At 64.9% G+C, this 55,374-nt stretch carries 57 protein-coding genes (1 of these 57 cut by a window edge); 7 read left to right on the top strand and 50 right to left on the bottom strand.

Going from position 1 to position 55,374, the window contains the following annotated elements; genetic code table 11:
- The 18 genes from traD to ABDJ85_RS07705 all read right to left on the bottom strand — a co-directional run.
- Positions 1-991, bottom strand: the 5' portion of a protein-coding gene (gene traD, locus ABDJ85_RS07795) for a type IV conjugative transfer system coupling protein TraD (RefSeq protein ID WP_347704200.1). It extends 1,172 nt beyond the left edge of the window; only the first 991 of its 2,163 coding nucleotides appear in the window; it begins with the start codon at positions 989-991; the stop codon falls past the left edge of the window.
- Positions 992-999: 8 nt separating this feature from the next.
- Positions 1,000-1,527, bottom strand: a complete 528-nt coding sequence (locus ABDJ85_RS07790) for an integrating conjugative element protein (protein WP_347704199.1) — start codon at positions 1,525-1,527, stop codon at positions 1,000-1,002.
- The gene (locus tag ABDJ85_RS07785; protein ID WP_347704198.1) at positions 1,524-2,123 is read right to left on the bottom strand and encodes a lysozyme family protein; all 600 of its coding nucleotides are present in this window, start codon (positions 2,121-2,123) and stop codon (positions 1,524-1,526) included. The genes ABDJ85_RS07790 and ABDJ85_RS07785 overlap by 4 nt, the downstream gene beginning before the upstream one ends.
- Entirely contained in the window at positions 2,108-2,845 is a 738-nt protein-coding gene (locus tag ABDJ85_RS07780) for a TIGR03759 family integrating conjugative element protein (RefSeq protein ID WP_347704197.1), read from the bottom strand. Before ABDJ85_RS07780 ends, ABDJ85_RS07785 begins: the two co-directional genes overlap by 16 nt.
- A gap of 9 nt (positions 2,846-2,854) precedes the next feature.
- Positions 2,855-3,502, bottom strand: coding sequence for a hypothetical protein (locus ABDJ85_RS07775; protein ID WP_347704196.1), 648 nt, complete (start codon positions 3,500-3,502; stop codon positions 2,855-2,857).
- Positions 3,499-4,053 (bottom strand): PFGI-1 class ICE element type IV pilus protein PilL2, encoded by a 555-nt coding sequence (gene pilL2 / locus ABDJ85_RS07770; protein ID WP_347704195.1) that lies wholly within the window; start codon positions 4,051-4,053, stop codon positions 3,499-3,501. The genes ABDJ85_RS07775 and pilL2 overlap by 4 nt, the downstream gene beginning before the upstream one ends.
- Positions 4,054-4,300: 247 nt before the next feature.
- Positions 4,301-4,579, bottom strand: a complete 279-nt coding sequence (locus ABDJ85_RS07760) for a hypothetical protein (protein WP_347704194.1) — start codon at positions 4,577-4,579, stop codon at positions 4,301-4,303.
- 21 nt (positions 4,580-4,600) lie between these two features.
- On the bottom strand, positions 4,601-5,227 hold the full coding sequence (locus ABDJ85_RS07755) for an RDD family protein (RefSeq protein WP_347704193.1): 627 nt from the start codon (positions 5,225-5,227) through the stop codon (positions 4,601-4,603).
- Between the two features lie 18 nt (positions 5,228-5,245).
- Positions 5,246-5,899: a hypothetical protein gene (locus ABDJ85_RS07750; RefSeq protein WP_347704192.1), complete on the bottom strand. Its 654-nt coding sequence runs from the start codon at positions 5,897-5,899 to the stop codon at positions 5,246-5,248.
- Positions 5,899-6,951 carry a hypothetical protein gene (locus ABDJ85_RS07745; RefSeq protein ID WP_347704191.1) on the bottom strand — a complete coding sequence of 351 codons (1,053 nt, stop codon included), beginning with the start codon at positions 6,949-6,951 and terminating at the stop codon, positions 5,899-5,901. The genes ABDJ85_RS07750 and ABDJ85_RS07745 overlap by 1 nt, the downstream gene beginning before the upstream one ends.
- A gap of 17 nt (positions 6,952-6,968) precedes the next feature.
- Complete coding sequence (locus tag ABDJ85_RS07740; protein ID WP_347704190.1) at positions 6,969-7,457, bottom strand: hypothetical protein; 489 nt, start codon at positions 7,455-7,457, stop codon at positions 6,969-6,971.
- A gap of 9 nt (positions 7,458-7,466) precedes the next feature.
- A complete protein-coding gene (locus tag ABDJ85_RS07735) occupies positions 7,467-8,111 on the bottom strand; it encodes a hypothetical protein (RefSeq protein WP_347704189.1) in 645 nt (214 codons plus the stop codon).
- Positions 8,112-8,141: 30 nt separating this feature from the next.
- Positions 8,142-10,166 (bottom strand): hypothetical protein, encoded by a 2,025-nt coding sequence (locus tag ABDJ85_RS07730; RefSeq protein WP_347704188.1) that lies wholly within the window; start codon positions 10,164-10,166, stop codon positions 8,142-8,144.
- An 18-nt stretch (positions 10,167-10,184) separates the two neighbouring features.
- Positions 10,185-11,672 carry a peptidoglycan-binding protein gene (locus tag ABDJ85_RS07725; protein WP_347704187.1) on the bottom strand — a complete coding sequence of 496 codons (1,488 nt, stop codon included), beginning with the start codon at positions 11,670-11,672 and terminating at the stop codon, positions 10,185-10,187.
- Between the two features lie 6 nt (positions 11,673-11,678).
- The gene (locus ABDJ85_RS07720; protein ID WP_347704186.1) at positions 11,679-13,118 is read right to left on the bottom strand and encodes an ATP-binding protein; all 1,440 of its coding nucleotides are present in this window, start codon (positions 13,116-13,118) and stop codon (positions 11,679-11,681) included.
- 4 nt (positions 13,119-13,122) lie between these two features.
- Positions 13,123-15,615, bottom strand: a complete 2,493-nt coding sequence (locus tag ABDJ85_RS07715) for an Hsp70 family protein (RefSeq protein ID WP_347704185.1) — start codon at positions 15,613-15,615, stop codon at positions 13,123-13,125.
- Positions 15,612-15,983 (bottom strand): hypothetical protein, encoded by a 372-nt coding sequence (locus ABDJ85_RS07710; RefSeq protein ID WP_252635447.1) that lies wholly within the window; start codon positions 15,981-15,983, stop codon positions 15,612-15,614. The genes ABDJ85_RS07715 and ABDJ85_RS07710 overlap by 4 nt, the downstream gene beginning before the upstream one ends.
- Positions 15,984-15,998: 15 nt before the next feature.
- Positions 15,999-16,205: a helix-turn-helix domain-containing protein gene (locus ABDJ85_RS07705; RefSeq protein WP_347704184.1), complete on the bottom strand. Its 207-nt coding sequence runs from the start codon at positions 16,203-16,205 to the stop codon at positions 15,999-16,001.
- A 73-nt stretch (positions 16,206-16,278) separates the two neighbouring features.
- Here ABDJ85_RS07705 and ABDJ85_RS07700 point away from each other — a divergent pair, with 73 nt between their 5' ends.
- A complete protein-coding gene (locus ABDJ85_RS07700) occupies positions 16,279-16,416 on the top strand; it encodes a hypothetical protein (protein WP_347704183.1) in 138 nt (45 codons plus the stop codon).
- A gap of 46 nt (positions 16,417-16,462) precedes the next feature.
- On the opposite strand, the gene ABDJ85_RS07695 is transcribed toward ABDJ85_RS07700, so the two are convergent.
- From ABDJ85_RS07695 to ABDJ85_RS07575, 25 genes are all read right to left on the bottom strand, one after another.
- Positions 16,463-18,748, bottom strand: coding sequence for a helicase-related protein (locus ABDJ85_RS07695; protein ID WP_347704182.1), 2,286 nt, complete (start codon positions 18,746-18,748; stop codon positions 16,463-16,465).
- A 100-nt stretch (positions 18,749-18,848) separates the two neighbouring features.
- The gene (locus tag ABDJ85_RS07690; protein ID WP_033470583.1) at positions 18,849-19,151 is read right to left on the bottom strand and encodes a hypothetical protein; all 303 of its coding nucleotides are present in this window, start codon (positions 19,149-19,151) and stop codon (positions 18,849-18,851) included.
- A 118-nt stretch (positions 19,152-19,269) separates the two neighbouring features.
- Entirely contained in the window at positions 19,270-20,379 is a 1,110-nt protein-coding gene (locus ABDJ85_RS07685; RefSeq protein WP_347704181.1) for a DUF6094 domain-containing protein, read from the bottom strand.
- A gap of 74 nt (positions 20,380-20,453) precedes the next feature.
- The gene (locus tag ABDJ85_RS07680) at positions 20,454-21,104 is read right to left on the bottom strand and encodes a hypothetical protein (RefSeq protein WP_347704180.1); all 651 of its coding nucleotides are present in this window, start codon (positions 21,102-21,104) and stop codon (positions 20,454-20,456) included.
- A gap of 76 nt (positions 21,105-21,180) precedes the next feature.
- Complete coding sequence (locus ABDJ85_RS07675; RefSeq protein ID WP_347704179.1) at positions 21,181-21,573, bottom strand: hypothetical protein; 393 nt, start codon at positions 21,571-21,573, stop codon at positions 21,181-21,183.
- Between the two features lie 89 nt (positions 21,574-21,662).
- Positions 21,663-22,277: a DUF3275 family protein gene (locus tag ABDJ85_RS07670; RefSeq protein ID WP_347704178.1), complete on the bottom strand. Its 615-nt coding sequence runs from the start codon at positions 22,275-22,277 to the stop codon at positions 21,663-21,665.
- Positions 22,278-22,392: 115 nt separating this feature from the next.
- Complete coding sequence (locus ABDJ85_RS07665) at positions 22,393-22,929, bottom strand: STY4534 family ICE replication protein (protein WP_347704177.1); 537 nt, start codon at positions 22,927-22,929, stop codon at positions 22,393-22,395.
- Between the two features lie 393 nt (positions 22,930-23,322).
- Positions 23,323-24,123, bottom strand: a complete 801-nt coding sequence (locus ABDJ85_RS07660; protein ID WP_347704176.1) for a GTPase — start codon at positions 24,121-24,123, stop codon at positions 23,323-23,325.
- Positions 24,124-24,429: 306 nt separating this feature from the next.
- Positions 24,430-25,143: a DUF5983 family protein gene (locus ABDJ85_RS07655; RefSeq protein WP_347704175.1), complete on the bottom strand. Its 714-nt coding sequence runs from the start codon at positions 25,141-25,143 to the stop codon at positions 24,430-24,432.
- 118 nt (positions 25,144-25,261) lie between these two features.
- Complete coding sequence (locus ABDJ85_RS07650) at positions 25,262-25,540, bottom strand: hypothetical protein (RefSeq protein WP_298433831.1); 279 nt, start codon at positions 25,538-25,540, stop codon at positions 25,262-25,264.
- Positions 25,541-25,638: 98 nt separating this feature from the next.
- Positions 25,639-26,031 (bottom strand): hypothetical protein, encoded by a 393-nt coding sequence (locus tag ABDJ85_RS07645; protein ID WP_347704174.1) that lies wholly within the window; start codon positions 26,029-26,031, stop codon positions 25,639-25,641.
- Between the two features lie 28 nt (positions 26,032-26,059).
- Positions 26,060-26,314, bottom strand: coding sequence for a hypothetical protein (locus tag ABDJ85_RS07640; RefSeq protein WP_347704173.1), 255 nt, complete (start codon positions 26,312-26,314; stop codon positions 26,060-26,062).
- Positions 26,315-27,182: 868 nt separating this feature from the next.
- Positions 27,183-29,198 carry a DNA topoisomerase III gene (locus tag ABDJ85_RS07635; protein ID WP_347704172.1) on the bottom strand — a complete coding sequence of 672 codons (2,016 nt, stop codon included), beginning with the start codon at positions 29,196-29,198 and terminating at the stop codon, positions 27,183-27,185.
- Between the two features lie 280 nt (positions 29,199-29,478).
- Positions 29,479-29,862, bottom strand: a complete 384-nt coding sequence (locus ABDJ85_RS07630) for a single-stranded DNA-binding protein (RefSeq protein WP_020685569.1) — start codon at positions 29,860-29,862, stop codon at positions 29,479-29,481.
- On the bottom strand, positions 29,859-30,410 hold the full coding sequence (locus ABDJ85_RS07625) for a DUF3158 family protein (protein ID WP_347704171.1): 552 nt from the start codon (positions 30,408-30,410) through the stop codon (positions 29,859-29,861). Before ABDJ85_RS07625 ends, ABDJ85_RS07630 begins: the two co-directional genes overlap by 4 nt.
- Entirely contained in the window at positions 30,407-31,255 is an 849-nt protein-coding gene (locus ABDJ85_RS07620) for a PFL_4669 family integrating conjugative element protein (RefSeq protein WP_347704170.1), read from the bottom strand. Before ABDJ85_RS07620 ends, ABDJ85_RS07625 begins: the two co-directional genes overlap by 4 nt.
- Before the next feature lie 188 nt (positions 31,256-31,443).
- Complete coding sequence (locus tag ABDJ85_RS07615) at positions 31,444-32,196, bottom strand: OST-HTH/LOTUS domain-containing protein (protein WP_047351012.1); 753 nt, start codon at positions 32,194-32,196, stop codon at positions 31,444-31,446.
- A gap of 238 nt (positions 32,197-32,434) precedes the next feature.
- Entirely contained in the window at positions 32,435-33,619 is a 1,185-nt protein-coding gene (locus ABDJ85_RS07610; protein WP_347704169.1) for an STY4528 family pathogenicity island replication protein, read from the bottom strand.
- Positions 33,620-33,621: 2 nt separating this feature from the next.
- On the bottom strand, positions 33,622-34,182 hold the full coding sequence (locus ABDJ85_RS07605; protein WP_347704168.1) for a DUF2857 domain-containing protein: 561 nt from the start codon (positions 34,180-34,182) through the stop codon (positions 33,622-33,624).
- 17 nt (positions 34,183-34,199) lie between these two features.
- A complete protein-coding gene (locus ABDJ85_RS07600; protein WP_347704167.1) occupies positions 34,200-35,858 on the bottom strand; it encodes a ParB family protein in 1,659 nt (552 codons plus the stop codon).
- Positions 35,851-36,087, bottom strand: coding sequence for a hypothetical protein (locus tag ABDJ85_RS07595; RefSeq protein ID WP_003451134.1), 237 nt, complete (start codon positions 36,085-36,087; stop codon positions 35,851-35,853). Before ABDJ85_RS07595 ends, ABDJ85_RS07600 begins: the two co-directional genes overlap by 8 nt.
- Positions 36,071-36,937: a ParA family protein gene (locus tag ABDJ85_RS07590; RefSeq protein ID WP_347704868.1), complete on the bottom strand. Its 867-nt coding sequence runs from the start codon at positions 36,935-36,937 to the stop codon at positions 36,071-36,073. The genes ABDJ85_RS07595 and ABDJ85_RS07590 overlap by 17 nt, the downstream gene beginning before the upstream one ends.
- Positions 36,938-36,977: 40 nt before the next feature.
- Entirely contained in the window at positions 36,978-37,196 is a 219-nt protein-coding gene (locus ABDJ85_RS07585; RefSeq protein ID WP_347704166.1) for an AlpA family transcriptional regulator, read from the bottom strand.
- A gap of 118 nt (positions 37,197-37,314) precedes the next feature.
- Positions 37,315-38,076 carry an ATP-binding protein gene (locus ABDJ85_RS07580; RefSeq protein ID WP_347704165.1) on the bottom strand — a complete coding sequence of 254 codons (762 nt, stop codon included), beginning with the start codon at positions 38,074-38,076 and terminating at the stop codon, positions 37,315-37,317.
- A gap of 530 nt (positions 38,077-38,606) precedes the next feature.
- Positions 38,607-39,518 (bottom strand): LysR family transcriptional regulator, encoded by a 912-nt coding sequence (locus ABDJ85_RS07575; RefSeq protein WP_347704164.1) that lies wholly within the window; start codon positions 39,516-39,518, stop codon positions 38,607-38,609.
- Positions 39,519-39,750: 232 nt separating this feature from the next.
- Between ABDJ85_RS07575 and ABDJ85_RS07570 the strand changes: the two genes are divergently transcribed.
- From ABDJ85_RS07570 to ABDJ85_RS07560, 3 genes are all read left to right on the top strand, one after another.
- Entirely contained in the window at positions 39,751-40,107 is a 357-nt protein-coding gene (locus ABDJ85_RS07570; RefSeq protein ID WP_347704163.1) for a hypothetical protein, read from the top strand.
- Positions 40,108-40,208: 101 nt separating this feature from the next.
- A complete protein-coding gene (locus ABDJ85_RS07565; RefSeq protein WP_347704162.1) occupies positions 40,209-41,117 on the top strand; it encodes a LysR family transcriptional regulator in 909 nt (302 codons plus the stop codon).
- Between the two features lie 813 nt (positions 41,118-41,930).
- On the top strand, positions 41,931-44,327 hold the full coding sequence (locus tag ABDJ85_RS07560) for a TonB-dependent receptor (RefSeq protein ID WP_347704161.1): 2,397 nt from the start codon (positions 41,931-41,933) through the stop codon (positions 44,325-44,327).
- A gap of 75 nt (positions 44,328-44,402) precedes the next feature.
- Here ABDJ85_RS07560 and ABDJ85_RS07555 read toward each other — a convergent pair whose 3' ends face one another.
- Positions 44,403-45,887 (bottom strand): NAD-dependent succinate-semialdehyde dehydrogenase, encoded by a 1,485-nt coding sequence (locus ABDJ85_RS07555; RefSeq protein ID WP_347704160.1) that lies wholly within the window; start codon positions 45,885-45,887, stop codon positions 44,403-44,405.
- Positions 45,888-45,970: 83 nt separating this feature from the next.
- Between ABDJ85_RS07555 and alaS the strand changes: the two genes are divergently transcribed.
- Entirely contained in the window at positions 45,971-48,592 is a 2,622-nt protein-coding gene (alaS, locus tag ABDJ85_RS07550; protein ID WP_347704159.1) for an alanine--tRNA ligase, read from the top strand.
- A 64-nt stretch (positions 48,593-48,656) separates the two neighbouring features.
- Here alaS and ABDJ85_RS07545 read toward each other — a convergent pair whose 3' ends face one another.
- The 4 genes from ABDJ85_RS07545 to ABDJ85_RS07530 are packed head-to-tail and all read right to left on the bottom strand — an operon-like array spanning position 48,657 to position 52,207.
- Positions 48,657-49,160 carry a chemotaxis protein CheW gene (locus ABDJ85_RS07545; protein ID WP_347704158.1) on the bottom strand — a complete coding sequence of 168 codons (504 nt, stop codon included), beginning with the start codon at positions 49,158-49,160 and terminating at the stop codon, positions 48,657-48,659.
- 25 nt (positions 49,161-49,185) lie between these two features.
- Entirely contained in the window at positions 49,186-51,333 is a 2,148-nt protein-coding gene (locus tag ABDJ85_RS07540) for a chemotaxis protein CheA (RefSeq protein ID WP_347704157.1), read from the bottom strand.
- A 28-nt stretch (positions 51,334-51,361) separates the two neighbouring features.
- Positions 51,362-51,724, bottom strand: a complete 363-nt coding sequence (locus tag ABDJ85_RS07535; protein ID WP_347704156.1) for a response regulator — start codon at positions 51,722-51,724, stop codon at positions 51,362-51,364.
- A 30-nt stretch (positions 51,725-51,754) separates the two neighbouring features.
- The gene (locus ABDJ85_RS07530) at positions 51,755-52,207 is read right to left on the bottom strand and encodes a hypothetical protein (RefSeq protein ID WP_347704155.1); all 453 of its coding nucleotides are present in this window, start codon (positions 52,205-52,207) and stop codon (positions 51,755-51,757) included.
- 271 nt (positions 52,208-52,478) lie between these two features.
- On the opposite strand from ABDJ85_RS07530, the gene ABDJ85_RS07525 reads away from it, so the two are divergent.
- Complete coding sequence (locus tag ABDJ85_RS07525) at positions 52,479-53,591, top strand: hybrid sensor histidine kinase/response regulator (protein WP_347704154.1); 1,113 nt, start codon at positions 52,479-52,481, stop codon at positions 53,589-53,591.
- Positions 53,588-54,232, top strand: coding sequence for a response regulator (locus ABDJ85_RS07520; protein ID WP_347704153.1), 645 nt, complete (start codon positions 53,588-53,590; stop codon positions 54,230-54,232). Before ABDJ85_RS07525 ends, ABDJ85_RS07520 begins: the two co-directional genes overlap by 4 nt.
- Positions 54,233-54,235: 3 nt before the next feature.
- On the opposite strand, the gene fliR is transcribed toward ABDJ85_RS07520, so the two are convergent.
- Together fliR and fliQ are read right to left on the bottom strand one after the other, a co-directional pair.
- The gene (gene fliR / locus ABDJ85_RS07515) at positions 54,236-55,000 is read right to left on the bottom strand and encodes a flagellar biosynthetic protein FliR (RefSeq protein ID WP_347704152.1); all 765 of its coding nucleotides are present in this window, start codon (positions 54,998-55,000) and stop codon (positions 54,236-54,238) included.
- Entirely contained in the window at positions 54,997-55,266 is a 270-nt protein-coding gene (fliQ, locus tag ABDJ85_RS07510) for a flagellar biosynthesis protein FliQ (RefSeq protein ID WP_347704151.1), read from the bottom strand. Before fliQ ends, fliR begins: the two co-directional genes overlap by 4 nt.
- Positions 55,267-55,374: the final 108 nt, after the last annotated feature.

Raw genomic sequence — 55,374 nt, 5'->3', positions numbered from 1 at the left:
TGTTGATGACGTGGCGCTGGATCAGCAGGTAGTCGGGCCGCTGCCCCAGCTCCACCAGGGCGCGGGCGATGATGTTGACGAAGCGCCAGGCGAACTCGCGGAATGCGGCGCTGTTGCCTTCGCCGGAGAGCTGGCCCGCGATGCGGGTGGCGACCTCGGAGATGCGCCCGAAGCGGCCCACCGCGTTGTAGCGCGCGCTGATGTCCGGCCAGCCCAGGTGGAAGACGTAGAACTCGCCTTCGCGCCCCGCGCGCTTGGCCTCCACGTACATGCGTTTCAAGAGGTCGGCATCGCCCTTGGGGTCGAAAACGATCACCACCTCGTACTCGCCTGCCGCATTGCGACGGCGGATGTCCTGCGTGATGAACAGCTCGGCCAGCCGCGTCTTGCCCACGCGCGTGGTGCCGAGCACCAGCGAGTGGCCCACGCGCTCGCCCAGCGGCAGCGTCACGTCGGTCTCGTGGGGTTCGATGCCGTGCAGCCGTGGCTGTCCGCCCACCGGCGGCAGCGGCCGGGCCGGATTGAAAGGGCTGTCCCAGGCCAGGACCCGCGCAAGCTTCGATAGTGGAAACGGCGCGAATTCCAGCCGCTCCTCCATCCGCCGCGCCGCGCGGTAGATCGCCGTCGGCTCCACGAAGCGGCGGAACTCCGGCCGGTAGGTCTGCATCAGCCGGTGCGTGTGCCGCTGCTCCCACTTGAAACCCCGGCCGATGAACAGCCGTTGCTGGCTCACCGGCACGTCGCGGCTGGTCATCACGTAGCGCGGCAGGCGGCGGATGTTGCGGCGATAGCGCAGGATCGCCCAGGCATCGCGCAGGCGCATCGCGCCGAAGGTCAGGAAAGCCAGCGCCGCACCCAGGCCGAGCAGCGGATTCAGCGCGAGCGACCACGGTGCCACCAGGCACAGAATCGCGGCGCCGGTGCAGACCGCCACGGTGTAAAGCTCCACCGCTGGCCGCAGCAGAACCTCGACCGCATGCGGCTGGGCCATTTGCGCACCTACTGCTCGACGCCGGTGGACGTGATGAGCACCGGGTAGTGGCGCAGGCCCAGGCGCTGGGCCAGGTCGTCGCCCGAGGCCGGCGCGAGGGTCAGGCCGGGCGCCAGGTGGCGCAGCTCGACCAGCGCCGCCATCGACTCCACGTTGACCACCAGGCCCACGGCGCCCAGCTCTCGCAGCGCGGCGTGGCGCTGCCGCAGCCAGGCGCGCGAGCGTGCGTCGTCGCCGACCAGGAACAGCGGCGTCAGGCCCGGCGCGCGGATCACGCGGCGCGGCACGTCACCCGGCGACAGGTTCGCCGAGCGCACTGGCAGCATCGCGGCCTCGGCCGAGTTGCCCACGCGCGGGCGTGGCAGCGGGGCTGGCCGCGCGGTGTCGTCCGGCTGCGGATTCAAGGGCTGGTAGTACGGCAAGGCGGACGCGCCGCCACGGTCCTCGACGACTATCAGCGGCGCGGAGGCGGTCTGGGCGAAGATGGTGGTCGTGGACAGCAGCCCGATGGCGGCGATGAGGACGATGTGGTTCATGGCGTGGTGGCCTGGAGGGTTGCAACGGGAACGACGGGGTCGAGCACGCGGGTCAGGTGCCGATGCACGCTGCGCCGGTAGCGCGCTGCGGGGGCGCCCCCGGCCGGGCGGTGGTAGCGGCCGATGGCGAGCAGCCAGTCCTCGCCCGGCGTGTGCTGCTCGCGCAGGATCTCGGCGGCGATGGCGAGGTTGCGGTACGGGTCCAGAAGCTCGCAGGGCTGCGCATAGCGCTGCGCGTGGTAGCCGAGATTTACCTGGCCGAGCCCGGCGTCGATGCGGGTGGCGGACGTGTGCTTGAGTGCCTGGCGCAGTCCCGCGCAGGCCTCGGCGCGGGTGGCATAGCGGTACGGCTTGCCGGCGACGTTGAGCGTCCACGGCCAGGGCACCAGGCGCCCGCGCAGCTGGGTGCCGCTCTCCTGCAGGGCCACGGCGTACAGCACCGCCGCCGGCACGTCCGCACGCTGGGCAGCCAGTTGGTAGGCCGGCGGAGGGACTTCCCGCGCCGGCGTGGCAAAGGCCGAGGCGCCGGTGGCGAGCAGCGCGGCGCAGGCGCCCCACAGGGCGCGGCGGCGTTGAGTGGCTACTGGCGCTGCCATTGCCCGTTCACCTCGCGCACCACGGCCGGCAGTTCACCGGGCAGGCCGAGCGACAGCCAGCGCCCGGCGTCGTGGTTGAGCGTGATGGTGCGGGCGCGCACCCGGGCCGGGTCGATGCCCGCCTGGGTGGCCCACTGGCGGATGCGCGCATCGTCCTGGCGGCTGCCGACCATGTAGAGATCGAAGGCGGTGCCCGCGCCCTGCAGCTGCTGCACGCGCTGCGCGCAGGAAGCGCAGTCGGCCTTGACGAAGACGGCGAGCCGGCCGGAACCGGTGTTGCCGGCGGCCAGCGCCTTGGCGCCGGGCAGGTTCACGCGCGGCTGGCCGGGCGCGAGGCGCTGCCAGGCTGCGTCATAGGCGCGCTGGTAGGCGAGCAGCTTCTCGACGCGCCGGGCCTCCATCCGTACCTGCAGCTCCGCGTAGCGCCTGCGTTCCTCGTTACTGCGGGCCTCGATGCCCAGGGCCGTGAGCGGGTCGATCTGGGGGGAATGCACACCGAGCGGCCCCTGCATCAATTGTCGGAAGCGTGCCCACTCCTCGGGTTGCAGACCCCAGTCCCGCGCCTGGCGCTCGTCGAGCGCCGCATCGGTGTTGGGCTGCACCTGGGCGGGCACCATGCGCGAGTTAGTCACCGGGGCCGGCTGGGCGGATGCGCCGAAAGCGGTGAACAGGCCGAAAGCGGCGAACAGGCCGACGGCGGCGAGCGATGGCCGCAGGTTCATGGCGACCTCCTACGGCACCGCAACGCGCTGCGTCTGGCCGTTCACCTGGAACACGCCCGCCTGCGCCTCGATGGACTGCAGTTGCCAGCCGCCCTCGGCCTCGCCCTCGCGCAGTAGCCGGGCGCCCGCGAGCGAGGCCGCGGCGGTGGAGGTGATCGACAGAAAGCGCTCGCCTCCACGCAACTCCACGCCGAGCACTCGGAACGGCGGCTCCTGCACTTTGGGTTTCGTCGCAACCGCAGTGCGCGGGCGAGCGGCGGATGCCACCTGCCGGGTCTTCTCCAGGCGGGTTTCGATTCCATTCACGCGCGCCTGCAGCGTCTGCAGGTCGATGGCCAGGGTCCTCGCCTCATCGGCCTCTTCGAGGCGCGTCATCCGTTCGTCCAGCGCCTGCCGCGCGGTGGCGAATTCGGCCTGGCTGATCGGCGCCGGCCGGCGCTTGTCCGCATCGGCCTGTTGTTCGAGATCGGCCACGCGCAGGCCCAGCGCATTGACCTGCGCATCCTGTGCGCTGCTCTGGGTCTGTTCGGCGAGCCGCGACAGGCCGACGCTGTTGATGAGTGCTACGGCACTGATGAGCACCAGCCAGAAGGCCGCGGCGACCTTGAGGCAGCGCGTGCGGGAATGGCGCTCGGATGGCGCTTGGGGAAAGGTCATGGCTGCATCTCCTCGGGCCGGTCGGCGTCCGGCACAGGCGTGGCGGTGCTGGGCGGGTTGGCGGAAAGGAAGGTGGGAGCACCGTGCCGGCTGAAGCAGACCTGGCGGGTCAAGTCATCGACCGACAGCTCCCAGGCGGGGCCGGCAAGGGTCAGCAAGGCATCGCGCAGCATCAGCGGGCCCAGGCGCAGGTGTGCGGCGGGCAGCGGCAGCGCGTAGAGCGTGGCAGCCTCGGCCACATCGCAGAGCCGGTAGCCGGAGCGCAGCAACACATGGCGCATGGCATCGCCCACGCTGGCATCGAGCATGGGCGGAATCGAGACCTCCACCGCCTGCTGCAAGAGATCACGCTGCGCAGGTTCCGGCACCAGCTCGACCAGGGTGTAGCGGCCGTAGCGGGCCACCGGAACCAGCCCCTGGTTCACCACCGAAGCTATCTCGTCGGGTGGCGCATCTAACTGATCAGGGGTGGCCGGTGTCGTCGTGCAACCGGGCAGTAGGCCGCTGAGCACGGCGAAGATGCAGAGGAAACGAGGCAAAGACGGCAGCATGTGGCACCCCACGGTGACGGGATGCCTTCACCATTGCAGAACCGTGCTGCGCGGGATGCCGAAAATCCGCAACGCGCGGCGCCCCATTTCCCAAGGGAGGGGCATATATCAATCAGCCAGCGTGACTGGCTCGCTGCTGGGCCGGAACTGCGACGATGGATCTATAGAGGCTGGAACGTGCTGCCGGGGCTGGCAGCTCGGTGGGAGGCAGGGCAACGCTCTTTCTCACATAGACGGAAGACAGGGGTCATCGAATCATCGCCAGGAGGCCAATGGCGACAACGACGCCAATGACGCCTGAAACAGCGACAGCTCCCCATGTTCCCAGCTTCGGCTTGAGCCAGTAGTAGCAGCCAAAGGTGACCAGTCCACCGACGAGACCGAACAGCTTGACGATGATCACCGCCACGATGGACGGCCACAGCCAGTCCCACGAGCCGGACTTTTTTTCGGGTGCAGCGACTGGTGCCGTTGCGGGTGCGGGCGTCTGCGGCTGCGACGGCGCGTTCGGGTCTTCGTAAGCCATGGGTTCCTCCCCTGTTGGTTATCACTTTCCTGCCGCGTTCAATGCGCTCATCAGGATCAGCACGGCGAAGACAGCGGCGGTACACACAAGCGCGCGAAACACTCCCCACTTTTTATGGAGCACCACTGCGTTGGCGGATGTATCCCACAGGGTCGTGCCGGTCTTCGTGAGCCGCCGATACGCGAACAGTTGCGTGAACAATGCGACGAACGGAATGCCCAGCCCGACACCCTGAATAAAGACAAGAAATGAGCGGTTCAGCGCCTCTGAAAAGTTCAGCAGGTCGCAGCCCGGATGTGCGACCCTGATGCCAAACAGCCACTTCGCCGGAGTCGTCCCGAACAGCGATAGAAGCAGAGCCTCGGCGGGCAGCCAGATCAGATACAGCACGACACTGGCGATAATGGGATTTTCGATTGCCTTTGCGAAGCCCGCTGCCTGCTCTGGCATCGTCGCGCTGAACGCGAATATCAAGAGAAGGAACAACGCGAATCCAGCCGTGCAGATGTCAACCGTGCGTGCAAACAACCGCCTCCACGGGTGATGCTGCCCGCCAAGAAAACTCTTGCTTTGATCGACGGGTGCGTTTGGTTCTTGGGTGTAGTCGCCGGAGGTTGGCGACGGCGCGTTGGGATCTACGTAGGCCATTGGCTGTTCCTCTTCTTCTTATCGAATCGCGATACTGCTCTTCAGTCGGTTGTGGGCCGCGATTGCCTGCGGATCGCCTTCGATATACGAAAGCGTGATCAGGGCTTTTTCAGCGCCCAGCGGCACATGGTATTGAGTCACCCGCATCGTCTCTGCCGAGTTGGCCGACGATGTGCGTCCGTAGCGAATGATCAGGGCGGTCTGGCCTCCAATTGGTTCGACGGCAAAGCTCGGGCGTCCAACTTCCTTCATGCCGTACTTCGCCATGCCCGCCCACATCGTTGGGGACTCCTCGCGCCACACGTCCGCCAAGTCCTTGAGCACCTGCTGCTTGTTGGCCAGAACCTCCTGCCGGACATCCGCTTGAGTAAGCGGCGGCTCCATCGGGATGAACGACACCCGGACAAAGACCCGCGATGGTGCTGGATAGGACTGCGCCGAAAGCGATGCCACATGCTCAGTGGCAACCCCGGTGACCTTCTCCGCAAGCTCCTTGACGCGCCTGCGCTGTTCCGCATCGCTGATCGTCCAGTCGCTCGGAACCTCAAGCTGGACTCGGCCTTTGACGTTGAGCTTGGTGTAACCGGCTGACTGCGCGGCAACCGACAAGGCGACCGAAGCCAACAAGCAGAAGCACAGGGCGGAGAATATTGTTCTTGCTTTGTTCATCATCAGTTCTCGGTGAGGAGGCTGTTCAGCAGCTCCTGCTGGACAGATTGCAACTGACCACGGCTCTGCGGCGAGCCGGTGCCTTCATAAACGCTGATCGAGAGCGGGAGGGAGTTCAGGAGCGTGATCCCGCTGATCCCCGTGACCGGTCGGCTGGTTTCCCCAACGCTCATGTTCATCCGCATGGAAAAATAGACCGCGTTCCCGTCCCGCCCAATCGGCTCAAACTTCATATCAGACAGGCTGATCTCGCTGTTCTCGAACGACGCTTTCAACCGTCGATTGAGTTCGGCTGAGTTCACCCGCGGACTCGACTTGGAAAGACTGGAAAGGAATGCCTCTCGCGGCATTTCGATTCGCTGGAAGTTCCCCTTCGGGCCGATGAGCTGGATCTGCAGCCAGTGATCCAGCATTTCCCTCCGGCCCTCGCGGTAGTCCTCCAGCTCGGAACAGCGGACTGCCGCATGCACGAGGCGGGAACCTTCTCCGAGGGAGCGTCGTGCCAAGTCCATCAGCTCCACTTCGCGCGCCGATTTGCCTGGCGTGCAGTAGCCACTCGGATTTGAGAACACGATCTGCTGGCCGAGCACGTTCACGGATTCCGTGGCTGCGTTCCGGTGGCTGAATGCCTCTGGAGCAGGCTGCTGTCTCGGTGTGACTGGCACAGCAGTCGGCGGTGGATAGGCGGCGACGGCCGTGGTGGGTGCTTGCGCAACCGGAGCCGTCGTCGAAGGGGTGGACTCGTTCTTGGTCGCGTTGACGAAGATGATGAGCAGAAGCCCGATTCCCAACCCGATGCCGACCATCCACTTGCCGGTGGTCACATCGGAAGAAGTGTCGCCCTTTCCCGTTGGCGGCTGAGGTGTGGCAGAAGCAGCCGGGCTTGCCTCGGCCCGCACGGGAGGAGGCTCTGGAGGTGGTGGGGCGCTCGGCGGCGGGGCGACTTCCGGAACAGGTTTGCTGGCAGGACGATCCTCTTCTACATCCGAGACGAGTGTCGAGAGGCCGGAGAAGCCCGTGGCGTTTCCTTTTTGTTTGTCGTCAGCAGCAGCCACGGCTCCTCATCTCCATCTCATAGCCGCAGCTTGGTGTAGACGCCTTCGACCATGCAGTCGTCGCCATCCTCAAACCGCAGCCTTCCGAAACCGGAAGGCGAAATCGTCAGGTATGCCTCCTCGCCGAGCGCGAGGGACAGGCAACTCGATGTCTTGATGTACGAGTTCGTCCCGAATACCTCATACCAGCCATCGTCCTCGAGACTGACCGTCACCACGTATTTCCCCGGCTCCTGCTTCGACAGGCCAAAGACCGCCTTCACATCGCACTTGTCCTTGCTGTCGAAGAAGATGACCTCGCCGCCATAGCCTGACGTCTTGAGGATGGCCTCCTCGGAGTAGGCGTAGACGTAGCAGTAGCGCGTCTGGATGAAGATGTCCTTGCCATCGATCTTGTAGACGTTGCTGCCCTTGCGGTTCAGGTTGACCTCGTAGTTCTCGGCCAGAGCAGGCGCTGCCTGAAGGCTCATCAATGTAGCGAGCGTCGCCAGAAGTGACTTCTTCATCGGCATCACCTATTGGGATTGGACGCTCGACAAGCGGCTCTTCACGAGGTCGAGCTTGGCCTTGTGGGCCAACGGCCTGTTGAAGACACGGTTCTGGATCTGGTCCGACACCTTGCTGATGGCGATGTACGCCATGCTCAGGCCCGACTCGCGCTCGGACGCCTTCTTCTCGATGAAATCGTAAGGGAAGTTCTCGCAAAACTTGTGGAAGCCGGAGAACTGAGCAACATCCTTCGTGAACCGGAAGCCATCCGGCATGAGTCGCGAGCGTCGGGGGTGATAAAGATCGACGAACAGGATGAACCACTCGGCTCCATTGAATGACACGGCCTCGAACACGTCCACTGTGCCGATGGCTCCGAGGCGGTGGAACAGGATGCGCTGGCCGGACTGAGTTTCGAGTCTGGAAAGATACGCCAACTGACCAATTGGCCCGTTGACCGGAATCGGGTTGGTCTCGGTGAAGCCGAATGGGCCAGTGCCGTTTGGGTCTTTGTCGTAGGCCGGGGCAGACTCCAGCATCGCCTTCATCGCCGGATGAACAAGTTCCAGTTGAAACTGCTCGTCATCGAGGACGCGGTGGATGTGCGCCATTGCTTCGCGCAGCGCCTTGTCTTCCTTGTTGCCTCCAAACAGGTTGGACAGAAATCCCATAAATACTGCTCCGCTGGATGCTTGATTAAATCACTGCAATAGATCGCTCAAACGGCGCATTCCCGGCTTCTTGAAGCCCATGCGAATGGCCTGTTCCAGAATGTGGGTGTTCGCCCCGTGAATGTAGGAAATTCCGGCGTTGACCTTCTTGTCATCCTTGGCTCCGATGCAGAACGAACCATCCGCGCTCCACACATGGACTTGACCCCATGAGCAGCGCACCTTCTCGTTGGAGCCGAGGAACTTGCGCCGCACGAGCGTGATGCCATCGTCGTGCAGGAGTGCGTCGCCGAAGTGCAGGTCGCGCCCATCCTTCAGGGCTTCGAGCATCTCGGTAAGAAGGCGCACGCAGACTGCCCGCCAGAGCTTGTCGATGAACGTGGTGTAGACGTCTTGCTTCTTCAGTTCCACGACCGCTTCGGAATTCCGGTTGCCGAACGCAATCGTGTAGGTCGTTCCGGTGGGAATGCCATTGACGGAATGGCTGACGCCACCCCAACGAACGCGCGTGATCGAGTCCAGCGGAAAGTTCTGGCCCTTCCACGAAACGCCGTCTGGGGAAATGCTCAAGGCATCCTTGAACATCACGCCAATCTCGGCGCGGTAAGTGATTTCGCGCGCCCACTCGTCTTTGCGCGAAGCGGCCTGCTTGCGTTGTTGGAAAATGTCCGCGAGCGCGTCCGCGTCCTCCTCGACGCGATCAGCGATTTCTGGAACCTCAGAAAAAAGTTCCTGAATCAACCCGGTCAGTCGCTTCGAATGAGCGAGCATGTCGTGCTTGTTGAACAGGTCGATGGCAAGGCCGCGAATCTCGTAGGCCAAGTCGCGGCTCGCTTCGTGGTCGATGCCGCGCGCTTTCGAACTCAGTTGAATGGGCTGGGCGATCTTGTCCCAATTACGCGCAACTGCATCGAGCTTGTCCACGTAGGGCTTGACGGCGGCTTCGCCGGAGCCGGCGTGGTCTCTGGCCGCCTTGATGAGCTTGTGGACGTTCTCGGCCTCCTTTTGCAGGATGCCGTGAGTCTCTACCTCGTAGCTGTCCACTAGGTCATCGATCAGTCCCGGCGCATGATCCTCGCCGCCGGAGGTCACGCCATCCACTGTTTCGGTCATCACTTGGATGAGCGTCATCGGCGGCAGCCTGTCGAGCGCATCCTTGATGGCACCACGGTAGTACCGCTTGCGCTCCGTCAGTTCGGCTTCGATCTGGTCGAGCGCACGCACTTCCGGAAAGCCGGACACAGCGCGATCCTCGTTGATGTCGCGCAGCACCTCCTCCGGAGTCAGCTCATCGGCGAGGTAGGCGGCTTCCATGATGAACCCGGCCAAGTCGTCCGCATCGTGCTTACCATCCACGGCTTCGAACGCGGCAGCAAGCAGATTCAGGTGGGCAAGCGTGGGCAGGCCAGACTCCTCCCTTATCGCCATCGGGTCGTTGAGCAGGTTTTCGACCAACTGGGTCGCCTTGCGCGGCGAGACGCCGGGAAGCCACGCGATCTCCGCGCTCAACCGGGTGCGCGGGTTCGTCAAGTCGGACCGTGCCTTCTGGCAAACGTCGTGATCCAGTTCCAGAGACTTCTCTTCCGCCAACTCGACGATGTGCTTGCGGTTGTCGCGGGTCGTCACGCCCAAGACCGCGAACGCCGACTGATGCAGTGCGGTTGTGGTGAGGCGAGGCTCCTGCTTGATCGGCGGTGGCGGCGGAGCAACTCGCTGTGGGGCTGCCGGAGGAACGGGTGGAGGCTGTCGCGTCGCTGCTGGAGCCGAGGGGGCTGGCGTGGGCGTTGCCGGTTGAGGTTGCGCACCGAGCATTGCCAGAAGCTGCGGATCTTTCAGCGCATCGAGCGCCTGCACGAGTGCTTCGCGCGGGACGGATAGCTTCTTGCCGCTGCGCAACTCATGGCTGTATTGCGCAAGCTGATCTTTTGACGACAGGTGATCGGACAGGGCAAGCGAAACGGCATACTCGCTGTTCGTGCCCGGCGCGGCACTGCAGCTCCGGCAGGCGAGCAGTGCGCCGGACTTCGCGGAACCGCATTTGAAGCAGATTGCCATTGTCATACCGGAAATCACTCATCTCTCGTAAACGGAAACGCACTTGTCGCCAACCTTTCGGTACCCGTCATTGCAGTACCAGTTGGAGCCAGACACCCAAGCGTTGTCAGGGACAGTAAGTGCTACGCATTGGTCTCCGACTTTTCGGAATCCATCGTTGCAGTACCAGTTAGAGCCGGATACCCAAGCATTGCGAGGAACATTTAGCCTCTCGCAGCGGTCGCCGGCCTTCCGATAGCCATCGTTGCAATACCAATTCGATCCCGACACCCAAGCGTTGTCAGGGACATTGAGTGCTACGCATTGGTCTCCGACCTTTCGGAACCCGTCATTGCAATACCAGTTGGAACCAGATACCCAAGCATTGCGAGGAACAACCAATTTCTCGCAACTGTTGCCGACTTTCTTGTAGCCGTCGTTGCAATACCAGTTTGAGCCTGATACCCACGAATTGGCTGGAGGGCCTGACCTCTGCACGCTTGGCGATGGAGGAGCAGACAACGGTGCAGTTGCGGTCGTAGCGGTTCTTGGTGGAGCTTCCTGCACGACCGGATCGTTGGCACTCCAACCGCCACTTGAGCGTGCAGGAGCACGCTGTAGCTGAAGCAGCAGCACTTGATCTGCCACGCCAGTCGCGGCCAAGCCTCTGTCCTCCTGGAATGCGATGATGGCCGAGCGAGTGCCCCGGCCCATCAACCCATCCGGAGTCCCTGCGCTGTAGCCAAGCTCATTGAGTTTCTGTTGCACCGCCTGCACCGCCTGCACCGTCGCATCCGGAGCCGCGCGCGACGGCGCGGGTTTCGACAGCGAGCCAGTTGATGGACTACGAGCGAATTTGTTTCCGCCCTCGGCCTGAAGTTGACTCCGGTACGGCTCAACATCCCGCCGCGCACTTTCCAGCGCGCCGCTGCGATAACGGAAGCTCCCGCAGCGGCTGTTGTAGTCGGCCACCATCGCGTTGAAGCGATCCACGTCTGAGTCGATGTAGTTGTTGAGAGCCGATTTCGCACCCTCCATGCGGATGTCCTCGGCCAAGCAGTAGCGAATCTGCGCCGTTGAAAACACCAAGTTTTGCCCAACAGGCGGCATCGATTCCTGTGGGCGAGATGGCGCTTGCGGTTCAGCAGGCGGCGGCGAGTAACTTGGCGTCGCGGTCTGCGCGGGAGGCGAGTAGGCCGGAGTTGGAGAGGTCGTGCTCTTGTCCGACTGACCGATGAGCCAGAGCACGCCAATGACGGCGGCAATGCCCAACACCCACTTGCCGCCGGACGATCCAGAGGACGGCGGCTGCGCAGGCTCTTGATACGTTTGGCGTTGGCTCGGCTGCGGCTGCGCGGGCTGCGCGGGCTGCGGGGCGGGATGTCCGGCACCCGGTGCAGCGGCAGCAGGTTCTATTTTGGCGGCAGGGGGCGGCGTCGTGTCCACGTCGGACACGAGCGAGGAAAGGCCTGCGAAGCCTTTGCCTTCTCCCTTCTTCTGTTCTTCTTTTCCCCCCGTCACTACCATCTCCCCTTAAACGAATCCGATTCGCCGTTTGGTTTCGCCACCCTCGCGCTCCCGCGCTGGTGATGCACGCAGGGCGGACAACATGCTGGCCTGATCCAGTTTTTCCTTGCCAGATCGCGCCGCCAGCCTCGCGCCTTCGCGCACCACAAAAGAGACGTCGGACAAGGGCCTGCCAGCCAGCTCCTTCGCCAGCGGCTTGGAATCCACGTCCGACTCCTTCGGCAAGGAGGAGAGCAGCTTGTCCAGCAGCGACTGCACTTCAACCTCGCTGGCGAAATCCACCTTGATGACGTGATCGAAACGCCCTCGGCGCTGGATGGCCGGGTCGATCATGTCGATACGGTTGGTCATGGCGATGATCAGCACGTCGTTCTTCACCGCCTCCGGAATGCGGCGCAGGAACTCGGCCATTTCCTCGACGCGGTGATGACCCGACCCCATCTCGCGGTCGGCAAGGAATGCCTCCATCTCGTCGATCACGAGGACGGACGGCGCGTTCTCCATCGCCTTGTCGAACACCTGCGCGACCTTCTTGCTGGTCTCGTGGATGTAGGGACTGGCGACGCTGGAGGCGTCGATCTGGAAACTTGGCCAGCCCAGGAAGTCCACCAGCCGGTCGACCGCGAAGGTTTTGCCGCAACCCGGAGGGCCGTGCAGGATCACCGCTGACGGGAACTCGATGCCGAGCGCCTTGTAGCGGTCGCGGTGCAGGATGATGTCGACGATATGCTCGTTGAAGAAGGCCGCCAGTTCGGGACGCCCGGCGAGTTCGAAGACCTTGTTGGGTTCCGGCTCGGCGCGTTTGACTTCCTCCACCTTCTCGGCGGGGGTGGCTTCCGTTTTTTTGACAGGAGCCGCAGGCTTGCGCTCCAGCGGGATGATTTCAGCGACTTCGAAGCCCGCCGCTTGCACGACATCCTTCAAATGGCCCGCACCGAGCCAACTCATGGACTGACGCAGCCGACGAAAGGATGTGGCCGGAATGTTCGTGCCGCCCGTCAGCCAGTAGCCGAGCACGACATCGTCGCCGGTTCTGGAGCTGATGCTGTAGGTCGGCAGCAGCCGCGTGATCTTCTCGATGTAGAGAGCGTCTTGCAGCGGGGAGTCCGCATCGATGTCGCGCGTAGCCTTCAACGCCAAGGCGAAGGAAAGCGCCTCGGCCTTGTTGTCGGGAGACTTCGCTTCGCTGACCGGGCAAAGCGTTTGGCTCGGCCCGCACGAGATCGACCGCAATTGGCGGTCGCCGAACTGCGAGGCGTTGAACGTCCCGTCTTCAATCAGCCCCGCGTCCAGCCAATGCTGCGCCAGCGAGTCCAACACGACGAGCGCGCGCCCGCCGCCCATCGATTCGTAGATCTGCCAATCCGTGCCCTCGAAAAGCGCGGCGCGAACTTTCGCGCCGTCTGGCAGCTTGAATCCGATGGGGAGCCATGCGTCGAGGGCCATGTGATCAACTCCGAACGATATTGGCACCGGCCATCATGTCGTCGTCACCCGCAGAGCCGACTCGGATCGAGTCGAGGTTGACGACCACCGCACGCAACTTGTCGATGTCGTTGGCCTTGAGTGCTTCGGCTCCAACCGCCACGAGCTGCGCGTGCTCTCTGGCATCGGGGAAGAGGTAGGTGTCTTGCGCCAGCCACTTGAAGCGTTCGATGACGAACCAGTCCTGACGCCACAAGATCATGAAGTTGCGGCCGCGCAGATCGTCCAAGTGCGACTCGAAGTCGCTGCTGTTGTTTTCAAGCGCGCGCTGTGCCGTCTTGACCAGGTTGTCGAACGACGACGCTTCCGTGGGGCGGGCGTGCTGGCGGACGACCTTGTCGAAGAAGTCAACCGCCTTGTCCAGTTCAAGCTGGCGGATGTCCTTCAGGTGCTCCTTGCGCGTCAGCGCCAGCAGGCGCTTTGCTTCCTGCACGTTGTCCATTGCCTGCTTCGCCGTTTCCGGGTCGGCCTCACCGGGCTCGATGGTGCTGGCCTGCTCCAGTTTCTCGCGGGCCTGTTCCAGACGTGGGTCATCTACTTTGGTTGCCATCTCTTCGAGACGCTCCAGCGTGTGCTCCGACTGCTCCTGAATATTCTTGGCCTGATTGGAGTAGTCGATCTTGCCTTCCTGACTGGAGTAGTAGTTGCGTCCGCTCTTGAATGAACCGCTGATCGACGGCACCGAGACTTCCAATTGGATGTTGCCGGAGTCGAGCACTTCGAACTCGCAGACCATCTCCGCGCCTGCGGCGATGACGCCGTCGTCGAAGTCCGTGCCCTTGATCTCGAACATGCCAATGAAGCGGTTGTCGTTGATGGGGTCGGAGATTTCGCCTTCCCACAGCTTGAACTTGATCGACCCGGCGCTTCCGGCCTTGAGGGATTCGCCTGCCTTAAAGGACTTCTTGCCCTTCTTGGGTAACTGGTCGCCTTCACGCACGAGGTAGTCCAGCACCAAGCGCCCACCAACCTTGTCGCGGGCCTCCACGCCGATGGAGTGGGACGCGGGAATCGCGTCGATGCTGGCGGCAGTGCGCGCGATGACGATCTTGTCCTCGCGCAAGCCCACGGGCGCACCGTTCGAGTCGAACACGAACACCTTGAAGATGTTGTCGCCGGGCTTGGTCAGGCTGAGTTCGACGCTTGCGCCATCCTTCAGCGCAACGCGGCCCGACGACCAACCGGTGTCCAGACTGTCGATCTGGAACTCGATGCCCGCAGGCGTGCGCCCGCCGAGCTTGGCGACGATCTTGGCTCTCGGTTCCGGTGTGCGCGCGATGTAGTTGAACGAAAGGTCGAGCGCGCCACCGGCGCTGATCGCACCACGGGCACTCTTGCGCCCACGGCTTTGCGAGGTCCAGTCGATGGATTCGGCAAACACCGCCGCACCCTCGGCAACCGCCGTCATCGGGTTCACGTCGGTGGACGGCGCAACGCCAAGCTCGAAGGCGACCTTGTCGCGCAGCGGCTTGTATTGCGTGGGGCCGCCCACGAACACCACGCGCTCGACATCGTGCGGGGTCAACCCGGCCTTTTCGAGCGTCTCGCGGGCGGACTGGATGGAGTCTTCCACCTTGGGCGCGATCAGCTCATCGTAGCGTTTGCGATCAATGGTGATGTCGATGTAAATCTCCTCACCGGCCTGATCTCGGACGCCCAACTCGGTTTCGGGAAGGCTAACGACCGTTGCTTCCTTCTGCGACAACTCGATCTTGGCCTTCTCCGCCGCCCACGTAGCCATCCGCAGCAGCGACTTGAACTGCGGATTCGCGGTCAAGTCCTCCGGCAGATCGAAGTTCTCCATCAGCCACGGCTTGACGATGTTGTCGAACAGGATGCGGTCGAAGTCACGTCCGCCGCACATGGCAATGCCGCCGTGGGCGAGCAGGTTCACCCGGCCAGCGATGCTTTCGGCGATGGCGATGTCGAGCGTGCCGCCGCCAAGGTCATAGACGACGAACACGCCATCGTTCTTGCGCTGGCGCATGACGCTCATCACGGCGGCCACTGGCTCTTGCATCAACGCGACACGTCCGAGGCCAGCCGCATCGGCGGCGGCCATCGTCGAGTCCTTCTGCATCTGGTTGAACGCGGCCGGAACCGTGATGACGGTGCCGGTATCGCCATCGCCTCGAATTTCCTCCGGCAAGTAGCCGAAGAGCGAGCGCAAGACTTCGGCGGAACATTCCTCCGGCGTCATCGTGAGGTTGACCGCCGGCAGCTTCACGGGCGTGCTCGTGCCCATGAGCCGCTTGAACAGCACCGCAGCGTTGTCGGGGTTCTTCGCGGCGCTGTTGTAGGCGCGCGAGCCGACATACTTGTTTCCGCGCCGGTCGATGAAGATGGCGGACGGGGTGACGTCGTGCTGTTCCGGACTCTTGTAGAGGTGAATCTTCTCCCCGTCGAACGAGCAGATGGCACTATTGGTCGTACCGAGGTCGATGCCGACGTATTTCATGCTTCCACCTTCCTGAGCATTACCGTGCCTTGTTTGCGCAGACCATTCGGCCCCATGATGATCGGCTCCAGCATCTGATCGACGAGCAGCACGTCGTCAGGGCCGAAGTCGCCCAAGTTCAAGGCGGATGCCGCCATCCCCGCGTCGTAGGGCTGCCCCTCGACGTTGACCAGCTTCAGGCCGTTCGAATCGAGGTTCTCCTCGACCTTTTTCTGGAAGTAGCGAAGCTGGTTGATGTAGCGGCCTGACTCGCCCGCGTCGAGCTTGCTGACCACCTTGCCGAACAGACGCGAGAAGCGCCAACTCTCGACAGCGATGTCGATCAAGGACTGCTCCATCTGCTCATTGCTTTCGCTCTGCTGGGTCATCAACCCCTCCTGTGGTTACGTCCTATCGGCTTTTCCGCCCTTCGACTGCTGCTGAATCCATTCCGTGATCTCCGCCTTGGAGAACCGCCAAGTCCCGCCGACCTTAAATGCGGGGATCTTCTTGGCTGCAGCCAGCCTGTAGATCGTCCGCTCCGTGACCTTCAGGAACTCGGCGACCTGTTTGAGGGTGAGGATCTCGCCCTCGCTGGTACTTGTAGGCATGGTGATGATGGCCAGTTCAAGTCAAACTATGACAGAATAGTGCAGAATTTTCAGGGCAACAATGACATTCGTCATGGCGGCCACCCTGCTGTGTGCTGCTTGCATCCTGAAGTGGGCCTGGTTCTCGGACTCCCCTCCCGACGTGATCAGCTACCCGCCGCTGGATCAAGAACTGCGGAACAAGGAACGGAAAGCCCGCGGGCTTTGCTGAAAAGGAAGGAAGCGGCCCCCGAAGGGGCCGCCAAGTCCAGCAACGCTCAATGCACCAACTGCCGCGCCAGTGCCACCTCCACCGAGTCGCCGTCCTGGTTCAGGACATCCAGCCCGGATTCGGGCACATCGCCGGAGGTGGATTGCGACACCATGATCTTCCTGGCCATCAGCCCCAGGCAGGTCATCTGCGAGGAGTTGGCATAGCCGAGGTAGATCACACGCACCGGCTGCTTCTGGCCGATGCGCCACGAGCGCCGTGCGGCCTGCTGCAGCGAATACACGTTGTAGCCCGACTGCATGAACACGATCGTCGGGAACTCCAACAGGTCCAGGCCGGTTTTCACCAGTTCGGGATTGGTGACGAGCACGTCGATGCCGCGGTCCAACTGCTCGGCGATCCAGTCTTCCCGGCGGGAGGCATCCACGCTCGCGCGCAGCACCGCCACCTTGAAGCCTTCCTGCTCCAGCAGCACCTTCAAACGCGACGTGGTGTCGCGCGTGCCGGTGTAGACCGAATAGACCAGGGTCTTGCGACCTTCTGCCTTCTCCTGCTTGCAGATATCGATCAACTCGCGTTCCTTGGGCATGACCTCCAGCTCGTTGAACTGGGAGGGCACGAACGCCAAAGTGTTGCGCGTGCGCGGATGCACCACCGTCTCCGACCGGAAACACGTGTCCGGCCAGGCCAGCAGCACGTTGAGGACCACGCCCAGCAGCGTCGTGTCACGCTTCGCCAGGGCTTGCTTCAGCTCCGCGGTCAGCCGTCCCGCCAGGTCGCGATAGGCCGCGGCTTGCGCCGTGTCCATCGTGACCTCACGGAACTCCTCGTCGTAGGGCGGCAGCACGTTGCCGCCGATGTCCTTCAACTTGAGGAAGACGGTGAACGGCAGGACGCAACGCAGCACGCCCTTCGGACCGAAGCCCGGCGCCTTGACCGTGCGCACCGATACCTTGGTGCCCTTGGCGGTCTTGTGCGCCGTGCCCGTGCTCTCGGAATAGATGTCCTTGAGCACGCCGTGATCACGCATGAACGCCATCGCGGCCGACGTCATGGAACCTTGCTTGGTCGGCCGGTAGCCGTCTTCGATCATCCGCCCAGGCAGGGCGCGAAACAGCAGGTGGAACAGGTCGTCGCCGTAACCGCCCATCAGCGTGCCGGTGAGCAGCAGCGTCTTGCGCGCCTTGGCCGCCAATACCCCCATGGCCTGGCCCTGTGCGGAGCCGCCGTTCTTGTACTCGTGCGCCTCGTCGGCGATGAGCAGGTCGAACGTGCCTTGGGGAAGCTGCCTCTTGATGAACTCGGACGGCTGGTAGCCGCCCTCGCCGAAGCCGAACTCCATGTTGGCCATCGCGCGTTCCATGCGATGCGCTTGGCGATCCGAGAAGACCAGCTCACCCCGGTCGTCCATCAGGTTGATGAACTCGTGGATGTTGTCGCCGAGCATCGACGCGAGGAAGGCATCGCCGAACTTCTGCATCAGCTTCTGCGCGGTGACCTCCCCGATGGTCGGGATGCGCTTCAGGGCTTTGAGTACGGTCGAGGACTGGTCACTGGCGGACAAGCCCCTGGGACGAATCAGCGTCCACAGCGGTGCGGCGCAATGGCTGCACTTGCGGCGGGACTCCTCGGCTTCGAGTTCGACCGGGTTGATGGGATCGCCGTCGAGGTCGGTGATGATGTGGCCGCAGTCCGGGCACGCCGCCACGTCGCCGTGGGGCGTGCGCCGCCGGGTGAAGACGGGCTTCCAGTGGAACCCCATCCGCATCCGCACGCGGCCCAGGACGAAGAACTCCTGACCCTGCGCCGGTACACCCAACTGCTCGCGCAGCTTCAGCAGCTTGACCAGCGTGTCCGGGCCGTTGAGCACCCAGACCTTGGCGCCGGCCACCGTCTCCTGGATTTCCCGCCGCCACTTGTAGACCAGATGCGGCGGAGAAAGAACCAAGGTGCGGCGGTAGCCTTCGGCGTTGAGCACGGCGGCGGTGGCAATACCCACCGTCGTCTTGCCGCATCCCATCTCGCCATTGACGATCGCGGCGCGTTCACCGCTATCGACCAGCAGCTCGGTGACGGCATGGACCACATCGGCTTGCGCCTGGAACAGCTTGCGCTTGAGGGCTGCGAGGATGAGTTGCCGATGTACCCGCACCTGGCCGGTGTAGACCGGGGGATTGGCACGGTTGAGCGAGTCGAGCAGCTCGTCGCCGAACTCCGACACGAAGTCGGTCAGGGTGATGGCGAGCGGTGAAGATGCGGCTTCGAGCAGGTCGCCCTGCACGGGCGAGGCATCGGAAACAGCCGCGGGAACAGTTTCGAGATCAAGTGACATGGTGATGCTCCAATGAAAATGGGGCATGCACCGACCCCTGCGGGGCGATGGCATGCCCCAGGGGTGGGAAGAGAAAGACGGCCGAGCCGTCAGAGGACGATCAGTACTCGGATGGCAGCAGCAGCGTGGTGACGCTGCGGTCCCACTCGGTGATGATCCAGAGCTTCAAGGTCGGCGTGACCTGGTAGGACGAGAACAAGCGGTCTCCGGACTTCAAGGCAGCGTCGTTGGAACGCCGGTCGCAGTCATCGAGATCGCCCCAGTCGCAACGCAGGTGGCGGCGCAGATAAGGCACCGGATTGAACTGACCCTGCTGGACCAGATCGTTGATGCCGGCGGTCATGACCACTTGTCCGGATGGGAACCGTGGTTGCGAGACGAGATTGAGAACAGCGAGTGCCATGGTGATTTCTCCTTCAGAAAGAAAAAGAGGCCACGGCACCCCATCGGGGCGACATGACCCCGGTGGGTGGACAAAGAAGGCGGCGAAGCGCTGGCGGCTTGCCGTCGGGGAACAACGATCAGCGGATGGTCAGCACCTCGCCCCGCGTGGCGGAGCCCGGTGTCATGTCCCAGGCGCGGATGACCGGCACGAACTTGTCGGTGAGGATGCGTGTCTCGGCCACGGAGCCGTCGTCGCGTTCGGTGTATTCCGTCTGGAGAGTCTTCTCCTTATGGGTATCACCTTTCACGACGAGCGTTCTGCCGCTCTTCGAGGTCACGACGCCCGAGATCGCGCCAGCGGCCAGAGCCAGAGCGAGATGCCAGTGGGACAAGGCCCGCGCCGGTGGACGCAGCGACTGCTGCGCGGCCCCCAGGTGGGTGTCGAGCGACGGCCATAACCCCTGCAGTCGGCAGACTTCATCGGCGAACTGCTCAGGCTCCATCGTCACGCGATAGAAGTGCTCCGGCTCCGCGGGAGACACTGGGACGGTGTACGGCAGGAACGGCCATTCCACTGGCAGTTCCTCGGCCTCAGCATCGCCTTGCCCGACCTGCAACAGCAGCCCGCGCACGGCTTTGGCCGAGTCCGACGCCTGGTCGCGCTGGCGAGCCCGCCGACCGAAGATCACCACCTGCTTGAACTGCGCCTCTACCGCACGGTAGATCCGCAGGTCTGCGAAATGGCGCGTCAGCCATCCGACCAGCTCCGGATCGAGCACGTAGGACGGCACGATGAAGATCAGCACACCGCCGTATTGCAGCAGCGGCAGGCTGCGCTGATAGAACAACTTCTCCAGCCTGGCACGGCCTTGACCCTGGTAGCCCATGTTGCCGTTGGCGTCCTTGCTCAGGTCACCATACGGCGGGTTGAGCCATAGCAGACCGAAGGCCTGCCGCGAGATCAGCGCGTCCATCAGGTCGCCGTGCAGGCAGTGATCGACCAGTTGCCGGGCGTGGCGCGCACGCTCGGCGTCGTACTCCACGGCGAACGCCTGCACCTGCTCGCGCCCGAGGGCGTGGGCGGCTTCGGCGATCGCCACGCCTTCGCCGGCGCAGGGATCGAGGATGGAGAGCGGGCCAGAGGCTGGCGCCAGTGCGGACAACGCCCGTTCCAATGTGGACTCATCGGTGGGGAAATAGCCGTTTTTGATGAAGTTGCGCGCAAGGCGCGGGAACATGAGAGCCATGGGAACCTCCTGGAAGGAAGTGGGATGAAGAAAGATGGGCACGCGCGCCGCGCATGCCCGTACATGGAGATGACTCAGGCCACGCGCCGAAGCGGTGCGCCGGAAGCCAGCTCGTACCGCGACGCCCCGAGGGTGCTGTTTCGGATCAGGTCACCCAGCGCGGCGGTCAGCGCCGGGACGTCGATCGCCAGCCGATGACCTTCCAACGCGCCGATGGCGGATGGCAGGCGGCTCAGCATCGCGCGGGCTTGCAGCAGTTCCAGCACGGTGTCGCGCCAGTGATCGAGCAACGGCAGTGGGCAGGTGTCCTGCACCAGCGTCCACAGCCGATCGGTGCGATGCGATGAATCCCTGGGCAGTAGGGCCAGCGCGCTGGCGTTGGCCTTGTCGGGCTTCACGCAGCGGCGGTCGAACAACCACAGGTTGACCATGGAACCGAACAGCGTGCGCCGGAAGACGCGGGTGCTGCGCTTCTCCAGGTTCTCGACATTGCCGACGAAGACCGGGATCGAGCCGCCCTGTTCGTTGATGACGTGGAACTGGTCCAGTCCCTGCTCGTCGCGCCCGAGGGTCAGGCGAGCCAGGAACTGCTGGATGGCGGTGTCGCGCGCCCAGACGGACAGGAAGACCAGGTTGCCGCTTTCGTCACCGATGCAGCCGTCGGCCATCAGGTCGGGGCATTCGTCGATGCGATACAGCGTCTTGAGAGATGAAGGTGCAGGCATGGTGATGTCCTCGATGAAGAAGGGACAGCACTGCCCGCAGGGGCAGGCACTGCCCCATGGGGTGGAAAGGAATTGCTCAGTCCGGCGCCAGCGCCGGCGTGGCCGGTGTGCGGCGACGCGCGTGATAGGCACGCACGCCTTCGCGCCACTCTCGGGACTGCTCGGGCGCCATGTCCAGGTAGGACAGCGGGCACGAGTAGTAGTACGGGTGCATCGACTCGTCCATCGGCTTGTAGCCCCAGCTTGAGCCGGAGCCTTCCAGCAGGTGGCAGGCGATGAACGTGGTGGATTGACCGATGTCGAGCTTGTGCACGTCCGGCTGTTTGGCCGTGATCCGAACCACCGACCACAGCACGTTGCCGCGCAGGGTGTGGGTGATCGTTTCGTAGCGCGCTGCTTCGCTCTCGTCCGGTCGGGTCAGCTCGCCGATCAGCGCGCTGCGGGTCCAGTTGGAAAAGGTCCAGCCCATGAGGGTCTCCTTGAAGAAAGAGCCGGAGTCCCTCCCCATCGGGGAAGGACCCCGGCGGGTGGTGGAACGTCGTTTTCGCGACGGATGAATCAGGCGCTGGCGAGGTGCCAGTCCTGGGACAACGGTGCGAACGCGTAGCCCAGCGCACCGAGACGGTCGCGCTGCTGACGCAGGACACGACGATCCACGGTTGGATCGAGCTTGACGCTGCTGCCCAGCGGCCACAGCGCGCCGAACAGCGCGGTGTCGTCGTCCTCGGCCGAGGCCTGGGTCGACGGCTTGGCAACTGCCGCGGTGCCGAACGGCGTGGTATCGACCAAAGGGTCCTTGCCCTTGCGTCCCTTCGCCTTGGCGGGTGCCGGGGCTGCGGTAGGCACGGGTGCTTGCGCCTCTTCGTCGATGGGATCGACTTCCTGCGGACTCAGCCGTCGGGCCTCGTCGCGGCTCAGGGGATCGATGCTGGACAAGGTCATGCCGCCCAGGTGGGCGCGGATTTCGATCACCATCCGCCCACTGGTGTTGTAGGTGGAGGGCCGGATCTCGGTGATGATGAAGTCGCCGTCGTACTTGCCTTCGGCGTACTGGTCGAGTTCGGCATTCTTGATGACGAACTCGCCGATGGAAGTCGCCAGGCGGCCGACGTTGAAGTCGCCGTTGCGGCCGTGGATGGTCTTGATGGCCAGTTGGCCTGGAACAGTGATCATGGATGGCTCCTTTCGACGAATGAGCGATCGCGTGCCGCCAGCGCCGAAGCGCAAGCGGTGCTCGATCGAAGGGGAAGAGAACAAGGCCCGGTGCATGCGCACGGGGCCTTGCGGATCAAAACGACTCGGCCAGGGCCGGCGCTTCAGCGGGTGCTTGGGCGTCGTTGCTGGCGGCGACTTCGGGCGCAGGTGCGTCCTCGGTTGCCGACGTGCTGGAGGGTGCGGGTGCATCCTCGCTCGCCGCGTCATCGGTCGTCTTGGGCTCGGCCTTGTAGACCATCTCGCCATCGACCTTGATCCAGCTCACGAAGAGCAGGCGAGCCTTCAGGCTGACGCCCTGCTGGCCGGCGTTCTTCCCCTTGGAGTAGGTGAAGATGTCGGTCCACAGGTCGCCGAGGCGGAAGCCGATCAGCACTTTGCGTTCGGCCTTGACGGCCTCTTCGCAACGGCGGACCAGATGCTGAGCTTCGCTGCCGGACACGCGCACGTCGAAACGGCGGTATTCGGGAGCGTTGCTCGGACCATTGAGCGCTGCGATGTCGCAGGCCAGGAACGGCTCACCTTTCTTGGGCTTCACTTCGCGGATGCGATTGAGATACCCGAGGCCAGTGATGTGCAGGTCGAAGTACGATTTTTCGGATGAAGTGGTCATGGTGAATCTCCAGACTTGAGGACAAGAAAAGCGGAGACACACCGGCCCTGGCGGGGAGGTGTGGAAACCCCCGCGCGGGTTGTGGGTCGTAAGACCCGTGAACAACTGTCGTGGCATCTCCATCGATGACTCGATGGACGTTCGCGCTATGGATGCCGAGAGCGAACTGGTGCGATCAACGCGGCCGAAACCGTGTCGTAGCCTTGAAGACCTTGGCTACCTGGGCATGCTGCTGACGGGTGTCAGCGGAACATGGCAGCAGCGTGGCGCCTGCAAAGGCGGGCCGCCAGAGGAAATCGGCATCGGCGATCTTCCCGATTGGTCAACCACCGGGGGAATGAACCAAAGAAAAGCCCCTCGATCGAGGGGCTGTGAGAGAACACAAGGGTAGGTTCAGTGCCGCACACCGGGCGTCTTGCCCGAAATCATTTCCACGCGGATAAACCGCCAACTGCCGTCGTCGATCAAGCGCTCCAGCGTGTCACCGAGATCGTCGAAATAGACGTCATCAACACGCTCGATGCGCTCGCCGTCGCGATGCAGTTCGACCACATAGACGTCACCGCCCCGGTCGTAGCTCACCGTGACCTTGCCGCTGAATTTTCCGGTCTCGACCGTGAAGCTGATGGCCGGCGGCGTGGCGATGATGTCCTTCGGCTTCGGATCGACCAGCGTAAAGTCGCGGGCCTTGGCATCGACCAGAAGATGGCTGATGTGACGATGACCGTCCGGTGCCGGCAGCTTCTGCAACTGCTGGATCAGTTCGGCCAGTTCCGGGCAGCGTGCTGGCGGCACAGGCAGCTCGGCGGTGGCGTCGCCCAGGATCACCGACTTGACGGTGTAGGGCGTGCCATCGGACAGGTATTCCGTCTTCTCCCGAGGGGTGCCGACACGCTGACCATCGAAATGGCGCCGCGCATACGGAACGACTTCGACCTTGCTGCCTTCGGCCGGCACAGCAGTGACCAGATGGCGATCGACCACGGCGAACTGGGTCGGCTTGACCTTCACGATGATCGCGTCATCGGTGACCGCGATCACCTTGCCATGGAACGGACTGGGATCGGTCGCGAAGCCGAGCATGGTTCTCTGCGGCGTGCCATCGTAGACGTTGAACTTGAACGACCGGGCATTGCGAGGCACATGGCCTGCGACGAGAGTCGGCATTTGAGAGCGGATAAGAGCGTGGTCCATGGGAATCTCCTTGAAGAAAACCAAGGGACGCCCGCCCCGCCACCGGGATTGGGAATCCCTGGTGGGTTGAGGTAAATGGCGCGGGATGCGCCGGGGATGAACAACGACCTCTGCGGAGAACCGCACCGTAGCCTTGAAGGTCGATGGCTACCTGGGCATGTTGCTGACCTCAAGTCAGCGGAACATGGATTCAGAGTGCACTGGCTCCATTGACCTGCCGACAAAGAATCGGCACCCCGGCCAGGTCGGTTTCCTGCACGCGAAAAAAAACCCCTGCGAACAGGGGCTGTGGCTTGGGGGGTGGCGTCACTCCTCGAAGATCGGCAGGCCTTCCAGGATCTGCGCGTCCGCATCGAAGATCAGGATGCGCACGTCGGCCTCGGCTGCCAGATGCAGGACGTCGACCAGACTCTCGGGCATGGCCTTCCTGAGATGCTCCCGACGCAGGTATTCGGCCGTGATGCCCTCGATGTGGCCGAGGTTCTCATCCGACCAGGGCGTGGCGATCAGCTTGACGCCGATCGCTGGGCTGTACGGGATGCGGAAGGCGACGAACAGAAACCGGGCCGGCGTTGCGATGTCGGCCAGCTCGGCGAGGTAGCGCCCGGCATCTTCGGTGATGTGGGCGGAACTGATCTCCCAGCAGCGGCTGTAGAAGCCGGTCTCGAAAGTCAGGCGCCGGATGACTTCGCGTGCAGCCTCGTCGGAATAGGTGTCGCCGACATGGACAGGTTGGCCGAAGTCGTCGCCTGCAACCGCATAGGTCACGGTTCGCACGATGCCCTCGGTCTGGCATTGATCCTCGAGTTCCTCGCTGATCTCCTGACCTTCGGTGATCAAGGCAAAGTCGTTGCAGAAGATGCAGGGGAACTGTGCGACTTGAGCGTCAGGCAGATGCGCCTGGCTGGAATGAAGCAGCCGCCAGACTGGTGGGCTGTCGTCCTCGTAGGTGATGCAAAGTGTGCGGACGGTGCTCAGGTTCTGATAGCCGCGAACGAATGGATTCGGTTGGATGGGCATGGGATTTCTCCAGCAGAGAATAGGCGGAGCTATCCCCTGCTGGGGATTAAGCCCCAGCGGGTGGATGTGGATAAAGTGGTGGTCGCTCAGGCGGAGCGGCGGAAATTGACGCGCTTGCTCAGTGGGCGGGCATGCCTGCTGTCGGTGCGTCCGATGGGGGATAGGTCACGGCCAGGACATGCCTGCCGTTGTGGTCGCGGAAGCAGGTGCCGTTCGGTACGGAGACCCAGGTGATCCAGTCATGGACCTCCAGCGTCGTGCCGCGAACGAGTCGGGCGCGGAACCAGCGGCCAGGAAGATGACCGTCGCCATAGAACCCGGCTGCGGTTCGTGCGTGGTGCTCGTTGAGGCGGCGGACGATCTGTCTGAGCGTCAGCGATGCATGTGGACGGGGCATGTGTCACTCCTGAGAAAAAAAGGAGGGACATGGCCCCGACAGGGACGCATGTCCCTCGTGGGGTTGGATGAAAGGCGAAAGCAGGACGGCAGGCAGGCTCACCAGCCGTTGTAGTTGAGGATCAGGTCGGCGATCACCTTGCGGCGTTCCAGATCGAGACCGCCGAAGTCGGACAGCCCCTCGAAGCCGCAACGCTTGAGCATCGCGCCGCCTTCGCGGGCGTTGTAGAAGCTCACCATCGCGGACAGGAACATGCGCTGGCCACTGCTCAGGACACCCAGGGCGTCGTTGAGCATCAACATGTTGGGCCGCAGCTCCCACTTGGTCGTGGCACGCTGCAAGCCTTCGCGGGTGCCATCGCCGAACCATTCGGCACCGGCGATCTCGGCACCGCGCTTCCAGGCCTGGAGGAACGCGGACGGGGCCTTGGTGAAATGCGCATCTTCCCGCGCGATCTGATCGAACACTTCTTGAGGCAATGACAAGCTCATGAGGAATCTCCTTGGATGGCAGGGGCAATCACGGGTGCGATCGCTGCGTCCACGCGCCTGTCGCCAGGGCTTTGGCTGCGGCGTCGCGGCTGGGGAAGTACTCGAAGGACTCGCGGGAGCAAGGTCCGTCGTGGTCATCGAGCGTGCCGATGTAGTAACCAGCGGCACTGCGAAGAACCTGCAGAGGCAGGCGCTTGTCAGCAAAGGTCTGGGCCAGGTAGCCGATGGAATCGGCTCGGACCGCCTGTGCCGTGATGGGTGGCGAAGTGGAAGCAAGGGACATGGGACTCTCCATGGGGAAAAATGGAAAGCGCCCATCCCGACGGGATGAAGGAACTTCCCGTGAGGTGGATCGAAGCATCGACGCCAGGTATCGGCGGTGTCCGCGCGGGCGATGCGAAGCGGACTGGTTCGGTCGACGCGGAAGGTTCCGCGGCGCAGCCTTGAAGACCTGAGCTGCCTGGGCATGGTGCTGACGGAGTCAGCAACGCATGGGCTTAGCTTCGGAGAGCAGTGCGAGCCTGTCGTGCAACAAATCGAAGCTGCACCGTTCCTGATTTCCCAGATAGGCTGTCGCCATGAAGCAGCGCACACGAAAAGGCCCCGCAGTGCGGAGCCGGTTGTGAAACAGGGAGCAGAGGTTGTAGGCCGTGCGGCCGGCGTGTTTCAGAACAAGGAAAGACCAAGGTGCCGAAGGCTGGAGGCCTTCGGCTGGATGAGAAAGGAATGCCACCCGTGGGCTGCTACAGGCGTGGGGCCGTCGTCAAAGCCGCCGCTGCACCAGCAATCGCACTCGACCGGTATCGTGGCTGGGGTCGATATCCTCTGGCACGCATCCGCGCACAAAGGGCGCCCGTTGTTTCACCGGCGGGCACCGGCACCGAATACCGTCGACCCCGAAGAGTCTCCTGGCGGCTCGCGAGGCAAGGCGCCAGGAGACTCTTCGGAGTGAACGGAAGAACCGCGGATCAAGGGAATCGCGTGGGGCGCCATTCGCGGACCAACTGCCTTCTCGCCCTGCGGCCACACGTGCCAGTCAGGACGCGCACACCGTCGCAGAAGGGATCGCGTGCTGGGGAGGCCCCGCAACGCGCGGGGCGCATGCCTCGCCACCGGGGGAGCGGCAGGCGCGGCAGACGTGTTTTCAGGCGTCAGGACGCCTTGGGTGACGCGCGCCGCTTGCGCGGCGCCGGGCGCTTGCCCGTCGAAGATTCGACAGGCAGCGTGCCCTTGCAATCTGGGTAGCGGCCGCACGACCAGAAGACGCCGCTCTTGCCGGTGCGCTGGCGCATCGGCGACGTGCACAACGGACAGGTCGGCGCCGGCGGCAGCTTGAGGGACAAACTGGCGCCGCGGTACTGCTGGACCAACTGCGTGACCCAGGCCGACTGCTTCTCGATGAAGGTGTCCAGCGTCATCTGGCCGGCTTCGATCATGTCCAGCGCCTGCTCCCAGATTGCCGTCGTGCCCGGATCGGCAATCGCCGCCGGCACCGCATCGATCAGCGTGAAGGCCGCATCCGACGCGCGGATGGCGCGGCCTTTCTTCAGCAGATAGCTACGGCCCAGCAGGCCGTTGATGATGCTGGCGCGCGTGGCTTCGGTGCCGATACCCGTCGTTTCCCTGAGCTTCTGCTTCAGCCGCGGGTCGGTCACCAGCTTGGCAACAGCCTTCATGGCTTTGATCAGTTCGCCCTGGGTGTAGGGCTTGGGTGGCAAGGTCTTCAGCGCCTTCATCTCGACCTGTTCGACGCCGCACCGCGTGCCGCTGGCCAGCGGCGGCAGGATCTGACTGCGCTGCGCCGGCTCATCATCCGACTTCTCCGGACCACCATTGACCAACGCCAGGCGCCAGCCAGGCACGACCACCTGCTTGCCGGTCGCCTGCAGTGGCTGGCCACCGCTGGTCAACACCGCTGTGGTCCGATCGAACTCATGGTGCGGCAGGAACTGCGCCAGGTAGTGGGACCGGATCAGGCCGTACACCGCCTGTTCCTTCTCCGACATGGCCGAAAGCCGGGTGGGTTCCAGCGTCGGGATGATGCCGTGGTGAGCCGTCACCTTGTCGTCATTCCACGCGCGTGAACGTTGGCTGCGGTCCAGCTTGTCGATCAGCGGTCGCAGGCCGGGATCGGTGGCGAGCAAGGCATCGAGGACGGCCGGCACTTCGGCCAGCATGCTTTCGGGCAGGTAGCCCGAGTCGGAGCGTGGATAGGTCGTCGCCTTGTGCGTTTCGTACAGCGCCTGGGCAATGTCCAGCGTCTCCTGCACATCGAGGCCGAGCTGGCGCGAACACACTTCCTGCAAGGTACCCAGGTCGAACGGCAGCGGTGCGGCTTCCCGCACGCGCTCGGTCTCGACCGACACCACCCGCGCCTCGCGGTCGGCGCGGATACGATCGGCTGCGTGCTGCGCCACCGGCTGCTGGAGGCAGCGTCCCGCCGCATCGGAGGTGCTGTCGGGCGGCAGCCAATGGGCGCCGAAGGAGTGGCCCGACTGAGCCAGCAAGACCTCGACCGTCCAGTACGGCACGGATACGAACCTGGCGATCTCGCGGTCGCGGTCGACCACCAGGCGCAGCGTGGGGGTCTGTACCCGACCGACCGACAGCACGCCCGAGTAGCCGGCTTGGCGTCCGAGCACGGTGAACAGCCGGCTCAGGTTCATGCCGATCAGCCAGTCGGCACGCGAGCGGGCCAGGGCCGAGTAGTACAACGACAGCGTCTCGGCCGAAGGCTTCAACGCGCCCAGCGCTTTGCGGATCGATGCATCGTTGAGCGCCGACAGCCACAGCCGCTGGATTGGGCCGCGGTAGCTGCACAGGTCGAGGATTTCGCGGGCGATCATTTCGCCTTCGCGATCGGCGTCGGTGGCGATCACCAACTCGCTCGCTTGGGCGACGAGGTGCTTGACCACCTTGAATTGCGCTGCGACCGAAGCCTTGACCTCGACGCGCCAGCGCTCGGGAATGATGGGTAGTTGCTCGATGGACCAGCGCTTGTACTGCTCGCCGTAGCCTTCGGGCGGAACCGCTTCGACCAGATGGCCGATGCACCAGGTCACGACGGTACCCGAACCGCTGTAGCAGCCGGAACCTCGTTGGCCGGCGCCCAGCACGCGGGCGATGTCCTTGCCTTGCGAAGGCTTCTCGCACAGGAACACGCGCATGGAGCCTCCTCGGATACGTGCTGTTGATCGGATGGACGACAGCATGTCCGCGCAGGGAGAACTCGACAGCAAGGAAGCGGAACGGGATGGACACCGATTTGTGTGGACGACAGGAAAACGCCGCCCGCAGCGGTGTGGGCAGGTCGCTGCGGAAGCCGTTACGGAAGCGTCGTGTCGGGAGGGCGACTGGAAGCCGATGGACGTCGATGACGCTATCCCCAGGGGATAACTGGTGCATGGCGGGCGGTTGACGGTTGCTACAGCCGCCCTCGAAGGACATCTATTGGCCGGCGGCCGGCTTGGTGCCGAGCACCACCGCCTCGACGCGATACGGCAGGATGCCCACACGCCTGGCCTCGATCTTGAACGTGACCCGTTCGTTCTCGTCGGCATCCTCCCACTCGTCGCGCACCGTGCGGCCATCGACCAGTACGCGCATGCCTTTCTGGTAGAGACTGGCCCAGTGCTCGGCATCGCGATGCCACAGTTCCACCGGCGCCCAGAAGCCGCCGCGGTCCTCGTATTCACCGTCTTTCTTCGGCACCGGGTTATCGAAATAGACGTTCAGGCGCAGCAGCCTGCGCGGCTCGTCGTTGCCGTTGGTGAACTCGCGGTACTCGGGTGCAGAGCCGATGTTGCCTTCGCCGCTGAAATGCGTGCTCATGGTGCCTCCTGTCGCGTGGTGGGTTGGATCGAAACACCGTGCCCGTGGTGGACACGGCGCAAGTAGACCGCTTCGGCCTGGGACATCTTGTCGGCGCATTCCAGGGCCTGGCGGGCAATGCTGTGAGTCAGGCTGATCTGCATGTTCAGCGCGATGCGCTGCAGCTCCATCGCGTAGAGATCATCGACCAGGCGATCGGGCGTGGACGGGCTGGCGATGAGGTGCTGCCACAGCGTCACACCCATGCTGGACCGGTCGAGGTTGCGCCAGCGCAGGAACGTCGTGCCTGCGCCAGTGGTCTGCTGAGCCAGTTGCGAGCCGAGCAGGTTGAAGGGGTAGGTGCGTGCCTGCGGCAGCACTCGTCTCATCGCCAGCGCGATCAAGTCGTCGCGCAGCGCCATGCATTGGCTGGCCCAGGCATCCAGACTTCCCTTACCTTTAAAAGGCTTCAAAAGGCCTTTTAGGTAGGCTGCGTGTTCCAGTCGCTGGAAGTCGGGCTGTTCCAGCGGCATGAAGTGCCGAGGCGCCGCGGAGGATTGCGCCGTCATGCTGGTTCATCCCCATCGGTGGATTCGCTCGCCTTGGCGGACTTCCTCGATCTCTTGGGTTTGTCGGGCTTTGCGGTGTCCTCGGCCGTCGCATCGGCTACGGCCTCGTCCGCGGTGTCCGCCAATGCGCTGGCCTTGGCCTCGGCAGGTTCGCGCTGCATGGCGGTCAGTGGAGTGCGGCGCATCAGGGGCGGCGCGAAGCGCGAGCGGTGAGTGCCTTCGAGCACCTCCTGCGGCAGTGGCCCGTATTTTTCCAGTGCGGCACGCGCTGCGGCGTTGTTCGCAGCGAAGTCATCGCGCTGGGTGCCCGAATAGCGGTACTGCTGGGCCAGGGAGAACAGGCTGCGCAGCGCGTGCGCGCCATCATTGAGCCAGCGCTCCAGCGTGCTGCGGTCGATCAGCGCCGTGTGATGGGCGAGGATCAGCTTGCGCGCCAGGTCGTCGTAGTCGGCCAGCAGGTAGACGGCGGCAAAGCCGAGCTGGGCATTCACGAACAGCGGCAGCTTCACCGGCTGCACATTCAAGTTCTCGCCCAGGCTGAGCGCGGGAGGAACACCGGCCAAGGCCTGGTCCACCTGTTCGCGCAGCGCCTGCAGTCGTGTCTTGGTGTCGCCGAGCTTGTCCTCGATGCGCAACATCCACCAGTCCGAGTAGGGATCGTCCTGTTCGGCGCCGCGCTTCATCTTGTTCATGATGGAGATGAAGCCGTTCAAGCCGACGATGCCGGCCTTGCCTTCGGCTTGGGCGCGCCCATGCCAGATGCGCGAAGCGTGGTGGGTGTGCAGCGTCAGCGACATCGCGCTGCGCAGAGACCCGAGGTTCAGTTGCAGTGGTTCATTGGCCATGTTGACGACTCGCGAATAGGAAACGAGTCGCCAGCATCGGCATCGGCCGGAAGGCTGTCAGTCAACAAACCGCAGCCCATGCGCGCCCGGTTTGTTCCGCACGGAAGGCTGTGTGTGCCGGCTATCCCCTGGGGATAGGTCGGCGGGGTCGTTCGCGGCTCGCGCGGTGGTGAGACCGCGCTGCGGGTCTATGCCTCGCGAGGTCTGTACCAGGCGGCCCGTTGCCCCTCCACCTCACGGTAGCGAAGCTCGAACAAGCGGCACTCGTGCACCACCTGCCGCCAACTGCTGCAGCCGTACTTGGCTGGAAGCTGCTCGGGATGCCGGTCCGCGATCCAGCGGCCAGCGGCGACGATGGGTGTCCAGCCCTCGACGGCCAACTGCGCGGCGGCCTCGCGCAGCGCGCGAACGATGCCGGCGGCCGGCCAGTCCACCGTGCCGTCCGGCGCGATGCCATTGACCACCAGGTCGTGGAACACATCCGACTGGACGAACTCCGCTGCCAGGCGCCGCGCCTGATCCATGTGCTCGGCCCAGCCGCGCAGCTGCTCGAAGTGCTGATCGATGCGCGTGTAGGCGGAACCGAGTTCGTCCTGTGCAGCGCGGCACCCGTCCACGGTCCATAGATCGTGCTGGTCGATGAAGTGGTGCACCAGGGTGTTGCGCAGCGATACCAGGTCTTTGAGGTCGGCCTGGGTCTTGGCGTAGTCCTGCGCAGAGAGGCTCAGTTGCACGCGCGTGCGAAAGGAAATCACGTCGCCGGGAAGATCGTCGTCGCGTTCCTTGCCACCATTTCCATCGGTGACGACATACGAACCAAACAGTTGTCCGACCAACGTGCCCAGGGTCTTGGCCGCGGCATCTTCAATCCGCGCTGCGCGAATGGCCTCCAGCGAATGCGCCGGGCCTGAAATCTCGTGGTGCGCCACGATGGCTTTCATGAGGCGCTCGTATTGTTGAAGGCGCAACAGGCATCTGCCCAGCAAGCGCTGAACGTCTCGCTGTAGTGGTTGCAGTGCGTTTGTGACGGGGGAAGTCGTCATGTCCATCATCGGCCGGGCTCGTGCGTGGCTGTCCTCGTCTGATTCACAGGCGACAGTTTCGCCTGTCGTTCGGCGGGCGACAATCGAGCGCGGCGAAAAGGTGCCTGTTCCAGCTATCCCCTGGGGATAGTCAACATCAGCGATCACGCAAGGCTTCTCGGAGCTGTGCCAGGTAGGCACGTGCCACCTCGGGGTCAGTGGCACGGGATGCCGGTGGTGACGATGGCGCAGGTGGCGGGGGCGCTGGCGGTGCCGATGTACTTTCTCCGGCCCAGGCCTTGAACTCTCCGCGGATCGCCTTCTGGATGATGCCGAACAGATAGCCGGCCGGGTTGCGCACAGTGCTGTTGCGGCAGCGTGCGGTCCATTCGTCGAGCACAGCCTGTCGCTGGGCTTCCTCCACCTGTTGCAACGCCACCAGCGCGCCGGCCTGCTGCTCGTCCTTCAAGCGCAGGAAACGCTCGGGCAGCCGCAGGTTCTGCAAGGCCCTCGCGCGCGGTACTGTACGTACTTCATTTATACGATCATTACGTACTGTACGGTCCTCCTTCGGAATCCGAAGAGAGCCGTCCGGCGCGGGTTTCGGCCGTGCTTCGGATTCCGAAGACGGGCGCGCAGCATTCCGAAGAAAGGCATCCCGGCCTTCTTCGGAATCGTAGTCGGCGACCTCCTGTGGATAACTCTCCGCCGCCAAGCCGTGGCGTGTCATGCGCTGCGCCAGCACCTGCAAGCGCGTCGGTAGCGTGCGGCCGCTGAGCAGCGGGTCTTCGGCAATTTCCTTGAGCGTGTTCATGCCCACGATCTGTACCGCCTTGGCGGCATGGGTCAGCGCCTGGCTGACCAGGCCGAGGTAGTCGGTATCGAGCTGCATCGCCTCGAAGGGTGTCAGCGGTTCGTCGTGCAGCACGTAGAGGTTTCCCTGGATGCGACCGGTCTTCGGGTCGCGCCGTCGTCGCACCAGGCTCAGCCAGCGCGTCAGCCGCAACAACGTCAGGGCGCGCGCCACGGTCTCGTGCGATGCCTGCGCCGCGCAGGGCATCGAGGCCAAGTAGGGGCGCAATTGGTCGTAGGTTGGAAAGGCGGTCACGCCGTCGTCGTTGAGCTGCAGGCGGAACACCTGCCAGGCGTTTCGCTCCAGCGGCGTCAGGCGCCGGTCGAGGAACAGCCGGCGCGGCACGCTCTCATGGCGGTTGCCGCTGTAGAGGAAACCGTCGGCGGCCGGCGCCGTTCCCTGCGCCGGCTGTAGGTGCTGCAGGGCCTCGTCGAAGAGCGCGGACAGCGCAATGGGGCCTTCGCGCCGTGGTGCGCCGCCCGTGGTCATGGCTATGCCAGCCCCTGGTCGATCCAGTTTCGTATCGCCGCCCACACCACCGACATCGGCAGGCTCATCGCCTCGGCCAGGTCCATGGTCAGCGCCAGCATCGCCATGTCATCGGTCAGGGCGATATGGCGCTCGGTGACGGCGGCCTTCCAGTGCTCCCACAAGGCCACGTCCTGCGCCTCGTTCAGCACCGGATGTCGGCCCTTGCGCTTGGGCAGGCCGAGGATGTCCCGGCGCAGCGCCACTTCCTGATGCGTGAGGCCGTAGAACTTGCTCACCATCTCCGTGCTCGCACCCAGCCGCAACATGCGGTCGACGGTGGCGATCTCCCGCTCCACGTCATGTACCCGGCTCAGCAATCGCTGCAACACCTCGCGGTTCACCGACACCGAACACCAGGACACCGTGGCATTGACCAGCATGCTCACGAGTTCGGGATGCTTCAGCGCATCCAGCTCCTCCTCGCCGAAGCCCATCGCCTTGCAGCGGCGCAGTTGGCCGTTGCGCAGGTCATGGAGCGCCTGGGCGATGACGGCCTGGTTGAGCGGGTGCGGTGCCGACATGGGAGCCTCCTGCGCGCTCAGGACTCGTGGTCCGGGTCGCCGGCTTCCAGATCCAGCAGCCGGCGCGCCAGGCGCAGCAGACGGAACAACTTCACCAGCCCGGCATCGCTCAGGCGCGCGCCAAAGCCGCCATGACCGTGCAGCAGCGGCCCAAGGTCATCGGCCAGCCGCGCCCGATCCTGCCCAGTCGCGGGTGCCTGTGCGGCGCTCAGCGCCTGCAGCAGGGTCAGCACCGCGTGCGCGAACGCCGGCAGCTCCTTCGCCTGGCCTACGGCCGGCGTCACGCAGACGAAGCCGATGCCGCCGTCGCTTGCTTCTATGTGGTCGGCCACCGCCGCTTCCTCGGCGATCTCGCGCGCGAACTGCGCGATATGCACGCGCAGGCGATCCGGTACGTCGAGGCCGGGCTCGATGTACCAGACATCCGAGATGGGATAGAGCCCGCCGGCCTGCACGGGGATCGCCCGCAGCGCATCGGCCTCGAAGTCGGGCAGCTTGTCGCCGAGCTGGTCCGCGACCATCCGCTGGATGGACTGCAGGCGCTCGGTGGTCGGTGCCGGTGTCACGATGTGCCCTTGCAGGCGCTCGTCGCGTTGCCCTTGCTGTTCCTCAGGCGCTTCGGGCGATGCAGGCGGTGTCGCTGCTGGCGCCGGAGGCGCGACCGGCGTGGTGTCGCGCGGCACAGACGAGGCGGATGGCTGCTGAGGCGCGGAGATCGGCGGGGGAGGAGCAGCAGGCACGACAGGCGCTACCGGTGGCGTCGGAGCCGCCGGTTCGCTGGTCAGCGCACGCTGGCGGCTTTCGCTGTCGTTGATCTCCAGAGCCAGCGTGTCGTAGTCCGCCTCCAGCAGCTCGGCCATCTGCCCCACCAGCTCGTCCTGCACCCGCTGCGGCGAGAAGTCATCCGGCTGTGTGTCGAACTGCGTCAGCACGTCCTGAAACAAGGTGGCGAAGTCCACGGCCACGGTGCGGCCGAGCGCACGCCGCTCCCAGGTGCGCTCGCACGCCTTGCGCAGCACCGCGAGCCGGTCCACCTGATGCCGACCCAATCCGCCGTACAACAGGGTCGGGATCGCCGGCAGCAGATAGCGCACCGCATCGTTCATGCGGCTGATGTGTGACTGCGGCACCGGATAGCCGTCGGAAGTCAGCCGCCGCGCGAGTTCGCTCTGCGACAGCGCCTGGCCGCTTTCCTGCTCGTAGAACTCGCGCGCCTTCTCGATGCCCAAGGCACGCTCGATGAAGGTCAGCCCGCCGCGCAGCTCGTTCTCGGCCAGGTGCCCGGTCAGCGCCACGATTTCACCGCGCGCCGGCCACGGGCGGAACAGGCACGCAATGCGGAAGAAGCGTTCCTCCTTGGTCTCGCTCCACAACTCGCGCAGGATCGCCAGCCGCGTGTTGCCGCCGTTGCGAATGATGTAGTGCGCCTCGCCCGGTCTGCGCGTGATCGTGGGGGGCGCGTCCAGCCCGCGTTCGCGGATGGACGCCTTGATCTCCGCATAGGCCGGGTTGCGGGTCACGCGCGGGTCGTGGTCGTAGGGCCGCAACTGGTCCAGGGTTACCACCATCGGCGTGTCGGCGATGGGGTCGCTCAAGGTCGCGGCCGAAGGGCCGCTGCGCTCGAAGCCGGTGGCCAGCAGCTTGGCAGCCATGTCCTGCGGCGTCAGCTCAGCCACGGCCGTTCTCCTGCGCCTGCCGGTCGGCGCGGCGAAGTTGCGCGCGGGCATTGCGGTCGGCACGGTGGTCGCTTGCAGTCGAGCTGGTGTAGATCGACGCGCAGCCTTGTTTCGTGAATTTCAGGTGCCCGCCGGACGTGCGCACCACGCGCCAACCTTCGCCCAGCGCGAACTCGATCAACGCGCGCAGCCGTTCACGGCCGCGCGCCAGTTCATGCACGCTCGCCATGGCCGGCCCCTCCCGCATCGGCCCGGCCGGTGACCAGCGCGAGGCGCTCCCGCCACGCGGGGAACAGCTCGCCAGCCAGCGCGCGCATGGTCTCCAGCGCCGCGGGCGCCGCGCGGCCCGCCGGTTGGCGGTACTCCACCCGATGCACCGGCAATCCTCGTGTCGCAGCGCGCGGATAGGCTTCGATGGCCGGCACGTCGGTGTCCAGCACCTGCACGCCGGCCTGTTCTTGGAACACCTGTCGCAGCGCCTGCTGGACCAGCCGCGCGTTCGACGACACCGGATGCACACGGTTGATGAGCAGGCGCAGCGGCGGCGGTTCGATGCCCAGGTGCCGATACGGCGAGATGTCCTCGATCAGTTGCAGCGTGCCGCGCCGCAGCTCGCGCGCCGCGAGGATTTCCGGCGTCACCGGCGACAGCGCCAGGTCGGACGCCAGCACCGCCATCTCCAGCAGCACGCTGCGCGCGCCCTGGGTGTCGATCAGCAGCAGGTCGTAGTGCTCGCGGAAGACCGGCAACAGGTTGCGCAGCCGCAGGCGCCCGTCGGGCGCGTGCAGCAGCAGTGTGTTCAGTTCGCCGCGGTCGTCGTTGGAGAGCACTAGGTGCAGGCCCGCGATCGCGGTGCGCGACACCAGGTGCTCGATGCGCCGCTCGTTGAAGGCGAGCATCTCGTAGATGCCGCCGGGCGCACGCACGTCCAGTGTGAAGTAGCTCGACAGCGTGGGCTGCACGTCCAGGTCCAGCAGCAGCACGCGCAGCCCGGCATCGGCGATGAGGCCGCCCAGGTTGGCGGCCGTCGTGGTCTTGCCCACGCCGCCCTTGGTTGAAATGATGGACACCACCTGCATGAGCTTCTCCTCGTCGAATGGCATGAACCGAGAAGAAGCGTCAGGCGCGTTCTTTGAGGCGATCGGCGATCCACTGTTCGATCTCCACCGAGTCCCAGCCCACCGCGCGCACGCCCAGGCGCAGCGCCTTGGGGAACTTGCCATCCTTCATCAGGCTGTAGATGTGCGCGCGCTTGAAGCCGGTCTTGGCTTCGACCTCAGCGCGGCGCAGGATGCGGTGTTCGGTCGGTGCCGCCGTGGCGGTGGTCTGCGAAGACATGAGGGTCACTCCTTAACGCTCAGTGGCGCTGATTGGCGTGACTCGAATTAAGAACGCCGCGTTGAAGAAAGACACCGCAAATGCGGTATCCGCGACCGCAGATACGGTCTGGCATCGCTCAGGAAGTTGTGCTCTGCAAATTGCGCCGAGCCAGTGCGAACTTGGCCTGCAGGGTGCGCTCGGTGATGCCCATCGCGTTGCCGTGGTGCGCCACCATCGCGCTGATGATGGCATCCTGCGTCAGGAAGCTGGAATACGGCATGCCGCTGGGAGACTTGCCCAGCAGCAGCGTCAGTAACCCGCCAACGATGTTCAGGTAGGTCGATTCGCTGCGCGGCCCCGGCGTGTTTGCACGCTCCGCGTCGGCCGCGCAGGCGGCGTGCGTCTTCAGCAGCGCCTCGTGCTCGGCGCGCAGCGTCTCGTGCACGCCCAAGTGTTCCGCCAGCCGCGCCTTGATCGCTTCCCGCTCGACCAGCAATGCGCCCACTGCGTCCAGGCTGATCGCCGGGTGAAGCGCACGCTCGATCCCATCGAACAGAAACGCCGGTTTCTCGCCGGGGTAGTAGTGCGCCATCCAGGCTTTCAGATCGACGTGCCGCACGGTCAGCGACGGGTCGTCCATCGCCAGACCCTGCGTGTCCCGCCCCAAGCCCTCCTTGCCATACGGCATTTCGCCGTGGGCCAGCGCATCGAAGATTCTTTCGGCATTCAACCGCAGCATCGGCCAGCGCGGAAACTCCGTTGCCTCCGGCAGAGGTCGCTGTCCCAAGGTCGCCAGGATGCGCCGCTCGAAGCGCAGCAATCCGCTCCAGCGGATTGCCGCCTCGATCGGGCGGTAGTAGGTCTTGGCGCCATCGGCCATGCTGCTCGACTTCGGCATATCGCGCGCCTCCATTCGTCATCGCACCGAGTCCACGCCGCGCACCCGCCGTACAGGCAGCGTGCGTGGCTGTCCAGGAATCTCCGGGCGAAACGAGCAGGTGGCGAAGCGGCGAAGACCGTGGCATCGGTGATGCCGCCGGTTTCGTTGCGAGATGTGCGCCTTGTCGCGCATGGCGCCATCACTCACAATTCGTAAGCCGCGAAACGTGCTGTCACCAGCGTCATTCGCGGGCACCATGCCTGACCCGGATAACCAGGCCGAAGTCTTTGCAGGGGAAAAGGCCCAGTAAAGCGCGATCAGCTCAACACGCCAGAGCCGATGCGCATACGGCAAGCACTGTTGCACCGCGCGTCTTCGCTGTGACGCGACGCGATGGGCATGCGAGTTTCATCGCAGGATGCCAACCGCAAGCGCGAGCAACGCCTGAGTGCAGCACGCCCGTGCACCGCGTCAATGGAATCCCGCTATGACAAAACAGGTCTGGCGCTTTGACCAAAATGGAATCGGTCAACCCGCCTGAAGCAGCCTCATGCGAGCCGTTGCGTATCCAACGGCATATGGCCGACACGCTGCGCACGGTCGATGAAGTGGCGAAGCGGCTCCGACATCGTGCCCTCGGGATGTAGCACGTAGGTCGTCAGCGCCGCCGAATCTTCGTCCAGCGGCCGGACGATCACGTCTGCCTGCCGGCATGCCACCGCGTGCGCCGCTGTGGAGAATCCCACGCCATAGCCGGCCGCCACCAGGGCCAGCATCAGCGAGTGGGTCGTCACGTACTCGGCCACGACCGGCGGTGTCTCCACCAGGCGCAGCAGGCGCTCGCATTGCCGGCTGCACTCCTGACAAACCTGCGGGTGACACAACACCAGCGGGTAGCCCACCACCTCGTCCAGCGGTACCCGCTTGTGCGCCAGCAAGGGGTGCCGCGCGGGTATGGCTACCACCAACGGGTCTTGCCACACCGGCCTGGCGACCACCCCGGCCTCCATCTCGCCGGCCATAGCAAAGGCCGCGTCGTACAGGTCATTGCTCAGCCCGCCCACCACCTGCGACAGCGGCGCCTCGAACAGCCGGATGCCTACTTCCGGCGCCTCCTCCCGGCACAGCGCGAGCAACGCCGACAACCGGGTCCGCCCGACGCCGCCGGCCAAGGCGATGCGCAGGGTGCCTCGGTGTCCAGCCGCCACCGCCCGCGCCTTGGTCTGGGCATGCTCAAAGACCATCAGCACGCGCCGGGCCTCCTCCAGGAACACCTGCCCGGCCGGGGTCAAGCGTATGCTGCGCGGCGTGCGCTCCAGCAGCGTCACGCCCAGGTCCGTCTCCAGTTGGCGGATCGTGCGCGACAGGGGCGACTGCTCCACATGCAGCCGCCGCGCCGCTCGGCCAAAGTGCAGCTCCTCGGCCACGGCGATGAAACAGCGAAGATGGCGTAAGTTCATGCAATTCCCCCCAGAAAGTGGAGTCCATTCCTCTGGCCGTAGGGAACGGCATGAGTGCTTCCCGGTGGCGATGCCGGTCACAGAGGCTTTCCAGTTGTCGCCATCCGGCCTTCAGTCGCCGGCGAGGCGGCGAGTGTCCAGGCAAGGCCGGGTTATTCCATCGGTGTTGCCATATCACACAAAACCACGGACAATCAATAATAATTCTCATTAGCATCTGTGTCCGAATGGAGTGAAGCCGATCAAGCCCGACGTGGCGAACCTGTCCGTCACCACCCACGGCAGCGTGTTCTGGAACGACGAACGCATGGGCGACGAGCAGCTCGCGCAGCGGCTGCAGGCACCGATCGCGAACTCCGACACGCGTGAGCGCCTGCGCTCGGTGCTCGGCACACCGGCTGATTTACCAGCCTTGCGGACGCAGCATCGTCTTCACGGCCCTGGTTCGCAGGAACGCCTGCGTCATATTGCTTGGCCGCCCGCCCTGGCATGGCAGCAGCAAGCACTGGCCATCAGCATTCAGTGTCCGGCTGTGTTCGCCGGCCAGCTCCGCGCGTGTCGGCGACGGGCCTGCTCCCGACAGGCATGAGTGCTTCGACGCGATGCAATCGAAGGAGGTGCTGACGGGATGCGGATGTAGATGCTGGCGCCCGAAAGGCCGAACCAGAAGAAGACAAACAGGAGGTGGCCTTGGATTTCAGATTGCTGCGTTACTTCGTCGCAGTTGCGGAAGAACTGCATCTGGCCCGTGCAGCCGAGCGTCTGGGCATCGAGCAATCGCCTGTGTCGCGTGCGATGCGCGACCTGGAAAGCCAGCTTGGCGTGCAGTTGTTCGACCGCAGCACACGCCTGACGCGGCTGACCTGGGCCGGCCAGGTGTTCCTCGGCGAATGCCGGCGCGTGCAGGCCACTGTCGAGCAGGCCGTCAAGAGCGCCAAGGCGGCGGCGCAGGGCTACCAGGGCTATCTGCGCATCGCCATCTGCGACAGCTTGGCGCAACCCCGCATCGCCACCTTGCTGGCACGCAGCCGCGAGGATGAGCCCGAGCTGGAGATTCGCGTCGTCGAGCTGCCGTTCGCGCAGCAGCTCAAGGTGCTGCACAACGATCTGCTGGACATCGGCTTTGCGTTGTCAAACGCGGTGCATGATGGCGTCGTCGCCGAGCCGGTGTGGACCGATCCGCTGTCGGTGATCCTGCCCGCACGCCATCCCTTGCTGGCACACGTGCAGGTGCCGCTGGCCGAAGCCCTGAAGTTCCCGCTGGTTCTGTGCCATCCCGAATCGGGATCGGGCTGCCGCCATCAGATTCAAGCGATGCTGCAGGATGCAGGCGCGCCACTCAAGCTGGTCGATGACGTGACCAGCCTGGGCGTGATGCTGACCCTGGTCGGCGCCGGCTACGGCATCGGCTTCGCCATCGCCTCGCAGGTGCAGACGCTACAGCGCCCGGACATCTCCATTCGTCCCCTGGCCGGCACCCCACCGATGCTCTCTACCTACCTGCTGCGCCGCAAGGGCGAACCCTCGGAGCCCATGAAGCGGTTCATCGAGCGGGTGAAAGACGGGGCTGCGCCGGTCGATGATGAGCCAGTCCTTTGAGGACGGCAGCTCGCCTGTCCGTTGCGACCTGTGGCGTGGTGTGCCAGAAGACAGATAAACTTCAGAATGAATCCGATGCTCTGGCTGTCGATGGATGTGCTTGGCTCGCTTTGGATCACCCGCAACGGCCTGCGTTGACCAGGCCGAAGATTTGAGTCCACAATCGAGTCCATTCCGTGACGCCAGGATCGGAAAAGACGTTCGTAATCAACGAGCTAGAAACCGGGTGCTGTTCCCTTCACCCGCTCCAAATGCAGACGGCCCCATCGGGGCCGTTCGCATTTGGAATGGGCGTCGGGATGAGGACCCTCCGGGGTTCGCTCAAGGCCAGCCAGTGGCTGGCCTTGGACGTGCCGCAGGCACGGGCCTGAGCCTTGCGAAGGCCGAGTCATCGCCTAGAGGCGATGGCGAGCACTCCCTTCACCCGCTCCAAATGCAGACGGCCCCATCGGGGCCGTTTCCATTTGGGCCATGCGTTGGCTGTCGCCGCTGTTGGGTCCGAGATACAGCTGCTCGTGGGCACCGCGTCAGCTTGGTGCGGTCAGCCTTCGTGGCTTAGTGGCTCAATTCGTCAAATTGCAGCCAGCTCCCGCCCGCCGGCGAACGCTATGCCTCAAATTGCTGCATGCCGGGGCGGCCATGCCCTTCTCCCTAGGGGAGCGTTTCCAAAACCGTACGGACCCGTAAAAAACTGTCATTAATTCACAAGAGAATTCGTCACGACCCGCTTCAGGCCCCGCAACAAGGGCTTGGAGCTTTGATGTTGGATGTGGCGTGCGGGCTCACAAGGCCCCGAAATTCAGGAGTGTTGAGATGGCGAACAAAATGACCCTGTCGGCCTTGGGTGCCGCCGTGGCCCTGCTGGCGGTATCAACGGCGTATGCCCAGCAAGCGGCCGCCAACGCGGACGCCGATGAAGCGGGTGCCCCGCGCGCCAAAGAGGACTCCGTGCGTCTCGGCACGATCACCATCGTGGGCGAGGGCAACAACCGCGGTGCAGGCCAGATCCTGAACGAGGATGCCTCCAAGAGCCGCAGCACGGTGACCAAGGCCGCGACCGAGAAGGACCGCGCCACCGGCAACCCCTACCAGGCCCTCGCTCTGCTGCCCGGCATCAGCACCTTCAACTACGACGCCACCGGCCTCTTCGGCGGCGGCCTCACGGTGCGGGGCTTCAACTCCGACCAGCTCGGCTTCACGGTGAACGGTGTGCCGGTCAATGACTCGGGCAACTTCGCCGTCTATCCGCAGGAGTACGCCGACCAGGAGAACCTCTGCACGCAGAGCGTGACCCAGGGCAGCCCGGATGTGGAGTCGCCGCACGCCGGCGCCACGGGCGGCAATGTCACGGTCAATAGCTGCGACCCCGAGAACGCGCGCCGCTTTCGGGTCTCTCAGACCCTCGGTGGGCTGAGCCTGACGCGCAGCTTCATCCGCTTCGACACCGGCCGGATCATGGACGACAAGCTGAAGATGTTCTTCAGCTACTCGCACACCAAGGCCGACAAGTGGAAGGGCAAGGGGACCGGCAAGAAGGACCACTTCGACGCCGCCTTCCGCTGGGACATCGACGCCGAGAACGTCATCCTCGGCTCGGTGCTCTACAACTACGCGATCAACAACAACATCTACAGCGTGAGCCTGGCGCAGCTCGATGCCAATGGCTACTACTACGACTTCGGCGACACCTTCGTTGGCCACCTGCCGCCGGTGAAGGGCACTGCGCAGCGCGAGACCAGCGCGACGCCGGGCTACTACAAGCTGTCCTTCAACCCCTTCCGCAACGCCATCGTCTCGCTGTCGGGCTCGTTCAAGCTGGCCGAGAACACCTCGCTGAAGATCCAGCCCTACCTCTGGTACGGCTTCGGCAACGGCGCGCTGCAGCAGCAGACGGCGCTGTCTGAGACGGCCTTCCTGAACAAGACCACGGGCAAGACCGGCGCGGGCGTGGACCTGAACGGCGATGGCGACACCCTGGACACCGTGATCGTGGCGCGCGGCAGCGTGACGCGCACCTCGCGCCCCGGCGTGACGACCGAGCTGAACACCCTGGTGGGTGACCACCAGATCCGTGCCGGCCTCTGGATCGAGCGCGCCGACCACCGCCAGACCCAGCCCGCCGTGCCGGTGGACAACGACGGCAATGCGCTCGACATCTGGCTGGAGAAGGGCCAGATCCTGCGCCCGGACGGCACGCCCTACCAAGGCCGCGACTGGCAGTCCATCAGCACGGCCAGCCAGCTCTACATCAGCGACAGCGTGAACTTCCTGTCCGACAAGGCCACCTTCACCTTCGGCCTGCGTGCGCCGCGTGTGTCGCGCAGCCTCACGAGCAATGCCAACGAGACCTTCACCACGGGCTACAAGATGGTGCGCCGCTACAGCGACGTGCTGCCGCAGGCTGGGGTGCGGGTCAACCTCGACAAGGCCAACCAGGTCTACGTCAACCTGGCCAAGAACTTCCGGGCGCCGCCCAACTTTGCGCTGACGGGCAACAACGTCCGCCTGGTGGGCTCCGAGGTGCAACTGCTGCGTGAGGCCCTGCCCGAGACGTCCGTCATGACCGACCTCGGCTACCGCTACCAGGCCAAGGCGCTCTCGCTGTCGGCCACCTTGTTCAACTCCGACTTCAAGAACCGCCAGTCCAACGCCTTCGACCCGGTCACCCAGAACAGCACCTACCAGAACGTGGGCCGCGTCAACAACCGTGGCTTGGAGCTGGAGGCTGGCTCGGCACCCTTCCTGGGCGGCTTCACGGCCTATGGCTCGCTGACCGTGCAAAAGACCAAGGTCAAGGACGACTTCCAGGCCTCGGCCACCGTGAGCCTGCCCACCACCGGCAAGCAGCTGACGCTGACACCCGAGACCATGATCGGCGCCTCGCTGCAGTACGCCAGCGGCCCGCTGTATGCGCGGGTCAAGGCCAAGCACACCGGCCGCCAGTACGCCACGCTGATGAACGACGAAGAGGTGCCGAGCTACACCCTGCTCGACTTCGACGCCGGCTACAACTTCGGCAACGTCAGCATGCTGAGCAATGTGCAGATGCGCTTCAACGTCAGCAACATCACCAACCAGAAGTACCGCACGCCGAGCTCGGGCACCACGATCAACGCGGTCAAGTACGGCACGGTGAATGCCAACACCGTCTTCTACTACCTCGGCGCCCCGCGCCTGGCCTCGCTCACCCTGAGCGCCGACTTCAAGTAAGTCGGCCCGGCCCCGAGGTCGCCGCAACGGCCGCAAGCGCAGCAGGGCTGCCTTGCGGCTTTTTTCCGTGGGCGTTCAGCGCCCGAGTTCGCCCAGGCACAGGTACTTCAGTTCGACGTATTCCTCGATGCCCTGGCGCCCACCCTCGCGCCCGAAGCCCGACTGCTTGATGCCGCCAAACGGCACCTCGGCCGTGGCGACGAGGCCGGTGTTGATGCCCACCATGCCGAACTCCAGTGCCTCAGCGACGCGGAAGACGCGTGCGATGTCGCGGCTGTAGAAATAGCTCGCCAGGCCGAACTCGGTGCTGTTGGCCAGCGCGACGACCTCGTCCTCGGTCTGGAACTTGAACACCGGGGCTACAGGGCCAAAGGTCTCCTCACGCGAGCAGAGCATTTGCGCCGTGGCGTTGGCCAGCACCGTGGGCTGGAAGAACTGAGGCCCCACCTCGGCCGCTGGCTCGCCGCCGGTCAGGACCTTGGCGCCGAGCGCGACGGCATCGGCGACGTGGCTCTCTACCTTGGCCAGCGCCTGGGCGTCGATCAGTGGGCCCACCTGGCTGCCTGGCTCCAGGCCGGGCCCGAGCTTGAGCGTCGCCACCTTGGCGGCGAACTTCTCGACGAAAGCGTCGTAGATGCCTGCCTGCACGTAGAGCCGGTTGGCGCAGACGCAGGTCTGGCCGGCATTGCGGTATTTGCTGGCCATCGCGCCGCTGACCGCCGCCTCCAGGTCAGCATCGTCGAAGACGATGAAGGGCGCATTGCCGCCCAGCTCCAGGCTCAGCTTCTTGAGCGTGCCAGCGCACTGGCGCATCAGGATGCGGCCCACCTCGGTGGACCCGGTGAAGGACAGGTGGCGCACCACGTCGCTCTCGCACAGCACATGGCCGATCTCGATGGACTGCGCCGCATCGGCCGTCAGCACGTTGAGCACCCCGGCCGGCATGCCCGCGCGCTGGGCCAGTTCGGCCGCGGCCAGGGCCGTGAGCGGCGTGGCCTCGGCCGGCTTGATGACGACGGTGCAGCCGGCCGCCAGCGCAGGTGCCACCTTGCGGGTGATCATGGCCAGCGGGAAGTTCCAGGGCGTGATGGCGGCGCAGACGCCGATGGGCTGCTTCAGCACGATGTAGCGCTTGCCGGGGTCCGTGCTCGGGATGGTTTCGCCGTAGATGCGCTTGCCCTCCTCGGCAAACCACTCGACAAAGCTGCCGCCGTAGCCGACCTCGCCGCGGGCCTCGGCCAGTGGCTTGCCTTGCTCGGCGGTCAGGATCAGGGCCAGGTCGTCCGTGTGCTTGAGCAGCAACTGGTGCCAGCGCTGCAGCACGGCGGCACGCTCCTTGGCGGTCTTGGCGCGCCAGGCAGGCCAGGCGTTCTGTGCGGCGGCGATGGCGGCCTCCGCCTCCAGCCGGCCCAGGTTGGGCACCTCGGCCAGGGCCTCGCCCGTGGCGGGGTCGTCCACCCCGAAGCGGGCCGCGCCCTCGACCCACTCGCCGTTGATCAGGGCCTGGGTGCGCAGCAGGCTGGGGTCCTGCAAGCGGCTGAGCAAACTGGCGTGATCCATGGTGTGTCTCCGGGGCAAGGCGGTCACTCTAGCTGAGGGACAATCCGCTCTCTTTGCCCTGCTGTTACAGGAAGCACACGGACATGAAAGCCGCCGAGATCCGCCAGACCTTTCTGAAGTTCTTTGAGTCCAAAGGTCACCAGATCGTCGCCTCCAGCCCCGTCGTCCCCGGTGACGACCCGACGCTGCTGTTCACCAATGCCGGGATGAACCAGTTCAAGGACGTGTTCCTGGGCTTCGACAAGCGCGCCTACAGCCGCGCCGCCACCAGCCAGAAGTGCATCCGCGCAGGCGGCAAGCACAACGACCTGGACAACGTCGGCTACACCGCGCGCCACCACACCTTCTTCGAAATGCTGGGCAACTTCAGCTTCGGGGACTACTTCAAGCGTGACGCGCTGACCTTTGCCTGGGAGCTGCTGACCGTCCACTTCAAGCTGCCCAAGGACAAGCTCTGGGCCACGGTCTATGCCGAGGACGATGAGGCCTATGGCATCTGGAAGGACGTGATCGGCCTGCCCGCAGAGCGCATCGTGCGCATCGGCGACAACAAGGGCGCACGCTACATGTCCGACAACTTCTGGATGATGGGCGACACCGGGCCTTGCGGCCCCTGCTCCGAGATCTTCTACGACCACGGCCCCGACGTGGCCGGCGGGCCCCCTGGGTCGCCGGACCAGGACGGCGACCGCTACATCGAGATCTGGAACAACGTCTTCATGCAGTTCAACCGCACTGAAGACGGCGTGATGCACCCGCTGCCCAAGCCCAGCGTGGACACCGGCATGGGCCTGGAGCGCCTGGCCGCCGTGCTGCAGCACGTGCACAGCAATTACGAGATCGACCTGTTCGTGAAGCTGCTGGCCGCTGCCAAGGCAGCCGTCGATGCCGCCGGCGCCGGCGACTGCGATGCGGGCAGCCCCAGCCTCAAGGTGATTGCCGACCACATCCGCGCCTGCAGCTTCACGGTGGTCGATGGCGTGATTCCCGGCAACGCCGGCCGCGGCTATGTGCTGCGCCGCATTGCCCGCCGCGCCATCCGCCACGGCTACAAGCTCGGCGCCCGCACGCCCTTCTTCCACAAGCTGGTGGCAGCCCTGTCGGCCGAGATGGGCGAGGCCTACCCCGAGCTGCGCGCTGCCGAGAAGCGCGTGACCGACGTGCTCAAGCAGGAGGAGGAGCGATTCTTCCAGACCATCGCCACCGGCATGGAAATCCTGGAAGGCGCGCTGGCCCAGGGCAATGTGGACGGCGACACCGCCTTCAAGCTGCACGACACCTACGGCTTCCCCGTGGACCTGACCGCCGACGTCTGCCGCGAGCGCGGTGTGAGCGTCGATGACGCACGCTTCCACGTGCTGCTGGAAGAGCAGAAGAACCGCGCCCGCGCCGCCGGCAAGTTCAAGATGGCCCAGGGCCTGAAGTACGAGGGCGCTGCCACCAGCTTCCATGGCTACGAGCACTTGGTGTGCGAGACCAGCACCGTCACCGCCGTCTACGTGGACGGCGTGCAGGTGGCCGAGGCGCAGGCCGGCGACGACGCCGTCATCGTGCTCGACCACACGCCCTTCTACGCCGAGAGTGGCGGCCAGGCGGGCGATGCGGGCGAGCTGCGCAACGCCACCACCCGCGTGGTGGTGGACGACACCACCAAGGTGCTGGCCGATGTGTCGGGCCACCACGGCCACATCGTGGAAGGCTCGGTCAAGGTGGGCGATGTGTTCACCGCCCGCGTGGACGCCGAGCGCCGTGCCAAGACCGTGCGCAACCACAGCGCCACCCATTTGATGCACAAGGCCCTGCGCGAGGTGCTGGGCAGCCATGTGCAGCAAAAGGGCTCGCTGGTGACGGCCGAGCGCACGCGCTTTGACTTTGCGCACAACGCCCCGATGACGGCCGAGGAGATCCGCGAGGTCGAGACGCTCGTCAACGCCGAGATCCTGGCCAATGCGGCCGCCAATGCGCAGGTGATGAAGCTCGACGACGCGCAGAAGTCGGGCGCCATGATGCTGTTTGGCGAGAAGTACGGCGAGAGCGTGCGCGTGCTGTCCATCGGCTCCAGCAAAGAGCTGTGCGGCGGTACCCACGTCAAGGCCACGGGCGACATCGGCCTCTTCAAGATCGTGGCCGAGAGCGGCGTGGCCGCTGGCATCCGCCGCGTGGAGGCTGTGACGGGCGACAACGCACTGGCCTATTTGCAATCGCTGGAGACGGCCGTGCACGGCATGGCCCAGACCCTCAAGGCTGCGCCCGGCGAGCTGGGCTCACGCCTGCAGGCGGTGCTGGACCAGGTCAAGCACCTGGAGAAGGAACTGGCCGCCGCCAAGAGCAAGCTGGCCTCCAGCCAGGGTGACGAATTGCTGGCCCAGGCGGTAGACGTGAAGGGCCTGAAAGTGCTGGCGGCCCGCCTGGAGGGCGCCGACGCCAAGACCCTGCGCGAGACCCTGGACAAGCTCAAGGACAAGCTCAAGTCCGCCGCCATCGTGCTGGCTGCCGTGGACGGCGACAAGGTGCAGCTGGCCGCCGGCGTCACGGCCGACGCGATGGCCAAGGTCAAGGCTGGCGAGCTGGTCAACTTCGTGGCCAGCCAGGTGGGTGGCAAGGGCGGCGGCAAGCCCGACATGGCCATGGCCGGCGGCACCCAGCCAGCCGGCGTGCCCGCTGCGCTGGCCAGCGTGGCAGCCTGGGTGGGCGAGCGGCTCTGACGCATCGTCCACCCCAAAGCAAAAGGCCGCTCACTGAGCGGCCTTTTTCATGCGGCGCGGAGCTTCAGGCTGCGACGGCGGCGTCCATCAGGCCCATCTCGGCGCTGCTCATCAGGCCTTCGATGTCCATCAGGATCAGCATGCGGTCCTGGATGGTGCCGATGCCGGTGATGAAGCGCGTGTCCACGCTGCCGGCGTTCAGCTCGGGGGCAGGGCGCACGGCGTCCTTGCTGAGTTCGAGCACGTCGGAGACCGAGTCCACCACGGCGCCGACGACGCGGTTGCGAACGTTCAGCACGATGACGACGGTGAAGCTGTTGTACTCGGCCGTGGGGCAGCGCAGCTTGATGCGCAGGTCCACGATCGGGACGATCACGCCGCGCAGATTGACCACACCCTTGATGAAGTCGGGCGCGTTGGCGATGCGGGTCGGCTGCTCGTAGGAGCGGATTTCCTGAACCTTCAGGATGTCCATGCCGTATTCCTCGTCGCCGAGTTTGAAGGTGAGGTATTCACCCGTGGCGACTGCACGGCTTTCCTTGCGGAGGGCGGGAACATTGCTTTGCATGGGGAGTCCTCTCCTGGCTGGGGGATCAGTGACGTGAGCGGCGCACGAGGCTGCCGATGTCGAGAATCAGGGCGACACGGCCGTCACCCATGATGGTGGCGCCCGACACGTCATTGACCTTGCGGTAATTGGCTTCGAGGTTCTTGACGACCACCTGCTGCTGGCCGAGCAGCTCGTCCACCAACAGTGCGACGCGGCCGCCTTCGGCCTCGACCACGACCATGATGGATGAGACGTGTTCGAAGTCGAAGCGGGGGACTTCGAACACTTTCTCCAGTTCGATGACGGGCATGTACTCGTCACGCACCTCGACCACGCGGCCGGTGCCGGCGACGGTCTTGATGGTGTCGGCCTGGACCTGGAAGGATTCGACCACCGAGGACAGCGGCAGGATGTAGCACTCTTCGCCCACGCCCACGCTCATGCCGTCCATGATGGCCAGCGTCAGCGGCAGGCGCACCGAGACCTTCATCCCGTAGCCTTCGGCCGAGTCGATCTCGACCGTGCCACCGAGCGAGGTGATGTTCTTCTTGACCACGTCCATGCCCACGCCGCGGCCGGACACGTCGGTGACCTGTTCGGCCGTCGAGAAGCCTGGTGCAAAGATCAGGTTCCAGCACTCGGCATCGGTCATGCTGTCCGGTGCGTCGATGCCTTTCTCGCGGGCCTTCTTGATCAGCTTCTCGCGATTCAGGCCACGGCCGTCGTCACGCACTTCGATGACGATGCTGCCGCCTTGGTGCGAGGCCACCAGGGTGATGGTGCCGGTCTCGGGCTTGCCCTTGGCAACGCGGTCGGCCGGCATCTCGACGCCGTGGTCGCAGCTGTTGCGCACCAGGTGGGTCAGCGGGTCGGTGATCTTCTCGACCAGGCTCTTGTCCAGTTCGGTGGCTTCACCCTGGGTGACGAGTTCGACCTTCTTGCCCAGCTTGGCGGCCAGGTCGCGCAGCATGCGCGGGAAGCGGTTGAACACGGTCGACATCGGAATCATCCGGATCGACATCACCGATTCTTGCAGGTCGCGGGTGTTGCGCTCCAGGTCGGCCAGGCCAGCCATCAGCTGCTGGTTGAGCGAGGGGTCGAGCGACTGGCTGTTCTGGGCCAGCATGGCCTGGGTGATGACGAGCTCGCCAACGAGGTTGATGAGCTGGTCGACCTTTTCGATCGAGACGCGCAGCGTGGTCTGGTCGAGGCCACCGCCTGCGGGCTTGGCATCTGCCTTGGGCGCAGCGGGGCGCGTGGCCGGAACCACCGCCGCAGCGGCAGCTGCCTCGGCGGCTGCGGGCTTGGGCGCTTCAGCCTCGGCGGCAGCGGCGCCAGGCATGCCGGGCGCGTCGTCAAAGAAGCCGTAACCCGGGTCGCTGCTCGGGGCCTCTTCCTTGGGGGCGCCGGGCGAGTTTTCGTAGAAGCCATAGCCCGGGCCGAGCGGCGTGAGCTTGACCTGCTCGCGGGCGACGTGGAAGGTGAACAGGTCCAGCAGGTCGTTGTCGCTGCTGGAAGTGACGATCTTGAAGCGGCGCACGCCGTCGGCAGCCTGGCCGGCGTCGAGGGGTTCGATGGTGCCGAGGTCGGTGATTTCCTTGAACAGGTCCACCAGGTTGTCGGCCACTTGCGGGTCGGGCAGGGGGCCGACCAGCAGCTCCAGCATGCGAACGTCGTTCTTGAGGGGCTTGGCCGCAGGGGCCTGGGCGGCTGCCGGGGCTGCTGCGGGTGCCGCGCGCGCTGCCGACGGGCCGGCCGTGGGGGCGGTGCCGCCTTCCACAAAGCCGCGGATGTTGATCAGCAGATCGGAGGTGTCGAAGGGGTCGGCACCGGAGCCTTGGTGGCGGCCCAGTTGCGCGCGCAACGCATCGCCCGACTGCAGCAGCACGTCGATCATGGCGGCGTTGGGCTGCAGCTCGTGGCGGCGCAGCTTGTCCAGCAGGGTCTCCATCTGGTGCGTCAGCTCGGCCACATCGGAGAACCCGAAGGTGGCGGCGCCGCCCTTGATGGAATGCGCGCAACGGAAGATGGCGTTGAGCTCTTCGTCGTCGGCGGCATCGACGTTCACATTGAGCAGCAGCTGCTCCATGTTGTCCAGGTTCTCACCGGCTTCTTCAAAGAAGACCTGGTAGAACTGGCTGAGGTCGATACCAGCGCTGATGTTTGCGCCTTCTGAGGTCATATCACCCATCGCTTCGCTCCCTGTGGTGGCGGTGGCTTCAGCGGATCACCTTGCCGATCACTTCGATCAGCTTGGCGGGGTCAAAGGGCTTGACGAGCCAGCCGGTGGCACCAGCCGCGCGGCCCGCCTGCTTCATCGCGTCGCTGGACTCGGTGGTCAGGATCAGGATGGGCGTGGCCTTGAACTTGGGGTTCTCGCGCAGCTTCTTGGTCAGGCTGATGCCGTCCATGCGGGGCATGTTCTGGTCCGTCAGCACCAGGTCGAAGTCGCGCGTGCCAGCCTTCTCCCACGCGTCCTGGCCGTCCACGGCCTCAACAACGTTGAAGCCGGCGTTCTTGAGCGTGAACGCGACCATTTGCCGCATGGAAGCCGAGTCGTCGACGGCAAGGATGGAGTGCATGTCGGATTTCTCCTGGGGCTATCGTGAGGACTAAAACAGTTCGATGGAACCAGCGTCCATCTCATCTTGCGTCACAGGATTGGGACGCAGCGGTGCGGTCTCGACAACGGCGATGCCATCGGCGTCATCCATGCCGAAGGTGTCGCGTGCCAGTTGGTCGGCACAGCTGCGCAGGCGCTGGCCGGTGTGGGCGATGAGCTGGGTGGACATGTCCTGGAACTGCAGGGCCGTGATGGCGCCTGCAATGTGCTGCATCACGTCCTTGAGCGGCGCCAACGCGGGATCACCCTCGCTCTTGCTGAGCATGGTCATCACCAGGCTGGAGGCCGAATAGAAATGGTTGGAAAGCGCTTCACCCGCGTCATCCAGCAGACGCTGCAGACGCTCGAGATCATTGGTCACCGACATCAGGTGATCCTGAAGTTCGGCGGCCAGCAGCAGTGGCATCGATCCAGTGGCGTCAGACTGTTCTTCGATCTGCATCATGTCTCCAAACGGCTCTCTTTCGAGAGTCGGCACGTGGGCGCGAGTGCTTCGTTCACGTGAGCGTGCATCATGGCATGTTGAAACCTTTTGTCGCCCCCGTCCAGGCGCCAAAGCAGCCCGTTGCGCTGCATTTCTCGCCCAGAGCGTGCGCAAGTTGACACTCGCGCGTTGCGCCCAGGGAAATGGCCGGGCGGCCGAAGATTCCAGCAGCCTGTCGGGGGCGGCGATTTCGGGGGCCGCCGGTGCGCCGGCGGCATACTTCGCCCCCATGACGCTGGCCGCCAACGACCCCTCTCCCCGGCTCCTGCGGGTGCTTCATATCGAGGACTCGGAGCTTGACCATGACCTGATCCAGGCCGAATTGCGGCGTGGCGGCCTCAGGGTCGAGATGCGGCGGGTGGACACGCTGCGCGGCATCGACCTGGCGCTGGGCGAGCGCTGGGACGCCATCGTGTCTGACTACGGCCTGCCGGGCTTCACTGGCTTGATGGTGCTGGAGGACCTGCGCCGCCGGGGGGTGGAGATCCCGTTCGTGATCGTCTCGGGCGAGATCGGCGAGGACGCCGCCGTGAGTGCCATGCGCAATGGCGCGGCCGACTACCTGCTCAAGAACAACCTGGCGCGCCTGGCCCCGGCGCTGCAACACGCCGTGGAGGCCGCCGAGTCTGAGCGCGCCCGCCGCCTGGCGGATGCCGAGCTGCTGCGCTCCAAGCAGCGCCTGCACGAGCTGGCCGGCCACCTGCAGACCCAGGTGGAGCTGGAGCGCGCCGGCGTGGCACGTGAGATCCATGACGACGTGGGCGGCGCGCTGACGGCCATCAAGTTCGACCTGGCCTGGATCGACCGCCATGCCCAGGAGGCCGACGTGCGCCAGCGCGTGCAGATGGCGCTGGAGGCGGTGAACTCGGCCATCGAGGCCAGCCAGCGCATCATGCAGAACTTGCGGCCGGCCATCCTGGAGCAGGGCCTGAGTGCCGCGTTGCAATGGCTGGTGGGCCGCTTCGAGCGCCGCACCGGCATCGAGGTGGCCGCCCGGCTGGCTGACGACCGGCAAGAGCTGCCCCCTGGCGTGCCCCTGGTGGCCTACCGCACGGCGCAAGAGGCGCTGACCAATGTCTCCAAGCACGCGGGCGCGACCCGGATCGAGATGGACCTGAGCCTCGACTCCGGCGCGCTGACGCTGGAGATCCGGGACAACGGCAAAGGCCTGAGCGCTGAAGACCTGGCCAAGGAGCGCTCCTTCGGGGTGCGCGGCCTGCACGAGCGTGCGGCCACGGTGGGCGGCTGGATTGACCTCAGCGGCGACCAGGGCGGCACCTGCCTGACGCTGACCATCCCGCTCTCCACCGAGCGGTTTGAGGCTGTGGAGGCCGGCGCGTGATCCGCGTTGTGCTGTGCGATGACCATGGCTTGATCCGCCGCGGCATCCGCGACACCCTGGCCGACGGTGGCGACATCCAGATCGTGGGCGAGGCCGGCGACTACGGCGAGCTGCGCACCGTGCTGCGCCAACTGGGCGAGGGCGCTTGCGACGTGCTGGTGCTCGACATCAACATGCCCGGCCGCAGCGGCCTCGACGTGCTGCATGCGCTGCGCGAGGAGGGCGCGGCCATCCGCACCTTGATCGTCTCGATGTACCCCGAAGACCAATACGCCATTCGCGCGCTGCGGGGCGGTGCCTTTGGCTATGTGAACAAGGCGGGCGACCCGGCCCAACTGCTGCAGGCCGTGCGCACCGTGGCCCAGGGCCGCAAGTTCGTGACGCCCGAGATTGCGCAGATGCTGGTCGAGAGCCTGACGGCGCCTGCGCCCGAGCAGGCGCACCAGAAGCTGTCCGACCGTGAACTGCAGACGCTGGTGATGATCGCGTCGGGCAAGCGGCTCTCGGACATCGCCGAGGAGCTGATGCTCAGCCCCAAGACCGTCAGCGTCTACCGTGCCCGCGTGCTAGAGAAGCTGAGCCTGGCCAATAACTCCGAGATGACGGTCTACGCCATCCGCAATGGGTTGGTCGCTAGCTGACCGTCAGCTGAAGGCCGCCAGCAGCCGCTCCAGCGCCGCGCTGAAGGGGGTCTGCATCAGCGGCAGCGTGGCCACCATGCCCAGCAGGCCCACGCTCACCGTCACAGGGAAGCCCACCGCGAAGATGCCGATCTGCGGCGCCACGCGCGAGATGATCCCGAGCACCAGGTTGACGAAGGTCAGCATGGTGATCAAGGGCAGGGCGATCCACAGCCCGATCTGGAAGATCTCGGCGCCCCAGGTCTGAGGCTGGGCCGCGCGCAGGAAGGCAAAGGGCTCCTGCCCGACCGGGAAGCTGTGAAAGCTCTGCACCAGGGCCTGGATCAGCAGCAGGTGGCCATTGATGGCGATGAAGAGAAAGGCCACCAGGCTGCCAAAGAAGCGGCTCGTGGCCGTGCCCTGGGCGCCGGTGCCGGGGTCAAAGAAGCCGGCGAAGTTCAGCCCCATCTGCAGCCCGATCAGCTCGCCCGCGAACTCCAGCGCGGCGTAGACGATGCGCACCGCAAAGCCCATGGTCAGCCCGATCAGCACCTGCTGGGCGATCAGCAGGGTCAGCATGGGCAGCGAGTCCAGCGGCACGGGCGGGATGGCGGGCAGCGAGGCCTGCGCCGCCACCGAGATGAACAGCGCCAGCCCCACGCGCAGCCGCATCGGCACCGTGCGCTGGCTGAAGGTGGGCATGCCCGAGAACAGCGCCAGCGTGCGGATGAAGGGCCAGAGCAGCGGGTTCAGCCACGCCAGCAGTTGGGCTTCGGTAAAGCCGATCACACCACCACGCTCGGGATCGCTTGCAGCGTGCGCTGGATGTAGTCCACCAGCTCGGTCATCATCCACGGCCCGGCCACGGCCAGCACCAGGATGGCGGCCACCACCTTGGGCACGAAGGACAGCGTGGCCTCATTGATCTGCGTGGCAGCCTGGATCACGCTCACCACCACGCCGACGACCAGCACGGTCAGCAGCACCGGGGCGGCCACCAGCATCAGCATGTAGAGGCCTTGCTGGCCGAAGGTGAAAACCTGTTGCGGGTCCATGGTCTAGGGCCTGTTAACACTACGGAAATGGGCCGCGAAGGCCCGCCAGAAGGGGCTAATCAAGGCGCGGCTCGCCGCCCGCACTCGTGTGCGGGCAAGAGGCGCAAC

The sequence above is a fragment of the Roseateles paludis genome, assembly GCF_039872745.1.
Lineage (GTDB): Bacteria > Pseudomonadota > Gammaproteobacteria > Burkholderiales > Burkholderiaceae_C > Pelomonas > Pelomonas paludis.
The sequence above is the reverse complement of the archived record's forward strand: the minus strand, read 5'-3'. Positions and strand labels throughout refer to the sequence as shown.

What these genes read in the sequence shown, in the direction of transcription:
- ABDJ85_RS07575 (WP_347704164.1), bottom strand. Translation starts at nt 39,518, where the DNA reads ATGAACTTACGCCATCTTCGCTGTTTCATCGCCGTGGCCGAGGAGCTG.
- ABDJ85_RS07650 (WP_298433831.1), bottom strand. Translation starts at nt 25,540, where the DNA reads ATGCCCCGTCCACATGCATCGCTGACGCTCAGACAGATCGTCCGCCGC.
- ABDJ85_RS07730 (WP_347704188.1), bottom strand. Translation starts at nt 10,166, where the DNA reads ATGGCAATCTGCTTCAAATGCGGTTCCGCGAAGTCCGGCGCACTGCTC.
- ABDJ85_RS07740 (WP_347704190.1), bottom strand. Translation starts at nt 7,457, where the DNA reads ATGAAGAAGTCACTTCTGGCGACGCTCGCTACATTGATGAGCCTTCAG.
- pilL2 (WP_347704195.1), bottom strand. Translation starts at nt 4,053, where the DNA reads ATGCTGCCGTCTTTGCCTCGTTTCCTCTGCATCTTCGCCGTGCTCAGC.
- alaS (WP_347704159.1), top strand. Translation starts at nt 45,971, where the DNA reads ATGAAAGCCGCCGAGATCCGCCAGACCTTTCTGAAGTTCTTTGAGTCC.
- ABDJ85_RS07680 (WP_347704180.1), bottom strand. Translation starts at nt 21,104, where the DNA reads ATGCCTGCACCTTCATCTCTCAAGACGCTGTATCGCATCGACGAATGC.
- ABDJ85_RS07735 (WP_347704189.1), bottom strand. Translation starts at nt 8,111, where the DNA reads ATGGGATTTCTGTCCAACCTGTTTGGAGGCAACAAGGAAGACAAGGCG.
- ABDJ85_RS07675 (WP_347704179.1), bottom strand. Translation starts at nt 21,573, where the DNA reads ATGGGCTGGACCTTTTCCAACTGGACCCGCAGCGCGCTGATCGGCGAG.
- ABDJ85_RS07610 (WP_347704169.1), bottom strand. Translation starts at nt 33,619, where the DNA reads ATGACCACGGGCGGCGCACCACGGCGCGAAGGCCCCATTGCGCTGTCC.
- ABDJ85_RS07595 (WP_003451134.1), bottom strand. Translation starts at nt 36,087, where the DNA reads ATGGCGAGCGTGCATGAACTGGCGCGCGGCCGTGAACGGCTGCGCGCG.
- ABDJ85_RS07630 (WP_020685569.1), bottom strand. Translation starts at nt 29,862, where the DNA reads ATGAGCACGCATTTCAGCGGCGAAGGCAACATCGGCTCTGCACCCGAG.
- ABDJ85_RS07690 (WP_033470583.1), bottom strand. Translation starts at nt 19,151, where the DNA reads ATGGCACTCGCTGTTCTCAATCTCGTCTCGCAACCACGGTTCCCATCC.
- ABDJ85_RS07535 (WP_347704156.1), bottom strand. Translation starts at nt 51,724, where the DNA reads ATGCACTCCATCCTTGCCGTCGACGACTCGGCTTCCATGCGGCAAATG.
- ABDJ85_RS07775 (WP_347704196.1), bottom strand. Translation starts at nt 3,502, where the DNA reads ATGACCTTTCCCCAAGCGCCATCCGAGCGCCATTCCCGCACGCGCTGC.
- ABDJ85_RS07605 (WP_347704168.1), bottom strand. Translation starts at nt 34,182, where the DNA reads ATGTCGGCACCGCACCCGCTCAACCAGGCCGTCATCGCCCAGGCGCTC.
- ABDJ85_RS07700 (WP_347704183.1), top strand. Translation starts at nt 16,279, where the DNA reads ATGGCGGCCACCCTGCTGTGTGCTGCTTGCATCCTGAAGTGGGCCTGG.
- ABDJ85_RS07585 (WP_347704166.1), bottom strand. Translation starts at nt 37,196, where the DNA reads ATGTCTTCGCAGACCACCGCCACGGCGGCACCGACCGAACACCGCATC.
- ABDJ85_RS07695 (WP_347704182.1), bottom strand. Translation starts at nt 18,748, where the DNA reads ATGTCACTTGATCTCGAAACTGTTCCCGCGGCTGTTTCCGATGCCTCG.
- ABDJ85_RS07580 (WP_347704165.1), bottom strand. Translation starts at nt 38,076, where the DNA reads ATGCCGAAGTCGAGCAGCATGGCCGATGGCGCCAAGACCTACTACCGC.
- ABDJ85_RS07685 (WP_347704181.1), bottom strand. Translation starts at nt 20,379, where the DNA reads ATGGCTCTCATGTTCCCGCGCCTTGCGCGCAACTTCATCAAAAACGGC.
- ABDJ85_RS07640 (WP_347704173.1), bottom strand. Translation starts at nt 26,314, where the DNA reads ATGTCCCTTGCTTCCACTTCGCCACCCATCACGGCACAGGCGGTCCGA.
- ABDJ85_RS07615 (WP_047351012.1), bottom strand. Translation starts at nt 32,196, where the DNA reads ATGAAAGCCATCGTGGCGCACCACGAGATTTCAGGCCCGGCGCATTCG.
- ABDJ85_RS07705 (WP_347704184.1), bottom strand. Translation starts at nt 16,205, where the DNA reads ATGCCTACAAGTACCAGCGAGGGCGAGATCCTCACCCTCAAACAGGTC.
- ABDJ85_RS07645 (WP_347704174.1), bottom strand. Translation starts at nt 26,031, where the DNA reads ATGAGCTTGTCATTGCCTCAAGAAGTGTTCGATCAGATCGCGCGGGAA.
- ABDJ85_RS07540 (WP_347704157.1), bottom strand. Translation starts at nt 51,333, where the DNA reads ATGGGTGATATGACCTCAGAAGGCGCAAACATCAGCGCTGGTATCGAC.
- ABDJ85_RS07785 (WP_347704198.1), bottom strand. Translation starts at nt 2,123, where the DNA reads ATGGCAGCGCCAGTAGCCACTCAACGCCGCCGCGCCCTGTGGGGCGCC.
- ABDJ85_RS07530 (WP_347704155.1), bottom strand. Translation starts at nt 52,207, where the DNA reads ATGCAGATCGAAGAACAGTCTGACGCCACTGGATCGATGCCACTGCTG.
- ABDJ85_RS07620 (WP_347704170.1), bottom strand. Translation starts at nt 31,255, where the DNA reads ATGGCCAATGAACCACTGCAACTGAACCTCGGGTCTCTGCGCAGCGCG.
- ABDJ85_RS07790 (WP_347704199.1), bottom strand. Translation starts at nt 1,527, where the DNA reads ATGAACCACATCGTCCTCATCGCCGCCATCGGGCTGCTGTCCACGACC.
- ABDJ85_RS07725 (WP_347704187.1), bottom strand. Translation starts at nt 11,672, where the DNA reads ATGGTAGTGACGGGGGGAAAAGAAGAACAGAAGAAGGGAGAAGGCAAA.
- ABDJ85_RS07710 (WP_252635447.1), bottom strand. Translation starts at nt 15,983, where the DNA reads ATGACCCAGCAGAGCGAAAGCAATGAGCAGATGGAGCAGTCCTTGATC.
- ABDJ85_RS07560 (WP_347704161.1), top strand. Translation starts at nt 41,931, where the DNA reads ATGGCGAACAAAATGACCCTGTCGGCCTTGGGTGCCGCCGTGGCCCTG.
- ABDJ85_RS07635 (WP_347704172.1), bottom strand. Translation starts at nt 29,198, where the DNA reads ATGCGCGTGTTCCTGTGCGAGAAGCCTTCGCAAGGCAAGGACATCGCC.
- ABDJ85_RS07670 (WP_347704178.1), bottom strand. Translation starts at nt 22,277, where the DNA reads ATGATCACTGTTCCAGGCCAACTGGCCATCAAGACCATCCACGGCCGC.
- ABDJ85_RS07625 (WP_347704171.1), bottom strand. Translation starts at nt 30,410, where the DNA reads ATGACGGCGCAATCCTCCGCGGCGCCTCGGCACTTCATGCCGCTGGAA.
- ABDJ85_RS07590 (WP_347704868.1), bottom strand. Translation starts at nt 36,937, where the DNA reads ATGCAGGTGGTGTCCATCATTTCAACCAAGGGCGGCGTGGGCAAGACC.
- ABDJ85_RS07555 (WP_347704160.1), bottom strand. Translation starts at nt 45,887, where the DNA reads ATGGATCACGCCAGTTTGCTCAGCCGCTTGCAGGACCCCAGCCTGCTG.
- ABDJ85_RS07525 (WP_347704154.1), top strand. Translation starts at nt 52,479, where the DNA reads ATGACGCTGGCCGCCAACGACCCCTCTCCCCGGCTCCTGCGGGTGCTT.
- ABDJ85_RS07780 (WP_347704197.1), bottom strand. Translation starts at nt 2,845, where the DNA reads ATGAACCTGCGGCCATCGCTCGCCGCCGTCGGCCTGTTCGCCGCTTTC.
- ABDJ85_RS07720 (WP_347704186.1), bottom strand. Translation starts at nt 13,118, where the DNA reads ATGGCCCTCGACGCATGGCTCCCCATCGGATTCAAGCTGCCAGACGGC.
- ABDJ85_RS07760 (WP_347704194.1), bottom strand. Translation starts at nt 4,579, where the DNA reads ATGGCTTACGAAGACCCGAACGCGCCGTCGCAGCCGCAGACGCCCGCA.
- ABDJ85_RS07545 (WP_347704158.1), bottom strand. Translation starts at nt 49,160, where the DNA reads ATGCAAAGCAATGTTCCCGCCCTCCGCAAGGAAAGCCGTGCAGTCGCC.
- ABDJ85_RS07655 (WP_347704175.1), bottom strand. Translation starts at nt 25,143, where the DNA reads ATGCCCATCCAACCGAATCCATTCGTTCGCGGCTATCAGAACCTGAGC.
- ABDJ85_RS07755 (WP_347704193.1), bottom strand. Translation starts at nt 5,227, where the DNA reads ATGGCCTACGTAGATCCCAACGCGCCGTCGCCAACCTCCGGCGACTAC.
- ABDJ85_RS07715 (WP_347704185.1), bottom strand. Translation starts at nt 15,615, where the DNA reads ATGAAATACGTCGGCATCGACCTCGGTACGACCAATAGTGCCATCTGC.
- ABDJ85_RS07750 (WP_347704192.1), bottom strand. Translation starts at nt 5,899, where the DNA reads ATGATGAACAAAGCAAGAACAATATTCTCCGCCCTGTGCTTCTGCTTG.
- ABDJ85_RS07660 (WP_347704176.1), bottom strand. Translation starts at nt 24,123, where the DNA reads ATGGACCACGCTCTTATCCGCTCTCAAATGCCGACTCTCGTCGCAGGC.
- ABDJ85_RS07665 (WP_347704177.1), bottom strand. Translation starts at nt 22,929, where the DNA reads ATGACCACTTCATCCGAAAAATCGTACTTCGACCTGCACATCACTGGC.
- fliQ (WP_347704151.1), bottom strand. Translation starts at nt 55,266, where the DNA reads ATGGACCCGCAACAGGTTTTCACCTTCGGCCAGCAAGGCCTCTACATG.